The organism is Pareuzebyella sediminis, from assembly GCF_008367235.1.
GTDB classification, from domain to species: domain Bacteria; phylum Bacteroidota; class Bacteroidia; order Flavobacteriales; family Flavobacteriaceae; genus Pareuzebyella; species Pareuzebyella sediminis.
This window is the reverse complement of sequence record NZ_VTZS01000003.1, coordinates 230,686-288,356: the sequence shown is the minus strand read 5'-3', so window position 1 is coordinate 288,356 and position 57,671 is coordinate 230,686. Positions and strand designations below refer to the sequence as shown.

At 41.5% G+C, this 57,671-nt stretch carries 52 protein-coding genes (2 of these 52 only partly in view); 29 read left to right on the top strand and 23 right to left on the bottom strand.

Annotated features, from left to right (window positions below; translation table 11 throughout):
* From F2B13_RS11910 to F2B13_RS20460, 3 genes are all read left to right on the top strand, one after another.
* Positions 1–1,125, top strand: partial view of an ATP-binding protein gene (locus F2B13_RS11910; protein ID WP_149304301.1) — the 3' portion only. The gene continues 12 nt to the left of window position 1, outside the view; 1,125 of the gene's 1,137 nt are visible here — the last part of the coding sequence; its start codon lies off the left edge, out of view; its stop codon occupies positions 1,123–1,125.
* Between the two features lie 227 nt (positions 1,126–1,352).
* The gene (locus F2B13_RS11905; RefSeq protein WP_198439684.1) at positions 1,353–1,754 is read left to right on the top strand and encodes a response regulator; all 402 of its coding nucleotides are present in this window, start codon (positions 1,353–1,355) and stop codon (positions 1,752–1,754) included.
* A 70-nt stretch (positions 1,755–1,824) separates the two neighbouring features.
* On the top strand, positions 1,825–1,962 hold the full coding sequence (locus F2B13_RS20460) for a hypothetical protein (RefSeq protein ID WP_198439683.1): 138 nt from the start codon (positions 1,825–1,827) through the stop codon (positions 1,960–1,962).
* On the opposite strand, the gene F2B13_RS11900 is transcribed toward F2B13_RS20460, so the two are convergent.
* The 3 genes from F2B13_RS11900 to F2B13_RS11890 all read right to left on the bottom strand — a co-directional run bounded on the left by F2B13_RS11900 (position 1,963) and on the right by F2B13_RS11890 (position 6,401).
* On the bottom strand, positions 1,963–3,417 hold the full coding sequence (locus F2B13_RS11900) for a BLUF domain-containing protein (RefSeq protein ID WP_149273325.1): 1,455 nt from the start codon (positions 3,415–3,417) through the stop codon (positions 1,963–1,965). It lies immediately after the preceding gene.
* 111 nt (positions 3,418–3,528) lie between these two features.
* Positions 3,529–5,457: an amylosucrase gene (locus F2B13_RS11895; RefSeq protein ID WP_149273323.1), complete on the bottom strand. Its 1,929-nt coding sequence runs from the start codon at positions 5,455–5,457 to the stop codon at positions 3,529–3,531.
* Positions 5,454–6,401: a carbohydrate kinase family protein gene (locus F2B13_RS11890; RefSeq protein ID WP_317132009.1), complete on the bottom strand. Its 948-nt coding sequence runs from the start codon at positions 6,399–6,401 to the stop codon at positions 5,454–5,456. Before F2B13_RS11890 ends, F2B13_RS11895 begins: the two co-directional genes overlap by 4 nt.
* Positions 6,402–6,577: 176 nt before the next feature.
* Between F2B13_RS11890 and F2B13_RS11885 the strand changes: the two genes are divergently transcribed.
* The 4 genes from F2B13_RS11885 to F2B13_RS11870 all read left to right on the top strand — a co-directional run bounded on the left by F2B13_RS11885 (position 6,578) and on the right by F2B13_RS11870 (position 10,718).
* Positions 6,578–7,714 carry an SPFH domain-containing protein gene (locus F2B13_RS11885; protein ID WP_149273319.1) on the top strand — a complete coding sequence of 379 codons (1,137 nt, stop codon included), beginning with the start codon at positions 6,578–6,580 and terminating at the stop codon, positions 7,712–7,714.
* A gap of 128 nt (positions 7,715–7,842) precedes the next feature.
* Entirely contained in the window at positions 7,843–8,925 is a 1,083-nt protein-coding gene (locus F2B13_RS11880) for a DNA helicase PriA (protein WP_149273317.1), read from the top strand.
* The gene (locus F2B13_RS11875) at positions 8,922–9,656 is read left to right on the top strand and encodes a metallophosphoesterase family protein (RefSeq protein ID WP_149273315.1); all 735 of its coding nucleotides are present in this window, start codon (positions 8,922–8,924) and stop codon (positions 9,654–9,656) included. Before F2B13_RS11880 ends, F2B13_RS11875 begins: the two co-directional genes overlap by 4 nt.
* Before the next feature lie 63 nt (positions 9,657–9,719).
* Positions 9,720–10,718 carry an acyl-ACP desaturase gene (locus F2B13_RS11870; protein ID WP_149273313.1) on the top strand — a complete coding sequence of 333 codons (999 nt, stop codon included), beginning with the start codon at positions 9,720–9,722 and terminating at the stop codon, positions 10,716–10,718.
* Between the two features lie 71 nt (positions 10,719–10,789).
* Here F2B13_RS11870 and F2B13_RS11865 read toward each other — a convergent pair whose 3' ends face one another.
* Positions 10,790–11,341 (bottom strand): DNA polymerase Y subunit UmuC family protein, encoded by a 552-nt coding sequence (locus F2B13_RS11865; protein ID WP_149273311.1) that lies wholly within the window; start codon positions 11,339–11,341, stop codon positions 10,790–10,792.
* Between the two features lie 963 nt (positions 11,342–12,304).
* On the opposite strand from F2B13_RS11865, the gene F2B13_RS20455 reads away from it, so the two are divergent.
* Complete coding sequence (locus F2B13_RS20455; protein WP_198439682.1) at positions 12,305–12,451, top strand: hypothetical protein; 147 nt, start codon at positions 12,305–12,307, stop codon at positions 12,449–12,451.
* A gap of 199 nt (positions 12,452–12,650) precedes the next feature.
* On the opposite strand, the gene amaB is transcribed toward F2B13_RS20455, so the two are convergent.
* From amaB to F2B13_RS11830, 7 genes are all read right to left on the bottom strand, one after another.
* Positions 12,651–14,204: an L-piperidine-6-carboxylate dehydrogenase gene (gene amaB / locus F2B13_RS11860; protein ID WP_149273308.1), complete on the bottom strand. Its 1,554-nt coding sequence runs from the start codon at positions 14,202–14,204 to the stop codon at positions 12,651–12,653.
* Positions 14,205–14,371: 167 nt separating this feature from the next.
* Positions 14,372–14,740 carry a DUF1304 domain-containing protein gene (locus tag F2B13_RS11855; RefSeq protein ID WP_149273306.1) on the bottom strand — a complete coding sequence of 123 codons (369 nt, stop codon included), beginning with the start codon at positions 14,738–14,740 and terminating at the stop codon, positions 14,372–14,374.
* Between the two features lie 20 nt (positions 14,741–14,760).
* On the bottom strand, positions 14,761–16,398 hold the full coding sequence (locus F2B13_RS11850; RefSeq protein ID WP_149304300.1) for a CHASE domain-containing protein: 1,638 nt from the start codon (positions 16,396–16,398) through the stop codon (positions 14,761–14,763).
* 90 nt (positions 16,399–16,488) lie between these two features.
* Positions 16,489–17,028, bottom strand: a complete 540-nt coding sequence (locus F2B13_RS11845; protein ID WP_149273302.1) for a 3-hydroxyanthranilate 3,4-dioxygenase — start codon at positions 17,026–17,028, stop codon at positions 16,489–16,491.
* A 146-nt stretch (positions 17,029–17,174) separates the two neighbouring features.
* Positions 17,175–17,651, bottom strand: a complete 477-nt coding sequence (locus tag F2B13_RS11840; protein ID WP_149273300.1) for a CAP domain-containing protein — start codon at positions 17,649–17,651, stop codon at positions 17,175–17,177.
* A 624-nt stretch (positions 17,652–18,275) separates the two neighbouring features.
* Positions 18,276–18,707 (bottom strand): hypothetical protein, encoded by a 432-nt coding sequence (locus F2B13_RS11835; RefSeq protein WP_232622875.1) that lies wholly within the window; start codon positions 18,705–18,707, stop codon positions 18,276–18,278.
* A 156-nt stretch (positions 18,708–18,863) separates the two neighbouring features.
* Positions 18,864–19,283 (bottom strand): (4Fe-4S)-binding protein, encoded by a 420-nt coding sequence (locus F2B13_RS11830; protein WP_149304299.1) that lies wholly within the window; start codon positions 19,281–19,283, stop codon positions 18,864–18,866.
* 206 nt (positions 19,284–19,489) lie between these two features.
* Here F2B13_RS11830 and F2B13_RS11825 point away from each other — a divergent pair, with 206 nt between their 5' ends.
* Positions 19,490–20,455, top strand: coding sequence for an ornithine cyclodeaminase family protein (locus F2B13_RS11825; protein WP_149304298.1), 966 nt, complete (start codon positions 19,490–19,492; stop codon positions 20,453–20,455).
* Complete coding sequence (locus F2B13_RS11820; RefSeq protein ID WP_232625226.1) at positions 20,388–21,503, top strand: proline racemase family protein; 1,116 nt, start codon at positions 20,388–20,390, stop codon at positions 21,501–21,503. The genes F2B13_RS11825 and F2B13_RS11820 overlap by 68 nt, the downstream gene beginning before the upstream one ends.
* A gap of 10 nt (positions 21,504–21,513) precedes the next feature.
* Here F2B13_RS11820 and F2B13_RS11815 read toward each other — a convergent pair whose 3' ends face one another.
* Positions 21,514–22,038, bottom strand: coding sequence for a CvpA family protein (locus tag F2B13_RS11815; RefSeq protein WP_149304296.1), 525 nt, complete (start codon positions 22,036–22,038; stop codon positions 21,514–21,516).
* 132 nt (positions 22,039–22,170) lie between these two features.
* Between F2B13_RS11815 and F2B13_RS11810 the strand changes: the two genes are divergently transcribed.
* The 4 genes from F2B13_RS11810 (at position 22,171) to F2B13_RS11795 (ending at position 26,546) form a co-directional block, all read left to right on the top strand.
* Entirely contained in the window at positions 22,171–22,527 is a 357-nt protein-coding gene (locus tag F2B13_RS11810; protein WP_149304295.1) for a hypothetical protein, read from the top strand.
* A gap of 57 nt (positions 22,528–22,584) precedes the next feature.
* The gene (locus F2B13_RS11805) at positions 22,585–22,902 is read left to right on the top strand and encodes an antibiotic biosynthesis monooxygenase family protein (protein ID WP_149304294.1); all 318 of its coding nucleotides are present in this window, start codon (positions 22,585–22,587) and stop codon (positions 22,900–22,902) included.
* Between the two features lie 481 nt (positions 22,903–23,383).
* Positions 23,384–24,865 carry a glycerol kinase GlpK gene (gene glpK / locus F2B13_RS11800; protein WP_149273284.1) on the top strand — a complete coding sequence of 494 codons (1,482 nt, stop codon included), beginning with the start codon at positions 23,384–23,386 and terminating at the stop codon, positions 24,863–24,865.
* Positions 24,866–24,878: 13 nt separating this feature from the next.
* Positions 24,879–26,546 (top strand): glycerol-3-phosphate dehydrogenase/oxidase, encoded by a 1,668-nt coding sequence (locus tag F2B13_RS11795; protein WP_149304293.1) that lies wholly within the window; start codon positions 24,879–24,881, stop codon positions 26,544–26,546.
* Between the two features lie 2 nt (positions 26,547–26,548).
* Here the strand turns inward: F2B13_RS11795 and F2B13_RS11790 are convergent, their stop codons facing one another.
* Together F2B13_RS11790 and F2B13_RS11785 are read right to left on the bottom strand one after the other, a co-directional pair.
* A complete protein-coding gene (locus tag F2B13_RS11790; protein WP_149304292.1) occupies positions 26,549–27,544 on the bottom strand; it encodes an NAD(P)H-dependent glycerol-3-phosphate dehydrogenase in 996 nt (331 codons plus the stop codon).
* Between the two features lie 371 nt (positions 27,545–27,915).
* Complete coding sequence (locus tag F2B13_RS11785) at positions 27,916–28,437, bottom strand: DUF421 domain-containing protein (RefSeq protein ID WP_149304291.1); 522 nt, start codon at positions 28,435–28,437, stop codon at positions 27,916–27,918.
* A gap of 432 nt (positions 28,438–28,869) precedes the next feature.
* On the opposite strand from F2B13_RS11785, the gene F2B13_RS11780 reads away from it, so the two are divergent.
* On the top strand, positions 28,870–30,453 hold the full coding sequence (locus tag F2B13_RS11780; RefSeq protein ID WP_149304290.1) for a SulP family inorganic anion transporter: 1,584 nt from the start codon (positions 28,870–28,872) through the stop codon (positions 30,451–30,453).
* Positions 30,454–30,477: 24 nt separating this feature from the next.
* On the opposite strand, the gene F2B13_RS11775 is transcribed toward F2B13_RS11780, so the two are convergent.
* A complete protein-coding gene (locus tag F2B13_RS11775; RefSeq protein WP_149304289.1) occupies positions 30,478–31,251 on the bottom strand; it encodes a cupin domain-containing protein in 774 nt (257 codons plus the stop codon).
* Between the two features lie 227 nt (positions 31,252–31,478).
* On the opposite strand from F2B13_RS11775, the gene F2B13_RS11770 reads away from it, so the two are divergent.
* A complete protein-coding gene (locus F2B13_RS11770) occupies positions 31,479–35,390 on the top strand; it encodes a PVC-type heme-binding CxxCH protein (RefSeq protein ID WP_198440115.1) in 3,912 nt (1,303 codons plus the stop codon).
* Here the strand turns inward: F2B13_RS11770 and F2B13_RS20450 are convergent, their stop codons facing one another.
* The 4 genes from F2B13_RS20450 to F2B13_RS11755 all read right to left on the bottom strand — a co-directional run bounded on the left by F2B13_RS20450 (position 35,391) and on the right by F2B13_RS11755 (position 38,750).
* Entirely contained in the window at positions 35,391–35,555 is a 165-nt protein-coding gene (locus F2B13_RS20450; RefSeq protein ID WP_198440114.1) for a hypothetical protein, read from the bottom strand.
* A gap of 225 nt (positions 35,556–35,780) precedes the next feature.
* Positions 35,781–36,266 (bottom strand): c-type cytochrome, encoded by a 486-nt coding sequence (locus tag F2B13_RS11765; protein WP_149273270.1) that lies wholly within the window; start codon positions 36,264–36,266, stop codon positions 35,781–35,783.
* An 85-nt stretch (positions 36,267–36,351) separates the two neighbouring features.
* Positions 36,352–37,314 (bottom strand): YheT family hydrolase, encoded by a 963-nt coding sequence (locus tag F2B13_RS11760; protein ID WP_149304288.1) that lies wholly within the window; start codon positions 37,312–37,314, stop codon positions 36,352–36,354.
* 461 nt (positions 37,315–37,775) lie between these two features.
* On the bottom strand, positions 37,776–38,750 hold the full coding sequence (locus tag F2B13_RS11755; protein ID WP_149304287.1) for an NAD(P)H-dependent flavin oxidoreductase: 975 nt from the start codon (positions 38,748–38,750) through the stop codon (positions 37,776–37,778).
* Positions 38,751–39,039: 289 nt separating this feature from the next.
* Between F2B13_RS11755 and F2B13_RS11750 the strand changes: the two genes are divergently transcribed.
* The 5 genes from F2B13_RS11750 to F2B13_RS11730 all read left to right on the top strand — a co-directional run bounded on the left by F2B13_RS11750 (position 39,040) and on the right by F2B13_RS11730 (position 44,380).
* A complete protein-coding gene (locus F2B13_RS11750; protein WP_149304286.1) occupies positions 39,040–40,128 on the top strand; it encodes a Gfo/Idh/MocA family protein in 1,089 nt (362 codons plus the stop codon).
* A gap of 162 nt (positions 40,129–40,290) precedes the next feature.
* Positions 40,291–40,770 carry an acyl-CoA thioesterase gene (locus F2B13_RS11745; protein ID WP_149304285.1) on the top strand — a complete coding sequence of 160 codons (480 nt, stop codon included), beginning with the start codon at positions 40,291–40,293 and terminating at the stop codon, positions 40,768–40,770.
* A 225-nt stretch (positions 40,771–40,995) separates the two neighbouring features.
* Positions 40,996–42,261: an APC family permease gene (locus F2B13_RS11740; protein ID WP_149304284.1), complete on the top strand. Its 1,266-nt coding sequence runs from the start codon at positions 40,996–40,998 to the stop codon at positions 42,259–42,261.
* Positions 42,258–43,004, top strand: a complete 747-nt coding sequence (locus F2B13_RS11735) for a DUF4397 domain-containing protein (protein WP_149304283.1) — start codon at positions 42,258–42,260, stop codon at positions 43,002–43,004. The genes F2B13_RS11740 and F2B13_RS11735 overlap by 4 nt, the downstream gene beginning before the upstream one ends.
* 164 nt (positions 43,005–43,168) lie before the next feature.
* Entirely contained in the window at positions 43,169–44,380 is a 1,212-nt protein-coding gene (locus F2B13_RS11730) for a DUF763 domain-containing protein (protein ID WP_232625225.1), read from the top strand.
* An 18-nt stretch (positions 44,381–44,398) separates the two neighbouring features.
* On the opposite strand, the gene F2B13_RS11725 is transcribed toward F2B13_RS11730, so the two are convergent.
* Together F2B13_RS11725 and F2B13_RS11720 are read right to left on the bottom strand one after the other, a co-directional pair.
* Positions 44,399–45,310, bottom strand: coding sequence for a DMT family transporter (locus F2B13_RS11725; protein WP_149273246.1), 912 nt, complete (start codon positions 45,308–45,310; stop codon positions 44,399–44,401).
* Positions 45,307–45,660: an arsenate reductase family protein gene (locus F2B13_RS11720; RefSeq protein WP_149273244.1), complete on the bottom strand. Its 354-nt coding sequence runs from the start codon at positions 45,658–45,660 to the stop codon at positions 45,307–45,309. Before F2B13_RS11720 ends, F2B13_RS11725 begins: the two co-directional genes overlap by 4 nt.
* 83 nt (positions 45,661–45,743) lie before the next feature.
* Here F2B13_RS11720 and F2B13_RS11715 point away from each other — a divergent pair, with 83 nt between their 5' ends.
* Positions 45,744–46,205: a DinB family protein gene (locus F2B13_RS11715; protein WP_149273242.1), complete on the top strand. Its 462-nt coding sequence runs from the start codon at positions 45,744–45,746 to the stop codon at positions 46,203–46,205.
* Between the two features lies 1 nt (position 46,206).
* Here F2B13_RS11715 and F2B13_RS11710 read toward each other — a convergent pair whose 3' ends face one another.
* A complete protein-coding gene (locus F2B13_RS11710; RefSeq protein ID WP_149304282.1) occupies positions 46,207–46,950 on the bottom strand; it encodes a DUF3298 and DUF4163 domain-containing protein in 744 nt (247 codons plus the stop codon).
* A gap of 81 nt (positions 46,951–47,031) precedes the next feature.
* On the opposite strand from F2B13_RS11710, the gene F2B13_RS11705 reads away from it, so the two are divergent.
* The 4 genes from F2B13_RS11705 (at position 47,032) to F2B13_RS11690 (ending at position 52,933) form a co-directional block, all read left to right on the top strand.
* Positions 47,032–48,186, top strand: coding sequence for a cystathionine gamma-synthase (locus F2B13_RS11705; protein WP_149304281.1), 1,155 nt, complete (start codon positions 47,032–47,034; stop codon positions 48,184–48,186).
* Between the two features lie 102 nt (positions 48,187–48,288).
* The gene (gene gdhA / locus F2B13_RS11700) at positions 48,289–49,632 is read left to right on the top strand and encodes an NADP-specific glutamate dehydrogenase (RefSeq protein WP_149273235.1); all 1,344 of its coding nucleotides are present in this window, start codon (positions 48,289–48,291) and stop codon (positions 49,630–49,632) included.
* Between the two features lie 168 nt (positions 49,633–49,800).
* The gene (gene recO / locus F2B13_RS11695) at positions 49,801–50,520 is read left to right on the top strand and encodes a DNA repair protein RecO (protein ID WP_149273233.1); all 720 of its coding nucleotides are present in this window, start codon (positions 49,801–49,803) and stop codon (positions 50,518–50,520) included.
* 1 nt (position 50,521) lies between these two features.
* Positions 50,522–52,933: a TonB-dependent receptor plug domain-containing protein gene (locus F2B13_RS11690; RefSeq protein WP_149304280.1), complete on the top strand. Its 2,412-nt coding sequence runs from the start codon at positions 50,522–50,524 to the stop codon at positions 52,931–52,933.
* 360 nt (positions 52,934–53,293) lie between these two features.
* Here F2B13_RS11690 and F2B13_RS11685 read toward each other — a convergent pair whose 3' ends face one another.
* A complete protein-coding gene (locus tag F2B13_RS11685) occupies positions 53,294–53,578 on the bottom strand; it encodes a hypothetical protein (RefSeq protein WP_149273229.1) in 285 nt (94 codons plus the stop codon).
* A gap of 165 nt (positions 53,579–53,743) precedes the next feature.
* Between F2B13_RS11685 and ileS the strand changes: the two genes are divergently transcribed.
* The 3 genes from ileS to F2B13_RS11670 form a co-directional block, all read left to right on the top strand.
* A complete protein-coding gene (ileS, locus tag F2B13_RS11680; protein ID WP_149304279.1) occupies positions 53,744–57,145 on the top strand; it encodes an isoleucine--tRNA ligase in 3,402 nt (1,133 codons plus the stop codon).
* A gap of 1 nt (position 57,146) precedes the next feature.
* The gene (locus F2B13_RS11675) at positions 57,147–57,530 is read left to right on the top strand and encodes a TraR/DksA family transcriptional regulator (RefSeq protein WP_149273225.1); all 384 of its coding nucleotides are present in this window, start codon (positions 57,147–57,149) and stop codon (positions 57,528–57,530) included.
* A 65-nt stretch (positions 57,531–57,595) separates the two neighbouring features.
* Positions 57,596–57,671, top strand: the beginning of a protein-coding gene (locus F2B13_RS11670) for a hypothetical protein (protein ID WP_149304278.1). The gene runs 551 nt beyond the window's last position; only the first 76 of its 627 coding nucleotides appear in the window; it begins with the start codon at positions 57,596–57,598; the stop codon falls past the right edge of the window.

The window sequence follows — 57,671 nt, the reverse complement described above, 5'->3', positions numbered from 1 at the left end:
CGTCTTCTCGTAAAAAATTTGCTTGCGCATAATGACGAGAACAGCTTTTATGATAAAAAGCGTTTTGTAGCCATTGGACAAAAGGAGGGGAAGGCCAAATTTTTAAAGCATGTTTGTGCACTTGCCAACAGCAACCCTAAGAACAATTCTTTTATTGTTATCGGGGTCGAAGATGAAGATAGTAAAATTGTTGGAGTAGATTTTTTTGATGACAGCAAAATCCAGAACCTGGTGAATGCCTACCTTGAGAACCCACCTCTGATTTCCTATGAGAACATTCCCTTTCCGGATTTACCCGAAGGTAAAGTAGTGGGTCTGGTGACAATCAGGTCTAACGGTAAGATTTGCTCCTTACGTAAAAATATTTGGAAATATTATGGAGGAATGGTCTTTTTTCGTGAGGGGAGCATCAGCATGCCAAAAGCTTTTGATATTGAGCTCAGGGATATCAATTCAGAAATAGTGGCTACCATTGAACAGCATGCACGCAACAATATCGAATTGACGCTAGATGGGGTCATTGATTTTATTAACCACAGACATAAAGACCTCGAAAGCGATTATAAGGTCTTTAAAGAGCAATTCGTGGTCTGTTGGGCAGGGATTAAAAAAAAGGTAAGGGGTGAGACCTATTTTTCCCGGGTTGATATCGAATTGATCAATGAGCAGGTGAAACTTTTTTATTCGGCCTTAGATGAAGTGACCATTACGTTTGATGAGCATTCTTTCACTACTATCGAGTACGTACAACTTGGCCTAAAGACAAAACAGACCTACTATCCCTTGGAAAAAGTGGTGATTACTTTCAAGAATAATGGCACGTATAGCTTACAGAGCGACCTTCTTTTCAAACCCCCGCAGCACGATAAAAAAACGTTGTACCATATTTTTAATGCGAATGGTGCTCTATTACGAAAGTTAGAGAAGAATATGAATTTGAGCCCATCTGAGAAAAAGGATTTAAAGTTCTTGCCCGATACCTATTTGATTGCTTATCTAAACGGGTTTGAAGAGGCGAAAGATCAAATGGAGACCGCGAGGCCGTTGTTGAAAAAATACGATGTTGCCATTTATGGATCTTTAAAGGAAGCTTTGCGTATCATGAGGAAAGTCCAATACAACTAAGATATGGCTTTCAAAGCAGCGAGCTTTGATACTTTTAGTTCTATTAGCACCACATAAAATGGTCTTTTTCCCAAAATCGTCATTATTTTCATCAAATTTGGCCATCTGATCTCAAATTCACTAGATTTTATTTAGAATCTATTATTTGGCCAATCATCTTCATACTACTTTTATATAATGAAAAATACAGTGTTTCCACGCGAATTGCTGGTTAAAAGTGAATGGTTATGGTAATATCGAAAAACCCATTGATTTACGTCGATGATGACGAAGATGATAGAATGCTTTTTCAGGATGCCATGACGGACCTCTTTCCTGATTTGGAGCTAAGGTTGTTCACAAATGGAGTAAATCTTATAGACACGTTGCGCGAAGATATTACATCCTTGCCCAAATTGATTTTTCTCGATTTGAACATGCCAGAAAAGAGTGGTTTTGAATGTATCGTCGAAATAAGGAGGAACGAGGCATTGAAAAAAATTCCGGTTATCGTCTATTCCACGTCTTCAAGTGCCGGGGATAAAGAAAATAGTATTCGTCTGGGAGCCAATTCCTATCTGACCAAATCGAATTGTTATAAGACGATGAGAGACCAACTGATGAATACTATTATGCCATATCTTGATTAAGGTCACATCGTTTACCATCGATTGTCTTCCTTTAAGAAAATTAATAATGCTAAAAAAGCTAATCCACAGAGTGAAAACCAAGACCCTCTACCGAAAAAATGTAACCGAGCTAAAATGGTTACTTATTGTAAGTGCTTTTTTCTTTCTAGTTTCACTTTTGGCCATGGGTATTATCATCACAAAATATGCATCGGCCAACCTTCTTTAGTTAGGCAGAAATCATTTTTTTGCTTCTTATCTGGTTTCTAACTTGTTGCCAAAACATACTTCTAGAAGCATTGGATGTAGCTTTCGAAGAAAGCATGGTTTTAATATCCATTCCGACCTTGCGATTAGACATAATATTTTCAGAAACCCGGTCGGATACCAATATAAGACCCCAATCGTCAAAAATTTTATCGTTGCGGGCCCCCTTCCATAAGAGTTCTATTTCATAATGACGAGGGTCGGCCTTAATTTTCTCAAAAAGCATGAGCACTCTTTGCTTAGGTCCTTCAAGTAATTGAAAAAATTCGTCCTTATAATGGATAAGGCACCCGGTCACTCCTATGTCCCGATTATTTTTGTCGGAAGTCTCCACGAGATTTTTCACTTCACCCTCGCCAATATAAAAAGAGGCTTTAGAGCGGTAGCTAAGCTCAAAGGACTGATCAGCACTTAGGAAGGAATCCCTGTAATCTCTGGGAAGCATACCGTACTTTTCCTTAAAAATTTTCGAAAAATAACTTTGACTCTGAATGCCGATTTCATGAACAACTTCGGAAATATTGAGTTCTGTAGTCTGTATGAGCTCCCGGGCCTTTTCCAGTTTGAGATTCTTTACGAAATGGGCGACGCTTACCCCAAATAGAAAACGGAAACCTTCTTGTAACTTTTTAGCCGAAAGCCCGGTCTCTTTTACTATACTCTCAATGGTATGGGCCTGACTTAAATTTCTGCTGATTTCGTCGCAGACCACCACTACTCGCTCCAGTTGTTCTTTGCTCAAGTTGGTGAACTTATCTTTACCACTCATGTATTTGTCCCGGTCATCAAGCTGAGCCGCCAAAGTGTTCAAAGCCGAGGCCTCCGTAAGAAGTTTACCGATAACGTCGGTTCGCTTATTCTCGATGAGAACTCGGGCATATTTTTCGGTTTCCGCACTGATTCCTCCAAAATAACGATAGGGCATATCATTGCCTATCTTGGCAAAGATGTCGTTCAAAATATTGGAAAGATTACTTCGCTTTATCAGTTCTTGCTCTGCTATCTTTTCTTTTTTGACGATGATTACGCTTAGTTTTAGCTCTATGTTATTCGGTAAAATGGCAACATTAGGATTGTCTTCGGTAGCGCAGAGAATGACATTCTGCCCCCTTCTGATGCGTTCTGCCTCTAGGTCTTTTTTGAATTTATGAAAGTAATGGCCTTGAATGCAGAACAGAAGATAGAGCGGATTGTTGACCATACCGTCCAGCTCTATTTTCAATTCATTCTTGAGATGTATATTGTACGTACGTACCGATAGGCCCGGTAAAAGGTCATAGGTGTAGATAAATCCTTTGCCGTTGGCATTGTCCAACTCCATTCGGGCAGCTCCCAAACCCTCGTAAAAATCACCGCCGAGATAAACCGACATCGCCCTCAACTGTTCTATGGGGCCTTTTTCCTCTAACTTTAACATACCACTTAAATTCGACACAAAATAATGACAAATTCGAAATATTATCTAACAAATTTGAAACATTTGTTGACTTAAAAGACTGCCTTATAGACATGTCTTTTTATCTAGTATTCAGTTCGCAATATGTTTCAGCCATAATATTTCATAAGGCATAAGAGGTACCGTATGGCCCGTAATATTAAGGGTTTTCCCTGAAATCAAATCTTCAATCCCTTCAGGTAAACCGTAAGATCCCAAGGTGTCTAAATTTATAATTTGTGCATTATGGTCGAAATTACAAACCACCAAAATGCCTTGACTGTTGGGATAGTTCCTTTCATATATAAAGACATGGGGGTTCGGATTATCGTATAAAATTACGTTGTTGTGGTCCGCAAAGGCTCGATGCTCTTTTCTGATACGAATCAGGTGTTGCAGCGAAAAGAAAATTTTTGATTGGTAATTGTTTTTGACCTCAAGGGTTGTAATGGCCTTCCAATCATGAAAGGGGCGGTTGACCCACCGGCTATCACCTTTCTTGTTCTCATCGTTGAGGTACGAATAGTCGTTCAACATACCGATTTCATCCCCTGCATAAATCAAAGGAATTCCAGTATATGACATGGTTATACCATGTAGCATGATCACTTTGTCTATTGCTTCTTCAATTGCCTGTTCATCATTTTTTTCAAGAGCATCTTCCAATCCGAGAAGTGACGCTGAGCTCCCTGTAATTCTGCCGTCACCCGTTTTAGGGTTATACATGAATATCTGACCTTTTGAAGGCGACCACTCAATATTCTGACAGTAATAGTCTAGCAAAAATTTGCGATGTTGTTTGGCATCCCAACCGATCTCGTCGATATAATGGTCTTCGAATCCGAGGCCGATATCGTCATGGCATCGAATGTAATTAATCCAAGTGGATTCATTGGGCTTTTTAGGAAGGCTTCGTAAATTCTTATACAGCAAAATGGTCTTTTTTGTGGCAATGGCATCCCATAACAGAGCCATCAGGGTGGCATTATAGGCTATTTCGCACTCGTTGCCCGACATTTTTCCATTTCCGAAATACCTTATGATATCTTTTGGCGCAACAATGGCCTCTGCCAATAGCACAACACCTGGGGCTACTACCTGCAAACACAATTTAAATAGAGAAATCAGCATGTGTACCTCAGGTAAATTTTGTGATTGGGTGCCTATTTTTTTCCACATAAAAGCCAAGGCATCCAAGCGAACGACATCTACTCCATTGTTCACTAATTTCACCAAATTACTGAGCATTTCTATGAAAACCTGCGGGTTTGAATAGTTCAAGTCCCATTGATATTCATTAAAAACAGTCATAACCCACCTCTTCATTTTATGGTTAAAGGTGAAATTTCCGGGAGAGGTAACTGGAAATATTTCCGGAAGATGTTTTTCAAAGGCGTCAGGTACGCTGCGATCGGGATAAGTATAATAATAGTTTTGATATTTCAAATTTCCGGCCATAGCCTTTTTTGCCCATGAAAATTCATTTGAGGTATGATTGGCCACAAAATCAAGCATAAGATACATACCTTTACTTCTCATTTCATCGGTAAGCATAAGAAGGTCTTCTTTAGAACCGAACCTCTGATCCACTTCATGATAACTATTCACAGCGTACCCCCCATCATTTTCACCTTTTGGTCTTGGGGTTATTGGCATCAAGTGTAAAAAATTGACTCCTAATTTTTGAAAATAATCGAGACGCTGCCTAAGCCCCTCCAAATTGTCGCTAAAGTGGTCTACATACAACTGCATGCCCACTAATCCTTCAGACTGGTACCAATTTTCATCCGTTATACGTTCGATGTCTTGCTGTTGTAATTCTGAAGGCCTCTCCTTATACAATGAAGGAAGTTTTGAAATCAACGTATCAAAAAAAATTGAATATTTTTCCTCTGGATAAAGTGAAAAAAAAAGGTCTTTGATAAGCGTAAGGTTTGTAGAAAGCCTCAATTCAAAAAGCTTTTTAGAACTTGCATTTTGATATTTGGAAGCAATATATTTATGAAGCGAGGCTTGGTTCATTCGAAATCACTAAGTTGTTCCCAGGTAGGCAGCGAAGGAATTGCCCCAAAGTTGGTAGTTGTTATCGCACCGGCTCGATTTGCTTTTGCTACCATTTCGGTTAGCAGTGTAGTATTCTTTAAGATTTGATGCGGGTCGTTCAACGTAGAAATCTGAAAAAGCAAACAACCTATAAAGGCATCCCCGGCCCCCGTAGTATCTACCGGACTTACCCTCACGCTTGGAACAGTCGTTTTTGTAGTCGGGGTACTGATAAAGGTTCCTTGGCTACCCAAGGTTACGGTAACTATGGGCGAACCTATTTCATGAAGGACTTCGCAGGCTTTCTCTAAGTCTGTTTCTCCTGAAAGAAGTTGGGCCTCGTCTAGACTGAACTTACAAAAGTGCGATTTTTCAATAAATGTTCGACATTTTTTTATAAAGACTTCTTCCTCATCTTTCCAGAGATCACCTCTGAAATTCGGGTCGAAACTAATAAATGCATTTTGTGTCAGGGCATCAAAAAAGTATCTGGAGTAGGCATTCTCAAGGTCTCCGCCAAGCAATGCCGTTGCCGCCCCTAGGTGTACAATATTTCCTTTAAAACCCTTTTTTATGGAGGAATCGTATTTTAATTTTTTATCGGCGCCCCGGCTAAAAACAAAGTCACGCTCCCCATCTTCGGCCAAAGAAACAAAGGCCAAGGTCGTAAAAGTCTTTGAGCGCTGCGCCAAGGAAATATCAACGTTATTGGTTTCGAGTACTTTTAATAAAAAAGAGCCAAAAGGATCTTTCCCTACGGAGCCAATAAACCTACTGATTCCTCCAAGCTTTGCAATAGCACAGGCTACATTGGCAGGGGCACCCCCTGGTTTTTTGGTAAATTGATTGGCTTTAGAAAGGTCGCTACCCTGCTTTTCAGCTACAAAATCAATCAGCAACTCGCCAATGCAATACACGGTCATTTTCATTTTTCTGCCCTTAGTTTGTCTAATGTAATGACAAAAAGACCCATATTCCAAGAAATTGGTAAAGTTTATAAACTTGTTTCAATGCACTTTACAGAGAAAGCGGTAAAGGTCGACTTTGTGCATGTTTTAGAAATCCTTACCTTATTAAAAAATTTAAAACAGTTCTTAAAATGGACATATTCAATGAAATAAAAAAGAAGCTGAGCCACGAATTTATCGATATTATCGAGTGGTTAGACGCCACTGACGACACCATAGTGCATCGCTTTGAAAGGTATCAGAATGAGATTAAGAATAATGCTAAATTGATTGTCCGGGAGGGGCAGACCGCCGTTTTTGTAAATGAAGGTAAATTGGCAGACGTATTTTCACCGGGTACTTACACGTTGAACACCCAGAATCTGCCTATACTCACTACGCTTAAGGGTTGGAAATATGGTTTCGATAGTCCTTTTAAAGCTGAGGTATATTTTGTAAACACCCGCCTATTTACAGACGAGAAATGGGGTACCAAGAACCCATTTATGTTAAGTGATGAACGCTTTGGTTTGGTAGAAATAAGAGCTTTTGGCACCTATAGTTTTCGAATTAACGACCCAGGTAAATTTGTAGTTGATGTAGTAGGTACCGATGGTAATTTCACGAATTATGAGGTCAATGAACATCTAAAAAGCCTTATAGTTACCCGGTTTACCGACACGGTGGGAGAAGCCAATTTGCCAATTGAACTCTATGCTGCTAATACCAGTGAGCTGTCAGAAACCTGTCAAGAGGTAATGCAGCCCGAATTCGGTCGGGTAGGAATTGAATTGGAGAAATTCTACATTGAGAATGTATCGATGCCCGAAGAGCTTAAAAAGGAGATTTTCGAATACAGCCGTTTGGATAAACTGGATATGGCAAAACTATCACAATTTAAGACCGCAAAGGCAATAGAGGCTGCAGCAAAGAACGAAGGTGGTACGGCCGGAGCAGGCATGGGCATGGGCATGGGCTTCGTATTGGCGCAACAGATGGGAAATATGATGAATACCCAGCAATCGCCACAAGTATTTGGAGGTCAATCGCAGACTCTAGGTGCCCCCCCACCGATACCTGCCGCAATACAGTATTATTATGCCGTATCAGGAGAGCAGAATGGTCCTGTATCTTTCGATCGGTTGAAAGAACTTTATGCCAGCCGCACTATTAATAGGGACTCTCTGATTTGGAAACAGGGTATGCAGAACTGGGCGCCTCTAAAGAGTATCGATGAGTTGAAATCTTTTTTAGGAGGAAATACACCGCCTCCATTGCCTGCCGAATAGGGTCAAGATTGATAAATGATCATTATCTTAGAATTATAGTAGCTACTCAAATCGGGCTACGGCTATTTTATCTTAGTAAAATCCATCAGCCATCTTTAACAACTAAACGGTAAGAGGTATCGTAAAGAATGAGTGAAATTCTAAAATCGGAGCATAAGAAGACCTGCGCGAATTGTGGAGCGGAAATGAAGTTCAAAGCGGGTTCAAATCAGCTGAAATGTGAATACTGCGGTTATGAAGAATTCATAGAAGAGGCCAAAAAAAGCTTTGAAGAGCTTGAATTGGAACACTATCTGAAAGTTGTAGGCGAGAATGCCTATACCGAAACCATAGAATTGTTGCATTGTAAGAACTGTGGAGCCAATCAACACGTTGAAGAAAACTACAAGTCTTTAGATTGTGTTTACTGTGGAGAACCCCTCATTGTTGAGGATATTGAAAGGAAAGGTTGGTTGCTGCCCGGTGCACTTATTCCTTTTCAGGTAGATGCAAATAGAGCCCGTGGTATTTTTAAGAAATGGGTCAATGGTATCTGGTTTGCCCCCAACAGGTTAAGGCGTGCGGCACTTGATCCTGAAGGTCTTCACGGACTTTACATTCCGTATTGGACCTTCGATGCCAATTTAGAAGCGAGGTATAGTGGTCAACGTGGAGACTATTATTATGAAACCCATCGTATACGCACCAAAAATGGAGTGCAAAACCGAAGAGTACGTAAGACACGATGGTCTCCGGCCTCCGGATCAGTTGATGGGTTCGTCGATGATATTCTGATCAATGCCTCCCAGAAAAAGAGAGGTGAAATTCCCGCTAAAATAGCTTTTTGGAATGTTAAAGAATTAGTTCCTTTCAATTCAAAGTACTTGTCGGGCTTTGTAACCGAAAAATATACCGTTTCGCTCAAAGAGGGTCATCATGCGGCCTTTCAAAAAGCCAAAAGCATTGCTGATAGTTGGATTCGAAGAGATATCGGTGGCGATATACAGCGTATACACCAAGCTGACATATCGCTTACGGATGAAACTTTCAAGCATATTTTGCTACCTATTTACCTCAGTTCGTATAGGTTCAATGGTAAAGAGTACCGATTCTATATCAATGGGCAGACAGGGCTTTTAAGTGGGAGCAGACCCTACTCATTCTGGAAAATCTTTTTTTTGGCCTTATTTATTCTTCTTATTATTATGGCAATTGCGATTTTTGCAAAATGAATTTTAAAAGAATATTGGTCATAGGTGACATTCATTCAGGGTTGAAAGCCTTAGAACAGGTATTGGAACGAGCCAAGGTCGGGCACGAAGACCTCCTAATATTTTTGGGTGATTACGTTGATGGATGGAGCCAAGCCGTTGAAACCGTTGATTTTTTAATACAACTGAAAACCACCCACAACTGTATTTTTATTAGAGGTAACCATGACGAGCTTTGTCTTTCTTGGCTTCGTGATGCGAAAGACAACCCGTTGTGGTTACAGCACGGTGGTGGAGCCACCTTGTCTTCCTATGCTGGCGCGACGGAGACTACAAAAACAAAACATATCGCCTTTTATCAAGGACTACAAAACTATTACCTAGATGAGAATAACCGCTTATTCTTACATGCTGGCTTTACCAATTTGAAAGGTGTTGACTATGAATATTTTGATCAGACCTTTTACTGGGACCGTACGTTATGGGAACTGGCCAAATCACTGGATCCTACCCTGAAAAGAGCAGATGCTAGATATCCAAAGCGATTGACCCATTACAAGGAGATATTTATTGGCCATACACCAATTTCAAAAACCGGGGTCGTAAAACCTCAAAATGCAGCGAATGTTTGGAATATCGATACCGGAGCCGCATTTAGGGGAAAACTTTCAATGGTCGATGTCGATACAAAGTACGTGTGGCAGAGTGACCCCGTGGAGTCCCTATACCCAAATGAGACAGGAAGAAACTGAAAATAGCTCCTAAATTTGTTCAATTTCAGTATTTTATTAACGAACTTTGTAAAAAACATTTTTATGCCCGAAAAGAATATACGTTTAGAAGTGATGCAGGCTATTGAGCCTCAGGTCGAAGGGTTCATGGATTCTTTTCTGATACCGATTGAAGAGATTTGGCAGCCCAGCGATTTCTTGCCTGATTCTGAAAACGAAGGCTTTTTAGAGGCCGTTAGTGAACTTCGGGGGGACTCCAAGGAATTAGGATACGATTTTTGGGTAACAATGGTTGCCGATACGATTACCGAAGAGGCGTTGCCTACCTACGAGTCTTGGTTGATGGATGTTGAGGGGATTGATCAACATGGGCCCCATAAAACCAATGGTTGGTCAAAATGGGTCAGAGCTTGGACCGCTGAAGAAAACAGGCATGGCGACGTACTTAATAAATATCTGTATCTATCGGGAAGGGTCAATATGCGCGAGGTGGAAATAACGACCCAGCATTTAATTAGCGATGGTTTTGATATAGGAACTGATCGTGACCCCTATAAAAACTTTGTATATACCTCTTTCCAAGAACTTGCTACAAATATTTCCCATAAACGCGTAGGGCAAATGGCCCGGAAAAAGGGGAACGCCCTATTAGGTAAAATGTGTACCATTATCGCTGGGGATGAAATGCGGCACCACTTGGCCTATAGGGAATTTGTAAAGACCATATTTGGGGAGGACCCATCAGGCATGATGTTGGCTTTTGCAGATATGATGAAGAAGAAAATAGTCATGCCTGCTCATTTTTTAAGGGAATCAGGAGGTACCATTGGTACAGCTTTTGAAAATTTTTCGAATTGTGCGCAAAGGTTGGGAGTGTATACTGCTCAAGATTATGTGGAAATACTCAAAAAATTGAATACATATTGGGAATTGGAAAAAGTTAGAAGCCTTTCTGATGAAGCGGAAAAAGCACGCGATTATTTGATCAAGCTACCCGCAAGATTAGAACGAATTTCAGAGCGCATGAAGTTTCCAGAGGATCAGTACCGTTTTAAATGGGTGGAGGCCAATGGCATGATTTGACCCTAAAAGCGGCGGCACTGGAAAATAGGTAAATCTACTTTATATGCATTTCAATGGAGGTTCACAAAGTTCTATAGCTTTCCATGATTGTGTTCTTCCTGCCACCTGAAAAGTTCGGCCCACTTACCTTCATAGCACATTTTCGCTTGCATTGGCCAAGAAGACGGATCATGCACTTTAAATCGGTCACCGCCTTTATTTAAAATTGCTTGACAACCGGCCACAGGCATTTCCGATAAATCTTTCCATGTTTTGATACCATCATTCTTGAACATGGCTTCGATTTTAGGTCCGATACCTTCCACAATTTTCAGGTCATTCTCTAAAATGGTCTTACCAAAAACTGCTTTTGCTGCCCCGGCATCAAATGGGATGAGGGTATTTAACTGTCCCTTATCTAACGACGAGGCTATATCGCTTGACGACGGTACCGTGAGCTTTTTATTGCAGGCATCGAGATCAGCTTCCAGCTTGGCATTTTTAGCTCTCATCAACTTGACTTCGGCCGAATAATCTAATACTTTATTTTCTCCTTTACCTAAAAGATAACCGAGTATTGCTGCAATGACACCTACGATTAGAGGAATCAACCAGCACCAAATATTGATATTTTCTGGATTCATATTTTAGTTTTTAAAATGAATGTTCAATTGAATGTAATAGCCTATCTGTTGTTTCAAAAGCGACTCTTTTTAGTTTCATTCGAAGCTATAGGATTTTTTCGGTCTTTAGGTGTTCTTGATCGGATACATTAAGAGTGAAATCTTCGTTGACCTAGTACCGAAAACCACCATCAATTAAAGTGAGTGGATATGGGGTAGGTTGAGGGGTGGCGTAGGCTACCGACTTTTTTTCGATTTTTTCTTTCAAGATTATCTGATTGCAATAACTACAACGGGTAACGTAAAAATATATCCCTATCAGGATGGTTAGGATAATCCCTAGCAGGTAGGTTATCTTTCTTGCCATTATTAATGTATTTGGGGTTTACGTCACAATGTATAAAAAAAAGGAAAATAAAACTGAAAAATAGCCCATAAACTCTAAAAATCAATGAGATAAGTAAATTGAAACAAAGGGAAAAGATATTACATACAGGAATTCAGTTCGTTTATATAAAAAGCTTTGTCAACAGAGAAAAACTTTTTGAAATTCGCAATGTACCTCTATTTGGTATCCTTAATAATGCTCTCTTGGGCAAGACACTTCAAGGGTATTGGTTTTTGTCCGGTTTTAAGGCCTACTTTTTGCTTTTACTTAATACCCGCTGACCGTTTGAGCCAGTTTCTAATGAAGGAGCTAAACGGTCAGTGGGTTTTCTTCTTGAGGGTACCTTAGAATGGTGTCTTCAGGCTAACTTTGGCGTCGATTAGGGATTTAAGTAAAAAATAGTCATTCCTCTCGAATAGAAGCCTGACAATCAAAGCTCTTTCGAGCCAGTTAATTTCTGTCAAAAAAAAATGACATTTACCGATTATACAGAAAATCGTCAAAGATATAAACTCTGAGGGTACAAGCATACATAACTACTTTTTAATGATTGGTAGTACATATATCTTTAGGTTGGATTAAAATAGATAACGATAATGAAAGGCAAGGCAATACCATTGTTCACAATTTTCACTATGGTCGTAACCGTAGGATTACAGGCTTTGCTTCGTGGTAGTTGGAAGGTGCGTCAGACAGAACCTGTCAGAAGTGATATAGGAAGAAAGAATAGAGACTGGTTTTGACACCTGTCCATCGGTTCTGATTTGAAATAATAGTTTGAGTTAGTTAGTTTAGTGTTTAAGAACCCGTAATATTCCATAACTTTTCTTTTTGGGGGAACAGGAAAGTCTGGATGGCGGGTTCTTAATCTTTTTATACAGAGGTGGCAAACGTGAAAAGATTGTCACCTTTTTAATACTTTTATATGTCGTAGTTAGAATTTCATAAATTGAATTTAATGCCCTGAGCCAAAGGGAGTTCTGTGCTATAGTTGATCGTATTCGTTTGCCTGCGCATGTAAAACTTCCAAGCATCGGAACCGCTTTCACGACCGCCCCCGGTTTCTTTTTCTCCACCAAAAGCGCCTCCTATTTCAGCTCCTGAAGTTCCGATATTGACATTGGCAATACCACAGTCGCTCCCTTCTGCCGAGAGAAAGAGTTCAGCTTCCCTTAGATTGTTGGTCATAATAGCTGAAGATAGCCCTTGAACGACACCGTTTTGAATTTGAATAGCATTTTCAACATCTCCCTGATATTTTAAAAGGTAAAGTACGGGCGCAAACGTTTCATGCTGAACAATTTCGAAATCAGGTTTGGCTTCTGCAATGGCAGGTTTTACATAACATCCACTTTCATACCCATTTCCACGGAGAACACCCCCTTCTACGATAAGTTTACCCCCTTCCTCGACGACTTTTTTCAAAGCCTGCTGATAATCGGTCACCGCTTTTTGGTCGATTAGGGGCCCTACATGATTCTTCTCGTTTAACGGATTACCGATTTGCAATTGTTTGTACGCTTTTACAAGGGCATCTTTGACCTTTTCGTAAATAGAGTCATGAACGATCAGTCTTCTTGTGGATGTACAGCGTTGGCCAGCCGTACCGACCGCCCCGAAAACGGCACCTATGACCGTCATCTTAATATCGGCATCAGGGGTTACGATTATGGCATTATTACCGCCAAGTTCCAATAAAGACTTTCCTAAGCGAGCCGCTACTGCCTGTGCCACAATTTTCCCCATACCTATTGATCCTGTAGCAGAGACCAAGGGCACCCTTTTGTCGTGTGTCAGCATTTCACCGACTTTATAATCGCCATTGATGAGACATGAAATGCCTTCCGGTAAGTCATTTGCCTTTAAAACGGTAGCTGCGATATGCTGACATGCAATACCACAAAGCGGTGTTTTCTCAGAAGGTTTCCAAACACAGACATCTCCGCATACCCAAGCTATTGCCGTGTTCCAAGCCCAGACGGCCACGGGAAAATTAAACGCCGAAATAATACCTACGATTCCCAAGGGGTGATATTGTTCGTACATTCGATGGCCTGGCCGTTCGGAGTGCATGGTCAAACCATGTAACTGTCTTGACAAACCTACTGCAAAATCACAAATATCGATCATCTCTTGCACTTCACCCAAACCTTCTTGATAGCTTTTACCCATCTCATAAGAGACCAGTTTACCTAAAGGCTCTTTCATTTCGCGAAGCTTTTCCCCAAATTGGCGCACAACTTCCCCGCGTTGGGGAGCTGGTAGTTTTCTCCATATTTTGAAAGCCTCGGAAGCTGTTTTTATAACGTTTTCATACTCATTTTGAGTAGTGGTCTTTACAGTGGCAATAGTAGCGCCATCTACCGGAGAGATAGAGCTTATGTTCTCTCCTGAGCCAAAAGAATTCGAACCCGTCCAAGTTCCATGGTTGACTGGGGTAATGCCTAAGATCTTTAACGCATTCTCTATGTCGAATCGAACCGCTATCTCTGTCATAATTTTAACTTTTATTGAGCAATTTGTTGATTTTACAAAACTACGAATATTAATAACTTCAAAAACTTAGATCTATTTGGAGAAATGTAGGGTGAATTTAGATTCTACCTAACTTTGGAGTGTCTTGGAGCGACAGATTTATAATTGTAATAAGTCAAGACTCTATTTCAAAGAATACTTTCTGTAAGTAATATTATCATTATGGCCAGCAAAGCAGGTAAGGCCTGAATAAAAAATATTTTCTTATCAGCGGTTAAGGCACCATAGATACCAGCGATGGAAACGCAAGCTAGAAAGAATAAAGCAACATTCATTTTCCAAATTACATCTTCAATAAAAAGCGACCATATAAGTCCGGCAGCCAAAAAGCCGTTATATAGTCCTTGATTGGCTGCCAAAGGTTTGGTAGGCTCGAATAGTTCAGAGGGGAAATTTTTAAAAATCTTTCTTCCCTTGGTGGTCCATGCAAACATTTCGAACCACATGAAATAAAGATGAAGAATTGCAATTAAAGCGGTAATGATGGCCAGAAACATAAGTAAAATTAGTAATAAATTTAAGATGCATCGTATAAATTGGGTTCACTGGTCATCCTATTTTCAAAAGTAAGACTGAATTGGGTGCCGTAGTCATTTGATTCATAGGTAAGGTCGGCTGCGATTTGACGACAAAGGGCCCTTATTATCTCAAAACCGATTCCTTCGGCTTTTTTGATATCAAAATTGGCAGGGAGTCCTTGGCCATTGTCACGTATAGTTAACAAAACCTGAGTTTCATGCAATCTGGTCACATCAATGAGTAGTTCATTGTATTTCAGGGTGTCAGGGTACGCATGCTTCACGGCATTAGTTACCAATTCAGAGATAATCAATGCCAGTGGTACTGCCCTGTCTAAGTCTACCGATATTTCAGGACAATCGATTTTATAGCTGAAAGACGAAGAGATTTTTTTCTGGTACTCCATCAGGTCGACCAGGTAGTCTCTCAAGTTTACGGCTTTCGAATCCTTGTCCTGATATATCTTTTGGTGAGTAAGGGCAATGGCAGAGATTCTTGCCTGACTGTCCGACAAAGCTGTAATGGCTTCTTTACTTGTCAGTTTTCGCTTTTGCATATTCATCAAACTTGAAGTTATCTGAAGATTATTTTTGACCCTGTGGTGTATTTCACGCAACAGATTTTCCTTCATCAAGTTAGATTCTTCCAATTCTGCAGTTCGCAATAGAACCCTAGCCTCGAGCCTTTCATTGTAGACATCTCTTTTTCGTACTAAATAGGTAAGTAGAAGGGTTGTGGTAAGGCCAAAAATCAGAACCGCATAGGACTCAAAGGCATTGGGGAAAGAAAAATAATTAGGCTTTGGGACGTAATGAATTTCCCAATTTCTATTTGCTGCTTTTATTTGATGTCGTATTAAATTATTTTGAAGGTCTTTCGAGATGGAAGCTTCATCTATGGTAGAGAAAAGTAATTGATTATTGGCCGAAATGTCATGTACACAAATATCCAGAACCAGAAGCTCAGAAGCCAGCGTACTACCAATAAAATCATCCATCCTGTAAACGCCGGTCACCAATCCTTTAACTTCATTGGAGGTAGTGTCTATTACCGCTTTAAGCGACAAAATTCCTGGCACCCCGTTATCTTGTAAGACCAGTCTAATGGGCCCGGTTAGCGACATTTTATTAGTTCGGATAGTTGTTTCTATTGCTGATCTCCTAATCGTATCGGAATAGAGGTCAAAACCGACTGCCTCATTCAATGGTCCCAAGGGATTTATTAGTTTGATAGGAAAATGTACATCTTTGGGTTCTGTGCTGATTAGCGAATTCGACGAATCTATTGTCTTTATCGCGGAAAATAGTTGGGCGTCTTTTTCTTTGTTTCGAATACGGGGGCTCCATGTGATGGCACGAATACCTTTCAATTGTTTTAGGAAAGGGTCGGTAAAACGTTCGAATGCTTTTTGGGAGACTTGCGAATTATTTTCGAAGAAAAAACCCATCGATTCGACGACCAAGCTTATTTTATTCAATTCATCGGTAAGCTTGAGATCAGATTTAGTGATGGCATTTTCAACAACAGCCCGATTTCTTTGAGAATACCTGTTGTTAATGGAGAAAAAAACAAAAAATGAAATGGAGCATCCTATTAGGAGAATTGCTATGTACTTAAAATATTGGAACCTCGTCATAGGGTAGCATAAGGGAACTATGGAATGATTTGTAGGTTGTTATCAGTTCAGGTCAAAGAAAATGATTTTTTGCTATAATCGGAAGCGCGTCTAATCTTCAGCTACAAATCTTTGATCAACGGGCATGACCGTTGCACAATTATCGCAGGTGCGCAGTTCTTCAGAGCTGTAAAAATGCTTGAAATGACCTAAAAAGTCCTTCTCAATATCGTTCAACGTGAAATAAACCTCATATAATTTATGATTACAGTTGTCGCAAAACCATAAAAGTCCATCGTCTACCTCCATATCGGCTCTCTTTCGTTCAATGACAAGCCCAATACTTCCTTCATGTCGCACCGGTGAATGCGGTATTTTCGCGGGATGGAGGTACATATCTCCAGGTCCTAGTTGAAAGGTTTTTTTTCTGCCCTCATCCTGAATGTGAACTTCGATGTTACCCTCTAACTGATAGAAAAGTTCTTCCGTTTCGTTGTAATGATAGTCTTTTCTTGCGTTTGGGCCGGCAACGACCATCACAATGTAGTCGTCAGCATCTTTATAAAGATTTTTATTGCCAACAGGAGGTTTCAGGGTGCTTCGATTTTCTTCTATCCATTGGCTTAGATTAAAGGGGGGGATAACTGACATGGTCTTTAGTGATTTTGCGCCGATCGCCGGTTCTGCTCCATTTACGCAACAAAAGACTACGATACGACTCGTTCACTCCAAATTTATGAAAAGATACGCATATCAGGGTTCAATATAACATTAAGTATGTGGTATTATGGCAAAGGCTACCGAAAAAAGATCTGAGTAAAATACAAGGTACCGTTGCTATCTTTCTTTACGCTAACTGCAGTGTGGGTAAATTCGCCTTCCATAGTTTTCTTGTGGCTTGAACTGTCAAGCCAGCCAGCAAAAGCCTGAGAAGCGGTATTATAATCTTTTGCTACGTTTTCAGCTACGAGCTCAGCATCAACTTGTGAGGATATCTTCGAAGCTCTTGTATCGAAATTATCGTGATTTATGCTTCCTATGGAAATCATGTAATCGGTATGGCTGTTGGCATAGTCGTAGGCAACCGTGCTGAAGCTTAAGGAATTGAAGCCCATGGTAGTACGGTACTCATTAACAATATTCAAAAGTTCTTGCTCTACTTCTTTTGCGTTCTCCGCTTCGCTTATATTTGAAGGTCCAACAGGCTCCTTACTGCAAGAGGCCAAAGTACATACAAATAAAACGAGCGCCACATAATGCGTTCTCATTTTCATATACTGTTCTATTTGTAAGTAGGTATGTTCTTGAAGGTAAGCGCCAAAGGATGGGGAGTTTGTGTTCTAAATTACCAATTGGTGCTTAACGATAGGTCTAATATCTGAAAATATTCTTTTTCGACATTCATATAATTGTTCTTTTCGATGAAATACGTTTTTTTTAAGGCTATATAATATGTATGTCCGGTTTTGACATGTAGAAAGGCTTTAGAAGATGATTCCGAACCTATATCTTACCTCTTCATTTTGTAAACCTAATCGGTTTTACTCAAAATGTTTTGAATTACGGTTCATGAAAGAGATGCCCATTCTACTATTAGGGGTAGTGCCTCTCAAAAGGCAAAGGAGGTGTTTTATAGTCAGAGTAAGAGAAAGCTATACAGAGAAGCTATTTTCCAATTTCGTTTAAATGGATCGACCGTTTGGCCTTAAACAAATAGCGAGTATCTTAAAGCATCAAACTATACAAAACTCTCAGGTGCTTTTGAATGCTTCCCTTCTTGTATTATACGATTTTCTTGGTATTCCATTGAAGAACTATACAGCAACGACTTTAGGACCAGTATATAGTAAAGATGTATTAGGGCGGCTACATGGTCTAGGCAATATAAGATGATATCATTAAGAAGCTCTTGTTCGATTATGGGTAATGCTTTTTGCCCATTCAATAGCGTTATTTAGTGATCGAAACCTTTTGAAAAGGGTATTTAAAAACAGTTTTTCAAGAAGTGCATTAAGGTAGCTGGGATGGGAATAAGTAACAATAGCGTATCCTTTTAGTTTATAGCTGTGTTTAAAGAAATGTACCCAATCGGCGGGTTTTACCGAGTAGGGGTTTATTCTATTAGTAATTAAAACGATATTATCACCATTGGTGTCGTAAAGATCCGTCAAGTCTTTCGTGACAATTTTTCCATGTTGCTCCCAAGTAAAGACTACATCTTCATTAATCTCTGCAACCACAAAGCCATCAAAGAGATAATAATTTCCGAATGAATAGGTAATCTCGTGAATTGCTTCACCGTAGAAAGAAGTGTCTTTTAATCTTTGCACACCAACCAGCATTATTCATAATCTGCATAGCAATATAACTTAAATAGGGCTGTTGTGCTAATTTATGCAAGAATAAGGCAACCAAAAAGGAAGTTACGTTTGTTTTTGAAGAAAAAAATTCAAATAATACTACTCAAATACAATGCGGCTATAAGGTCAATCCTTAAATCCAATTTTGGCATGGCTGCCATCACAGTAAGGTTTATTGTTCGAACCGCCACATCTACATAATGCGCTGACCTTATTTTTTTTATCAATCGTCCCGTCAACTTTTTTTATCTCCAGATTTCCTGTAATAAGTAGTGGCCCATTTTCGGTTATTGAAATTTTCGTTACCCCGCCGGTAGTACTATGTTCGGAAGTAGTTTTATCTTTGAGGGAAAGCGCTCTTGAAGGGCAGTTGGCCACTTGAGCTTTAAGGGCTTCCGTAGAGGCATTTTCAATTTTGACCCAAGGTCTTTCTTTCGGATTATATACCTCCGGGAGTAACCGGACACATATACCGGAATGGATGCATTTTTCTGGTTTCCAAAGAATGGTTATTTCCTCGTTAGAATACTCTTTTACTTTTTTCATTGGCTTCTCTAAAGCTTGATGTACCGTTCATTTAGGCGAATGGTTCATTTAAATTTATGTAATTCGAATTTCTTTTGATTCTTTCTCATGCTTTTATTCGATAGATGTTGGGCCGCTCAACTCTTTTTGTGAATATTGATGATATTCTAATTGCTTCAAATGGTTCTATCCATTGTGCCTCCATAATATTTCATACTTTTAAAACCATGACAGGTGCACCTTTTATTACAGATAGCTTTGTAGAAGACCATACCCAGTTCAAACAGTTGGTAATGGCGCTAAAAGAAGGCTTTGCCGCCCAAGAAATCTTGGTGCCGTCGCGGCACCATCACGATTTTCCGAATCCAAAAACCGGCATAGATTCTACGCTGCTATTAATGCCGGCATGGAATCCGGGGAAAGAAGCTGGAGTTAAAATAGCTACTGTAAGCCCTGAAAATGGGCGTTTCAATTTGCCTTCAATTCAGGCTATGTATATTTTTCTGAATGCGGAAAACGGAACGGTCAAGGCTATTTTTAGTGCCAAAAGCCTTACCGCAAAGCGCACAGCGGCAGCATCAGCTTTGGCCTCTAACTATTTATCCAACGAAAATTCCACTTCTATGCTGATGATCGGAACAGGGGCCCTTGCTAAGAATTTAATATTGGCCCATTGCAGTGTGCGGCCGATCAAGGAAGTATTTGTTTGGGGGAGAAATATAAAAAAAGCTCAAATGGTATGTGATGCTTTAAAGGACGAACCCTTTAAATGTAAGATCGTAAAAACCATAACGGAAAAGGTTAGAGAGGTAGATATAATTTCCTGTGCAACGCTTTCGAGAGTCCCGTTGGTACTGGGGAAATACGTGAGAAAAGGGCAACATATTGATTTGGTAGGGGCTTACAAAAAAGATATGCGCGAGGCAGATGACGATACGGTTCAAAAAGCTTCAGTATTTGTCGATACTCTTGATGGAATGAATGAAAGTGGAGATATTGCAGTTCCATTGAAAACAGGTACTTTGAAAAAATCTGATATCAAGGCTGACTTATTTTCGCTTTGTTCAAATAAAAGTAAGGGTAGAATCGACAAGGATGAAATTACCCTTTTCAAATCCGTGGGGCATGCTCTTGAAGATTTGGTCGCGGCATCGTACTATTATCATAGATTCAGTAATGGGGAAAACATTTGACAACATACAAAAGAAGAAAGATTTTCACCCACCAAAAAACGGATGGTTAGTAAAGACTATTGATATGCATACGGGAGGTGAGCCTTTGCGGGTCATCGTTGACGGTTTTCCCGAATTGATAGGGAGTTCCGTCCTGGAGCGTCGTCGTTATTGTAAAGAAAACTATGACCATTTGAGAAAGGCCTTGTTGTTTGAGCCGCGTGGCCATGCCGATATGTATGGGTGTCTTTTGGTGCCTCCCAACGATGAGGAAGGTGACTTTGGAATTCTTTTTCTGCACAATGAAGGGTATAGTACTATGTGCGGCCATGCAATTATTGCCATTGCTACATTGGCTATTGAAATGGAATGGACTCCGGTTGAGGAAGGCGAGAACGTTTTAAAAATAGACGCTCCGTGCGGTAGAATTATATCGTATACCGAAGTTAGGGAGGGTAAGGTAGTTGGAGTAAGATTTCATTGCGTACCTAGTTTTGTAGTGGGGCTTGATAGAAAAGTTACGGTCGATGCTTTTGGGGAGGTCACTTATGACCTAGCGTACGGCGGGGCATTTTATGCCTATGTAGACATGAATAAGAACAGATTCGATTTTACTTTATCGCCTAAGTATTATCGTGCGCTGATCGACACTGGTATGGCAATAAAAAAGGCGGTGATTGAACAAGACAAGGGAATCTTTCATCCTTTTGAAGATGATTTGGGTTTTCTTTATGGCACTATTTTTATATCCAAATCCGACCGACCGGAAGTCGACAGTAAGAATGTCTGTGTTTTCGCCGAAGGGGAAGTAGATCGTAGCCCAACAGGATCAGGAGTTTCAGGTAGAATGGCAATCCATAGGGTCCGCAATGAAATCGATTATTGCAAGAGCATGGTTATTGAGAGCATTACAGGATCGCTGTTCAAGGGTTCAATCGTAAATGAGAAAAATTATGGCCCTTTCAAGGCGGTTATTCCCGAAGTGGAGGGCAAAGCATATATCACAGGAATGCACACGTTTTATATGGACCCCGATGATCCCATTAAAACTGGTTTCATACTGCGTTGAACAAACAATTTTAAATAATAATTTCAGGATTGTTATTTGGGCGTACCTCTTCCGTCGTTCTCAAAACCCTATTGAAAACGAATGCACCGATTTCCTTTAACGGGCGATAAAGAACCGATTGGTTCATCGTTTCATTTTCAACTACATCGGCCGATTCGTTGACCCGTTCAAAGAATATCAACAATGCCCCTAGAATGATGGCCACCTTGAGGGCTCCAAAAATAGCCCCGGCAATTTTATTCAAAAGGCCGAGCATAGCCAAATTGGCAATTTTGGTAAGCAACCGAGCCGCAATATGAACAATAAAAACAATGGCTAAAAAAGTGATTACAAAGGCCGCAATATTGACATAGCGTTCCTCCCATTCCATGTGCTGTGACAGATAATCTCCTGCGTAGTATGAAAAGTGAATTGCACCATAAATACCCGCAATAATTGCGATAATAGAGGCAATTTCAACCAGTAATCCATTTTTAAAGCCTTTAACCACGCCCCAAAGAAGCATTAATCCTAGAATAATATCAAGAAATGACATATAGAATACTTTACGTAAATATAGGACTTTGATTTGTACCTTTGACAGGTGTTGGGCGTTGCAATTTTGGAATTTGAGTCAACGGCTTTTTGAAAATGACGATCGGCACCAATACCTAAAAAAGGTTTATAAATGTCAAGGGACGAGCACTTAAAAAAACGATGGGAAATACTGGTAAATAAACTGTCAGAACAGTTTTCAGATGGCGACCCCTTAGAGTTGGACGGCATCATTTACTTAGTGGGCATCCAAGAATTAGGGCAGTATCACAGAAGATATAAGAAAGACGACAAGCTAGACCTCATGCATATTGCCATATGCCGATTGCTAGAGCCGTATGGCTATTACGAATTTGAATTTTTTGATGAAGAAGGATGGCCTCACTATACTACCAAAGAGGTGTTACCTGCATTGAAACCGGGTGAGCAATCTATCTTAATGAAGGAGGCCATAGTCGACTACTTTATGGAAAAGGAATATATTGATTGAGGGCTTTAAGGGGTTTGTGGGATAGAAAAGGTAGTTTCGCCAAACTATGAAATACAAATGATAAAACCGTATTACGCTGTTATCTTTACCTCGATCCGTACCAATGATGAAAATGGATACAATGAAATGGCCGTAAATATGGAAAAATTAGCTGCAGAACAGCCTGGTTTCTTGGGAGTCGAAAGTGCCAGGAACGAGATTGGTATTACGGTTAGCTATTGGGAAAGTAAGGAAGCCATTGCAAATTGGAAAGCACACATCGACCATCTTTTTGCCCAGCAGAAGGGAATGAAGGATTGGTATACTTGGTATAAAGTGCGTATTTGTCTGGTGGAAAGGGAATACGATTTTGAGAAATCCCCTGAAAAAAAGTAATCGAAAGTTTTCTATTTATCTTGTACCGATATCGGTCTTTTATTGAAAGATTGATAGTTCTTGAGAGCTTTTTGAGAAAGTATCCTTGGGGTTGATATAAAAGGGTTAGATTCTATGCAAAGCACCCCTATGTACTGGTAGTCATGGCCTTTTACCTTGTAAAGTATTACGTGTTGTTTGCTCCAAGTTTTTAAGGCCATAGGAACGATTGTTTATTTACTCAAATGCCCTAGGCCAATTTAAAATCAAGGTGATTGCCCTATCCTGAAGTGAAGTTTTCATTATGATTAGAATTGCGTAGGCTTCCTCCTTTGAAATGGACCGTTTAAATTCTATATTTAGCAATGGGTCTAAAATTAATCCTTATTAATAAGTAAGGATTGCGCTAGGGGTTACATAAACAATGCTCTATCTGAGAATTATTGTTCAAGGCCTTCCTGATTTTGACCGATGAATCTAACGTTTCTTAAAAAGCAAAGTAATGCAGTATATTATCTCTTTAGATCAAGGCACTACCAGTTCGCGCGCTCTTTTGGTTGACGAAAAAGGCAAAATAAAGGGCATGGTACAAAAAGAATTCAAACAGATTTTTCCAAAACCTGGTTGGGTCGAGCACGATCCGATGGAAATTTTAGAGTCACAGTTGGGTGTGCTGGATGAATTGATTAAAAAGCAAAAAATCAATGCTTCTGATATCAAGGCCATTGGGATTACCAATCAAAGGGAAACGGCATTGGTCTGGGACAAGACTACTGGAAAGCCCGTATATAACGCTATTGTTTGGCAAGATAAACGAACGGCCGATATTTGCGAACACCTAAAAAAAAGCGGTCTTACCGAGCATGTGCGCCAGACTACAGGTCTTGTAATCGATTCCTATTTCTCGGGAACCAAGGTGAAATGGATTCTCGATAATGTAAAAGGTGCTAGGGCAAAAGCCGAAAATGGCGATTTGTTGATGGGAACTATAGATAGCTGGTTGGTGTGGAACATGACCCAAAAGAAGCACCACGTCACCGACTATACCAATGCTTCCCGTACAATGGTCTATGATATTGTCAATTTGAAGTGGGATGATAAAATGTTGAAAGCTCTTGAAATTCCAAAACTGATGTTGCCCGAGGTAAAGCCTTCGGCCTACCATTTTGGAGATTATACTATCGATGGGGTCGACATCCCAATTGCCGGGATTGCGGGAGACCAACAGGCAGCACTGTTCGGACAAGCTTGTTTCAAGAAAGGAACGGCCAAGAATACCTACGGCACGGGATGTTTTATGTTAATGAATACGGGGGAAGAGCCACAGTTTTCAAAAAACGGACTGTTAACTACCATTGCCTATGGTCTTGACGGGAAGGTGAACTATGCCCTTGAGGGAAGTATTTTTATTGCCGGAGCGGCCATTCAATGGTTACGTGATGGGTTGGAATTGATCAAAGAAGCCAAGGAAACTGAGAGCTTGGCAGATTCAATTGAAGGAGAGAACTCCGTGTATGTCGTTCCCGCGTTTGCCGGTTTAGGAGCCCCCTATTGGGATATGTATGCCCGAGGAGCTATCTTCGGCCTTACTCGAGATACGGGAAAAGCACATCTCGCAAAAGCCACCCTCGAATCGTTGGCATACCAGACCAAAGATATTCTCAAGGCGATGGAAGACGATTCGGGCATACAATTGAAAAACCTAAGGGTCGATGGCGGGGCCTGTGCCAATAACCACTTGATGCAGTTTCAGGCCGACATACTCGACTCGGAAGTGCACCGCCCCGAGGTAATCGAATCAACAGCCATGGGAGCGGCCTTTCTAGCGGGTATTCAAATAGGCCTTTGGAAGCAAGACGATGTGGATCAGAACAGACCAATGAATCGAATTTTCAAACCGGCCTTTGATCGGGTAAAGCGAAAACGATTGTACAAAAAATGGCAAAAGGCGGTAGAACGAACCAAGGGTTGGGAAGAAAATTAAAAGAAAAAAATAAGTGGAAAATATAAGATTTTCAAATTTAGAGCGAACAAAGATTATAGAGAATCTCGCCAAGGGCACATTTGACCTTGTTGTTATCGGTGGGGGAATTACCGGGGGAGGAATAGCCCTTGATGCCGCTTCTCGAGGATTAAAAGTGGCCTTGGTCGAAAAAGGTGATTTTGCCTCCGGCACCAGCAGTAAATCTACCAAACTTATTCATGGGGGGCTTCGGTATCTAAAACAATTTGATTTTTGGTTGGTCAAGGAGGTCGGTTCCGAAAGGGCAATCGTTCATAAATTAGCCCCACACCTTGTACTCCCTGAAAAAATGCTATTGCCGCTAATAGAAAACGGTTCGTACGGCAAATGGTTGACCTCTATCGGCTTGAAGGTTTACGATATTCTCGCCCAGGTCACAGGGGATGATAAACGTAAAATGCTCGAAAAAAAGGAGGCTAAGAAGTTAGAGCCCCTCCTGCCCAAGAAGATTCTTAAAGGTGCGGGCTATTATGCAGAATACAGAACGGATGACGCCCGCCTGACGTTGGAAAATATCAAGACGAGTCTTTCTTTCGGTGCGACCGCATTAAACTATGCCCGAGTAGAAGATTTTCTATATACCGAAGAAAAAGTTTGTGGCGTAAAGGTTAAAGATGTGCTAACGGGCCGAGCGTTTGATATAACATCTAAATACGTTATAAGTGCGGCCGGCCCGTGGGTCGATGATCTGCGAAATGTCAACAACTCCAAGAAAGGCAAGCAACTACACCTGACAAAAGGGGTTCACCTCGTTTTTCCTCATGCAAAACTTCCAGTGAAACATTCGGTGTATTTTGATATACCTGATGGCCGTATGATGTTCGCTATTCCGAGAGGAAAAATTACCTATGTAGGCACTACCGACACCAATTTTAACAAAGATAAAGACAATGTACGCGTTGACCTGGCCGATGCGATTTATCTATTGTCTGCCGTAAATAATATGTTTCCTAAAATAAATCTCGAAATGGAAGATATCATTTCTTCCTGGGCGGGCCTGAGGCCATTGATTCATGAAGAGGGAAAATCGGCTTCGGAACTCTCGCGAAAGGATGAAATCTTTACGTCTGATACTGGCCTGATCAGTATTGCCGGCGGTAAGTTGACAGGGTATCGAAAAATGGCCGAACGCGTGGTCAACCGTATCGCCGAGAAAATGGAAGATGATTATGGTACTGAGCTTAAGGAATGCTACACGGATAAAATTCCTTTGTGTGGAAACGTAGATTTTAAAAAGTTCAAGAACGTCCAAAAGTATATTTCCGAAGTCTATGAACGAATCAAAGGAGAAGGTTTTGAAGAATATGACGCCTGGTCTTTGGTGACTACATATGGTAAACAGACCGAGACAATTTTAGATATATACGATACATTAAACAAAGAAGATATCTATATACGAATGGTCAAGGCGGAACTACAATTCGGAATCGATTACGAGATGGTACAGACTCCAATGGATTTCTTTATTCGAAGAACGGGAAGGCTCTACTTTGATATCGATAGCGTTCGAAATTTAATGGATCCTGTTTTAGACGAGTTCAAAAGACGTTTTAAACTCGATGACCAGCAGGTTCTGGAATGGAAAGAAACCTTAAATCACGAACTCAACGAGCATTCCAATTTTTCTATGGACCGGGTATAGGCTTAGTTCAATTTATCGGTCAACTTGGCAAATACCTTTTTTGGATTTTTACCCTCATATAGAACCTCATAGACAGCGTTAATTATAGGAGTTCTGACCTTTTTTTCGAACTTCGATTTGATATCGTAGGCACTTTTGGTGGCATAGTAGCCCTCGGCGACCATGCTCATTTCCATCTGCGCACTTTTAACGGTGTAGCCTTTGCCAATCATGTTGCCAAACATCCGGTTTCGGCTGAAAGTAGAATAGCCCGTAACTAAAAGATCGCCCAAATAGGCCGAATCATTGATATTACGGTCTATTTTATGAATGCGCTTGGTAAAGCGCTTCATCTCTCGAATGGCATTGCTCATCAAAACGCTTTGAAAATTGTCGCCGTAACCTAGGCCATGGGCAATACCTGCGGCAATTGCATAGATATTTTTAAGCATGGCGGCATATTCCGTACCGATGATGTCTTTGGTTACTTTCGTTTTGATATAGCTGCTTTCGAGATTTTTGGCCATATACTTGGCTTTTTCGGTATCGGCACAGGCAATGGTCAAATAGGATAGACGTTCGAGGGCTACTTCTTCAGCATGACAGGGCCCCGTGATTACCCCGATATTTTTGAAGGGAATCTTGTATTTTTCATGAAAGTGCTCGCCAACAATCAATCCGGTTTCAGGTACAATCCCCTTAATTGCCGAGAAAACGATTTTTTCCTCTAATGGTACCGTCAATTTCTCCAATTCGCTGCCCAAAAAGGCAGAGGGAATGGCAAATATTAATATATCGGCTCCGGATACTGCTTCGTTAATATCATCAGTCAGTGCGAGTTGCTTGGTGTCAAAGGTTACCGATGTCAGGTAATTCGGATTGTGTTTCTTAATATTAATAAAGCCAACGGCATCAGTATTTCGCATATACCATCCTACTTGATCTTGATTGACACAGAGCATCTTTACAATGGCGGTAGCCCAACTTCCTCCTCCAAAAACTGCGAATTTTTTAGTCATCTTTTCCCTGTTTTCATGTTCTCCCCTTAACAGCAAGAGCGCACGTCGTTTGATAGAAAATATACAATCGATTTGTAAAATTAATCAATTAAATAGCCATATTCTGATGGTTTGGTGTACGTTATAGATGTATGGCTCGATGTATGACAGTGATGACGTCAAAATACCATAAACTTTAACATTAGCTACCGTTGGTCGAGCAATTATATCCTAGTACAGGTCGTTATTATTAGGAGTTCTAACGAACAATAGAACCGAGGTAGATAAGAATCGGACCCGATTTGTTTCGGAGAACGTCAGAGATAAATTTTTGGTTGGTTATTTAGTTAGGAATCGCCCTGAGCAATACTGTTCGGGGCGGTTTTTTTTATTTAGAGCTTTACATCTTCCAGTATTTTTAGATCGATCTCGATGATATCCGAGGTATGAAGCACGGAAATATCCCCGGTAGTTTCGAAAATGACCGCTTTTACCTGAGAAAATTGTAAAACATTGGCCTCCCTTAACTTAGCCATTAGGTCGGCATGGCTAACCAAGGCCTTTTCTAAGTTTTTCTCATATATTTTTCCATCTTTCATTAACAATATTGGAGTATTGGTCAACAACTTTTCTGCAGAGGAAGAACTAGAAAGCACCTTTGAAAAGAGAACTTGAAGTGCCGCCAAGAGGGCCAAGGAAACAAATGCAGGCATTAGATTGGATATGGGTTTATTCACGGCGTCTGCCAAGATGGATCCCATCGCTATAGTGACTGCAAAGTCGAAGCTTGTCATTTTGGCAAATGTTCTCTTGCCGGCGAATCGGGTAACCAGCATAATGTAAAAGTAAATACAAACGGCCGCTAACACCATTTGAAGTACCGTAGATAAATCTAAAAGTGAGAAAATCTCCATAGTCTACTTTGTTTGGGAAAAGGTTAACGTTATTTCCCGTGTGCCTTAAAAAGGTATCCTACAATTTAAACGATATTAACCATAGAGGGTTGCTGTGACGGTTTCTTTAATAACGCAATACAAGTTTTATGGTAATCCGACATTGTGGATCCGACATGGGTATACCTCTCGCGTAAGTCCTAGGATTGGGAACCAGCTAAATAAGAAACTGCCACCTTAGGGAGCCGGGAGAAAAGCTTTTTGAGATCAAAAGTGGGTGAGGCCCTAAGTCTGGTCGTATCAAGCGAATATCTTGTTTAATTCTTGACGATGGTTTAGACTATATACTGGCGCACGATAGAGTATATTTCTCCGAAACCGGGTGATTTCGGTCACTTCTTTAGGCTTAAAGTCTAATTTGCCCTATTTTTGCGCGCTTAAAATCTTAATGCTGTGAAGAAATACCTGAATTTGTTTGATTTTAGGCAGAAAGTCGACTACAAGACCGAAATCCTTTCCGGGTTGACCGTAGCCCTGGCGTTAGTGCCAGAAGCCATTGCTTTCGCCCTCATTCCAGGCTTTTCACCTTTAACCGGCTTGTATGCGGCCTTTGTACTGTGTTTGATAACTTCTATTTTAGGAGGTCGACCTGGTATGATTTCAGGGGCAACAGGAGCTGTAGCGGTCATTTTTGTGGGATTAATTCTTGAATTAAAACGGAATTTTCCGGGGATAGAACCAGAGACGATCTTGCATTACGTTTTTGCTACGGTCATTATTGCGGGCACCTTGCAGATTTTGGCCGGGGTACTGCGTTTAGGTAAATTTATAAGGTTAGTACCCCATCCGGTGATGTTCGGTTTCGTGAATGGTTTGGCCATTATAATTTTCATGGCACAGTTTCCAAATTTTTACCAAAAAGGTACGGATCAGTTATTGACAGGGATGCCTATGTTAGTCATGATAGGGCTTACACTTTTGACCATGTTCATTATTTGGGGTTTTCCAAAATTGACCAAAGCTGTTCCTTCTTCATTATTGGCCATCATCGTGGTTTCTGGGATAGTAATTGGTTTTGGCATTGATACACTTACCGTTGCCGATACCATAAGGGAAGGCGAAAGTATCAGCGGTGGGTTTCCGCCACTCTCTATTCCTGACATACCATTTACGCTTGAAACGATTAAAATAATCTTTCCTTACGCAGCGATTGTGGCAGGAGTAGGATTGATCGAAAGTCTTTTGACCTTGAACATTATCGATGAAATTACAGAAACCCGAGGTAGTGGAAATAAAGAATGCGTAGCTCAGGGTACGGCGAATATCTTTTCCGGTTTTCTGTCGGGTATGGGAGGCTGTGCAATGATTGGTCAAAGCTTAATAAATACTTCTTCAGGGGCACGGGCAAGACTCTCTGGAATTACTGCTGCGGTGATGCTTTTGGTCTTCATAATGTTTGGTTCGAGTCTCATAGAACGGTTACCAATGGCTGCCTTGGTCGGCCTAATGTTTATGGTGGCCATAGGAACTTTTGAATGGGCCAGTTTCAAGACCTTTGGCAAAATGCCAAAATCAGATGTGGTTGTCATGGTTTTGGTCACTTTAATTACTGCGGTAACACATAATTTGGCCGTGGCCGTCTTGCTGGGTGTAATTATCTCCGCGCTAGCCTATTCCTGGGAGAATGCGAAACGTATTCGGGCGCGTAAGCGTATTGATGAGAATGGAGTGAAGCATTATGAGATTTACGGTCCACTCTTCTTTGGGTCAACTACCCTCTTTGGTGAGAAATTCGACGTACAGAATGATCCCAATGAGGTCATCATCGATTTTAAGGAAAGCCGTGTGGCCGACATGTCAGGTATTGAAGCCTTGAACAAAATAACGGAACGTTATAATAAAGCCGGCAAGAAAGTACATTTAAGGCATTTGAGTAAAGACTGCGTCCGTCTGCTGAAAAACGCCGAAGATATTATCGATGTCAACGTCTTGGAAGATCCTACCTATAAAGTGATGGTTGATAAGCCTACTTTATAGTGCGATACCAATTTACAAATCGTGCTAATGCCAGCGGATGGCATAGTAGCGGCAAGGTTGATCACCTATATTCGAGATACCATGAAAGTCGTTCGACCTGATGAAATAAACATCGCCCGTTTCGCCCGTATAGTTTTTATTGTTTATGGTCATTTGGGTCTGACCTTCCACTACGATTATTAGTTCGGAATCTAAGTGTGAATGGGGCTCATGGCTTGGTCCTTTTCCATTCAATTGCGTGGCATGCATTTCGAATTTTTTACACATGGCTGAGGGCCTTTCAAAATATGGGGTGCTACTTCCTTTCTTGGTTTCTTTCGATTTTAAAGACGAGGATTCCAGAAACAATTGATGACCTGCTTTTTTACTTCTCTCCATGTCCATAGGCTCATTCGCGGTAAACATGATAACGTAATAGGTCAGTTCGCCATCACCGACATTTTCCATAGATTGCTCCGTAAGCGGGGGAATCAATACTACACTACCGGCACTTAGTATTTTACTTTCTCCGTCAATCGTCATTTTCATTTGCCCCTCTTTCACGACAATCAGCTCTTCAATGTTCTTCTGGGTATGCGGAGCTGCAGGCTTAGCCCCTTTTGCCTGAGTGGTCGCATGGATTTCAAAAAAGCTAAAATGTGGCGAATAGCCCTCTAGAATTTTACGACTTATGCGTTCGGGACTTTCCTTTTTAGGCAGTTCGTTCCACTTGTAAACTCCAGTTTCCACTTCCTTTAATTGGGACGTTCCAATAGTGCAGATCAGTATCGATGGCCAAAGCATTGATTGAAATTTCATATATGCGTTCTCGTTTGAAGAAAAAACTTGAATTCTATTAAGATAAAACAATTATGACGGTTATAGGTGACAATTTATAAAATTACGGTGATTCCGCAGTATTTCTTTACATAATGGCCTAAAGCAAAGTTTTAAAGGGTCGCCCCTACACATTTTCAGTATCGTTCGGCCGAGCAATAAATTGTATATTTAAATCTTAGATTTTCAATTTCCAAAAATCTCTTTATATGAGAACTCAACGCAGCGTTGGCTATATCCTCATTTTGGGTCTCTTCATGCTGGTCTCGGCATGTGTCACAAGAAACGAAGAAAAGCAAAGGTCCACTGTTACAAAGCAACTTGAGATAGAGCTGGATCCGAGTGGGAACTCATTATCCGTTGTTCGTAAAGGGGGAGAGGAGCCACTTGTGGTTCAGAATGCCAGACCCGATTTTCGTCCGTTCTTACATCCGATAGCATCCCCTGATGGAAATGGGGTACTTACAGAATATAGCCCTGGTCATCACAAGCACCAAACGGGACTTTATTGGGGCTTTACACGCGTGAACGGCGAAGAGGTGCCCGCAGATACAGTTCAAAAGTACTTTTACAAAAAAGATAAACTTCCCCAAATACAAGAAAAAATAGGGCGTGACTTTTTTCATCATCCAGAGGGCGACTATTGGAAAAGAATTTCCATGGATATTTTGGTGGCTGAAGGAACTGAGGTTTCATGGCAAACGGTTTACGATATGCTTGATGGCTCGGGAGAACCTATATTGAGGGAAACCCAAATCTGGACAATGCAGGTATCGGAAGATAAATTTTTCTTAGATCTGGAATGGCAAGGAAAAGCGTTGACTGATATTACTGTGGGGGAATTTGACTATGGCGGACTCTTTCTTCGAATGCCTTGGAAAGAAGGGATCAATGCCGAGGTTGTTAACGCCGCTCGTCAGAAAAATAAGAAAGCCGAAGGGCAACGTGCCATGTGGGTAGATGTGGGTATGCAACTCGAAAACGACACAGCGATGTCGCACATTACTATTTTTGACCACCCTGAAAATGGTGGTTTTCCACAGCCTTGGCGGGTAGATGATCAATTTGGTATTGGACCTGTACGCGCCGGTATGGGAGATTGGCATATTGCTGAAGGAGAAACGGAGATTATACGTCATCGAATTGTGGCTTATAATGGCGTGTTGAACGATTTGACCGTTACAGAGCTTTGGAACGATTATATTGATAACAATTCATTATATACCACTGCATCTTTGTGGGATATTGCCCAAGAGGAGGGCAGAAATGCCAAATTTCTGACTCCTAATGAAGCAGTTGCCGAAATGACAATGTTAGAAGGTTTTGAGGCAAATGCATGGGCAGGTGAACCTATGATTACCCAGCCTATTGCATTTTGTTGGGACGATCAAGGTCGGCTGTGGGTAGCTGAAAACCGAGATTATGAGTCTCGGGGAGACGGTTTTTCGAATTCCGGCGATAGCCGAATTATAATTCTAGAGGATACTGATCGTGATGGTATCGCTGATAGTCGCAAGGTGTTTTTGGAAGGTATTCCTTTTCCGTCCGCTATAGCCGTCGGTTTCGACGGACTATTTTTAGGGGCTCCGCCAAACTTACTCTTCGTACCCGATAAAGATGGTGATGATAAGGCTGATGAAGATGACATTGAAGTACTCCTTACCGGCTGGGGTATTCGCGATCGACATGAAACCATCAATAGTTTTCACTGGGGTCCAGACGGATGGTTGTACGGATTGGAAGGTTTCGCTACCCCATCAAAAATCAGAAAACCAAAAGGAGAAGGTAAAATTTATAGGCATAAGGATGCTTTTCCCGAGGATCTTTTGGAAGCTGATGGTGTACCTATAAACGGCGGGGTATGGCGCTACCATCCCACCAAAAAGAGATTTGAAGTGGTGGCCCATGGATTCAGCAACCCTTGGGGTATCGACTATGACCGAAAAGGGCAGCTGTTCATTAGTGCCTGCGTGATTCCACACTTGTTTCATGTAGTTCCTGGGGGTATTTACCACCGTCAGGGCGGCCAACATTTTAACCCTTATGTATACAGTGATATTCAGACCATTGTCGATCATAGACACCGTTCGGCACACGGTGGCGCCCGTATCTATCAGTCGGATGCTTTTCCAGAGGAGCATCAAAACCGTTTGTTTATGGCAAATATTCACGAACATGCAGTGCTGTCCGATATTTTAGAAAAAAGGGGCTCCGGCTTTATCGCCCATCATGGGGATGATTTTCTTCAGGCCAATAATGCCCAATGGATCGGTTTTAGTATGGAAATTGGACCCTCTGGAGACCTTTATGTCTTAGATTGGCACGATGCCGATATCTGTGGGAAGGAAGTATTGAACAAAGAGACCGGAAGAATATTTCGTATTTCACCTAAGAAATCCTCTGCTGGAGAGTGGGATGGGCGTTACGATGACCTAAAGAGCATGTCAGATATACAATTGGTCGACCTACAAACAAGTGAAAGTGATTGGCATGCGCGAAGGGCAAGGGTCATTTTGCAGTATCGTGCAACCAGTCGTACCATTTCTGACCAGGCCCTCGACAATCTGAAAGAACTGTTTTTTGAAGGGCAAGATCCTGATTACCGGTTGCGCGCGATGTGGGCCTTGTACATAACCAATAACCTGACTTCGGGCGACCTTTTAAAAGCATTGGAAGATGCTGATGAATATGTGCGGGCATGGGCCATTCAAATGGCTTGTGAGGATAGTGACGCCCCGAAACCTTTTCTTGACAAAATGGAAGCCATAGCTGCAAGTGACCCATCAGCTACGGTTCGCCTTTATTTAGCGGCAGCCCTGCAACGGATAGATGAAAATACAAGGTGGCGAATTGCGGAAAATTTGGTATCAAGACCGATCGATAGCGACGATCATAATATTCCCAAAATGATATGGTTCGGAATGGAAGGATCTGTTGCTAAGAACTTCGATAAAGCGATTGCCTTTGCGGCTTCTTCTAAATTGCCCATGCTTGCTGAATTTACAGCAAGACGTTTGGTCGATGCAGATGCCCTCGAGGTCTTGGTAGGGGCTTTGAGTAATCGCCCCCTCAGGGCAAAAGCTATGCTAAAGGGAATGATATCGGGCCTTGAAGGCCGTTCCGATATCGTAGCCCCTGAAAATTGGAAGACGGTATACACCAATCTGAAATCGAATGCGGAGTTAGCCCCTCTTGCGGTTGAGGTAGCGCAGCTCTTCGGAGACACAGAAGCTACGCGGCAGTTTTTGGAGGTTTTAAGGAATAAAGAGGAGTCTGTGAATAACAGGGTCAATGCCTTGACAGCTCTGACTTCGAAGAAAAGGGAGGAGTTGATCGCTTTGTTGCCGGATTTGATAGAGGACTCAGACCTCCGGCTAGGAGCCATTCGAGCCATGGCTTCTTTTGACAGGGAAGCTTTAGGAACCCTGCTTATCAATAAATTTGAAAACTTCTCTCCCGATGAAAGAGGGGAGGCGTTACAAACCTTGTCTAGCCGTGGCACCTATGGCAGATTGCTCACTGAGGCTATCAAAAATGGAAAAATACGGAAAAAGGATGTGCCAGCTTATGTGGCCCGTCAATTGCGCCGCGTAGTGGGTAATGGATTTGTCGAAGTATGGGGGCCTATCGATCAACTTTCGGCCGATAAACAATTGGACTATAAAAAATACCGGCTATTGCTTGGCGAACAGGCGCTTGCAAATGCGGACCTTAAAAATGGGAAACAAATGTTCGAACGCACCTGCAGTGCTTGTCATATGATTTACGGGGAGGGTGGAAAAATCGGTCCGGATATCACGGGGTCTAACCGCACGAATATTGAATATTTACTTAATAATTTAATAGAACCGAGCAGTGAAATACAGGATGATTATCGAATGGTGGTCATAACAAGCCGGGATGGACGCACATTTAGCGGGAACGTAATAGCCGAAAATGATAGGCAGGTTACGCTTCGGGTCATCGGGCAAGATGAATTGGTACTCAATAAATCTGACATACAGTCACGGGAGACCGCATCCTCCTCGATGATGCCTGAAGGGCTTTTAGAGACCCTTTCCGATAAGGAAGTCATCGATCTTATAGCATTTTTGAAAACTACGGAAGCTATTAATTTATAGCTAGTCTTCTTCTAGGCGGGATGAGTAGAATTGGCGCTTCGTTTTAGGCCCGCTATATCCTCCGGCCCATCCCAACCAGTAATTTTTGAATATAAGTTTTGTGGCTTTTTGTAATTTTTGCTCTATTGTTTTCTCTTCTGTGAGAAGTAAAATATCATTTTTCATTACGGTCGATGTTAGCATGTTCTTTTTAATAAAGACGACAACTTTCCGGATAAAAGCATAAAATTTTGTTAAAAACCGGCAGTTTCTTTATGTGAAAAATAGTATATATGATGCTTTAAGCTAACTAAAAATGGATGTCAAATAAGGAGAACAGGTAAACACGGGAAATAAAAAAACCTATCAATAACTGATAGGTTTTGAATTTTTAGAAAAATGTTATTGGGCTTAAAGTGTTCTCAAATATTCTGCCACCTGTCGTGTTTCTTCTTCAGAAAGATTTTGGTTCAACATAATGGCGTTGTTGTATTCTTTCAACAAAGCCTGTGCAGTAGGGTCTTCCTTAAGCATTTTATCGGGGCCTATAATCATATTCATCACCCATGCCGGACTCCTGCGCTCATAGACGCCTTTAAGGGCCGGACCTATCAATCTTTGATCGGCCATGTGGCAGGCGGTACAAATAGATTTGAATGTTCCTTCTCCCGCAGCGGCCATTTCAGCATCGATTTCGGCAGGGAACGTAACATCTTTGAACGGGCCAACACCTTGATTATCCATATCCACTGGAACACCTTCTGATTTGGCCTCTACGGCCTTTTCTTCCGTTTTGGTGCGGTTCATTTCAAAACCTTCTTTTTTTTCTTCTTTTTTTTCCTCGCCACAACCGATAATTAATCCGCCTAAAGCGAAAGCAATGAGTAGTTTTTTCATGTGATAATTTGTTTATGTGTGGGGCCAGTTGACGGCTTACCCTTGCGTATAATGTTTCTGGCACTAAGATAAGGATTAGGGAAATCTAAACCATGTCTTGTACAAATTTTATTGTTCTTTTTTCTGAGTAGAATTGATTGTAAACGTCGTAGAAGCCTACATGTCCGCCAAAAGAAGGAACTTCCAAATGAATATTTGCATTTTGTCGGGCTTCGTGGTAAGGGTAACATGCAGGCCCCAGAAAAGAATCGTTCGACGCATTAATGATGAGCGTCGGTATTTGGATGTTGGGCAAGAACTGTTTGCAACTACACTTCTCATAATAGTCAAGTGCATTTTTGAAGCCGTGGGCTTTACTGGTATAGATATCATCGAAATCCTTCAGGTTTTTAATTCTTTTGATATCCTTCATTGAAATTTTGTCAGGAAAGAGCGGTAGTTTTTTATAAAGTTTAGCCACTAGATGATGCTTAAAACGCCGAGCATACAAATAATTTTTTGGTTTGAGCAACATGCAAAGTGAGCTATATAGGTTGCAAGGAACCGAAATGCCAACGACACATTTTACTTCAGTTGGAACGGAACGACGCTCACCTACATATTTAAGAGCCATATTTCCGCCAAGACTAAATCCATTGATGTAGATTTCCGTATATTTCTTAGTGCTGACAAGATGTTGAACTACGGCATCCAGGTCTTCGGTGGCACCTGAATGGTACGAGCGAAATAGGCGGTTGGTCTGCTCGCTACACCCGCGAAAGTTTACGGCGCACGCATCTGCACCATAGGTGTTAAAGGCTTTGGCACTTCCGGTAATATATGGTCGTTGGGCATTTCCTTCCAGACCATGTAGTAGAATGGCAACCTTTTTAGAGTGATTTTTAGCAAAACTCCAATCGAGGTCCATAAAATCACCATCGGCGAGTTCAAGGCGTTCGCGATGTTGTACCAATCCAGTAACCTTTCTGAAGAGTCCGGAATAGATGGTTGAAAAATGACCGTATTTAAATATAAATGGAGGGCGATAATCCGAAGAAATCAAGGGCATCAGTACAAAATATTATATATAGTCGAGTCAGGTTTCAGCAGATCGGTCTCGTCGAGCATATCAATTTTTTTTTCGATCATTCGGTCCTTACTCGATGTATCGAACTGACACACAATCTGCTAAAATACTTAAAACTTTCTTATATAGAGGGAAGCCAGAATTAGGGTCAAAAACTTCATGGTAAATTTTAAAATGGCTTTGCAGATAAAGAAATGGGAACATCAAGAGGCGATTGCTGAAGTGAAAAAATCGAAATCTTACGAATGTAAAGCAGGAACAAGGATGTGCAGTTCTTGTCTTCAAGGACAGTAAGCTAGGTACATCAGTTTTTAGGCGGGTTGAGGAAACATCAATATGTTAAAGTTTGAAAGCCTTTTTCGTACCCCTTCTTTGGCAAAGTATTTCAGAACAGGCATCAGAGGAAAATAGCATGAACCTGCCACAGGTAGTACAATGTCGGATTATTTCGGATATATATCCAATACCTTGGTCTGTTCTTCGACCGCTTTTTTAAACTCAGATTTCAGGGTATCGACCAATTTGGCTACCGGCAACGTATCTTCAATTACCGCCGAACCTTGACCCGCGGACCAAATTGTCTTCCAGGCCTTGGCTTCGGTATCTAGTTCTTTCCCAAAATCGATTTTAGTATCTTTCTTTAAGTCTTCTTCGGTGAGGCCCGCCGCTTTGAGACTGGCCCCTAAAAAATTAGCGTGGACTCCGGAAACGGCTGCGGTGTAGACGATATCGCTCGCCCCGGCATCGATAATCATGTTACGGTATTCGGGTGTTGCCTTGCTCTCTTCCGTATTGATGAATCGAGTACCCATGTAGGCCAGATCGGCGCCCATCTGTAAGGCAGAGGCTATATCACGGCCCGTACTGATACATCCTGAGAGGATTATAGTTCTATGGAAGAACTTTTTGATTTCGGCTACCAATGACATAGGGTTTATGGTGCCCGCATGCCCACCTGCACCGGCGGCCACAAGAATAAGACCGTCGACCCCGGCTTCTTGTGCTTTTTCGGCATGTCTTTTCTTGATAATATCATGAAAGACAAGCCCCCCATAGCTATGAATCGCATCGACGACTCGAGATACCGCGCCCAAAGAAGTAATAACGATAGGCACTTTATGCTTTACACATAATTTGATGTCGGCCTCCAATCTTGGGTTCGTGGGGTGTACTATAAGATTGACTCCAAAGGGCGCTGGTTTTTTACCTGTGTCCTCCTCGAACTTTTTGAGGGCCGATTTGATTTCGAGAAGCCATTCCTCAAAACCTTCACTGGTACGTTGGTTAAGTGCCGGAAAGGTACCTACAATGCCGTTCTTACAACATTCAATGACCAATTTGGGTCCAGAAATCAAAAACATGGGTGCGGCAATTACGGGAAGGGCAAGTTCTTTAACAAAGGAGGGTTTCGATGACATTTTTTCGAGTCTTTGGAATGTGTTACAAATATAGGATGTAAAAATTTAGGGAAGGCCGAAGAAAAATACAATCATTATTGGATACCTCTTTTTTGAAAGCCTGTTGGCTCGATTACGCCAGGTTATCGATTTATAAGCGCAAATAGAATCCAAAGGTTGTTTTGGGAAGTTGAACAAACTCGTGTCAGTGTCCTAACAAACTGATAAAGTGGGGCCCGTCACCAAAAAGTTGGTTATCTTGTGATTAGCTCCAAAAAACACGTTTCATCAATCAAAAAAAAGCAGCCTCATGCAAAAAAGACGAACGTTTATTAAGAAATCGGGACTAGCACTGGGTGGGCTGAGCGTTCTGCCACACCTTGCCTTCAAAAGCAATTTTCAAAAGCAAAAATTAGGCGTTTGCCTCGTCGGCCTAGGAAATTATAGTGAAAATTTATTGGCGCCCGCACTTCAATTGACCGAACACTGCGAACTTCGGGGCATTGTAACTGGAAGCCCTGAAAAAATTCCGATGTGGCAAAGAAAGCACGGCATTTCTGATGGTAATGTTTACAACTATGATAATATGGAAGGGATAGCCAACAATGCCGATATCGATGTGATCTACATCGTTCTTCCCACAGGCCTGCATTCCGAATATGCCATTAAAGCAGCAGACACCGGCAAACATGTCTGGTGCGAGAAGCCCATGGCCAAAACGGCCGAAGAATGCCAGGCAATTATCAATGCGTGTACTAAAAACAGGGTTAAGCTGGCGATAGGGTATCGCATGCAACATGAGCCAAACACCCGCAAAATAATTGAGTGGTCAAAGACAAAACCGTTCGGTGCTATTGAAAAAGTAAGGGCAGACGTAGGTTGGAACATTTCGAATCCTCCAAAAACTTGGCGCATGGATGCCGAATTGGGTGGGGGGCTTATCTATGACGTAGGCGTATATTGTATCAATGCGCTTCGTTATACTACGGGTATGGAACCGCTTACGGTAACTGCCCATCACGAGAATACAAGACCCGAAGTCTACAAAGAAGTAGAGGAGACTACTCTTTTTAATCTCGATTTCCCGAATGGAATACGTACTTCGGGGAAAACTACGGCGGCGGAAAATATTAATATGTTGCGCACAGAATGCCAAAATGGGTGGTACGAACTTTCCCCTTTTCAGGCGTATCGCGGTGTTAAGGGGAAAGCAAGTGACGGAACATTTTTGAACACTTATATCGAAAACCAGCAGGCACGCCAGATGGACGACGATGCCCTGGCGATAATGGAAAACCGGCCTTTGATGGTATCCGGTGTGGAAGGAATGAAGGATATCGTAATCGTTGAAGCGATAAATGAATCTGCACGAAAGGGGGAAACAATAAAGATAGCTTAGTCTTCCTTAGTGATAACTTCCTTTCAGGGGCTAACTATGCGCCTGTCGGTTCAGCGTTTGAAACCTGATCTTCCCCAAGTGGAGTATCATTGGATTTTTTCTTTCATCACAATCGTATTATAAATCAATTATCTATAGTTTTGCCGAAGCAAACACATCTTTATGTACTTGAAAGAATTTGAAATTCGTTGGAGCGACATCGATGCGAATCGGCATTTGGCCAATTCGGCCTACCTTAATTTTATGAGTCATACCCGCATGTCTTTTTTGATGGAATTGGGTTTGGATCAGGCATCATTGGCTAAGGAGCAGATTGGCCCTGTCGTTTTTTACGAGCATCTTTATTATTTCAAGGAGGTCTTTCCGGGTAAACCCATTAAAGTTTCTATGGAAATTACGGGAATGAGCGAAGACGGTAAGTTTTTCGAATTTCAGCACAATTTCTATACCCACAAAGGGGAGAACGTCGCCCACTGCGAGATGATGGGGGCTTGGATGGACTTAAAGACCAGAAAGCTCACCGCACTGACCAATGATTTTCTTTTTACCTTCAGTGGTGCCGAGAAGGCCAAGGTTTTTCGAGTACTTACCAAAGAAGACACCCGAAAGTTCTCAAAAGACCCTAAAGATTTGGAGGTATAAATTCGGTATGTATTCAAATTTTGGTATAAAGATGCGATTTTGAGTATTTTTGATTAGCGCCTACTTCAAAAAGAGTATTGATCCCCACACAGATGAAAATTACAGAGGACTATGAAATTTTCATATACAAACGTTGGGAAAAAATCCGCAGGGGCCAAAACATTATCGGTTTACGTATGGATCAATTTCCTGTCAGAAATTAATTTACACGAAATCGATTAAACAATGCCCTCAAACAATAATAAACTTAATCCTGTATCGGTCTGGGCCTTAGCGGCGGGCGGTATGGTCGGTGGAGGAATTTATACCGTTTTGGGAGTCGTTGTGGCGGTATCTGCCCAATGGACCTGGCTCGCATTTTTATGTACGGGAGTTATTGCTATTTGTTCTGCCTATAGTTATGTTTTCCTGTCGAATAAATTTAAGGAGGGCGGCGGTGCATTTGCCTTTTTGGAAGAGGTAAACGATAACAGAATTGCCGGTAGCCTGAGCTGGTTGTTGATTATTGGATATGTACTTACCATCTCGGTATACGCCTACGCTTTTGGCCATTATGTGGCTTTCTCCTTTCATGGTCATGGACTGTCTATTCGACTATTGGCAGCTGGTATAACAATCTGTTTGATTCTGCTCAATCTTGCAGGTGTAGGTAAGATGACAAAGGTAGAAATTGCCATAGTTTCAGTAAACTTATTGGTTTTGTTGGTTCTTGCCATCTATGGAGTTTCAAAGTGGCAGCCATCCCAATTGGTCGCCGGAATAGAGCCACGACCTCTCTGGTCCGGTCTTATAGGGGGAGCTGCTATTTTTATGGCCTACGAAGGGTTTCAACTATTGAGCTATGAGTACGACCGTATCAAGAACCCAAAAAAAACTTTTATGCCCGTTTTGTTAAGTGCTGTAGCGTTTGTCGTGCTGCTATATATCTTGGTGGCTATCGGGGCCACAATGCTTGGCGGGGCGGCCACGCTCATAAGTTTTAAACAGATTGCCCTTTCCATAGTGGCAGAGAAAACCATGGGCCATACGGGGGTGATACTTATGACAGTGGCCGCTGGATTTGCCACGGCGGCCGCTATAAATTCCACGTTGTTCTCTACGGCAAACTTGGCCAAGAATATTGCGGATAAAAATGAGCTGCCCCAATGGTTTAAGCATACTAATGGAAACGACATCCCCGATAGATCAATCATAATGTTGGGGGGTGTGGCAGGTTTGTTGGCTATTACCGGTTCTCTCTCATCATTGGTAGAGGCCGCCAGCTTAATCTTTCTTTGCACATTTGGCGTCGTGAATTGGCTTGCATATAAAGAAAATGCCAAATTTAAATGGGTCCCTCTATTGGGAATGGTGATAGGCGGAACTACAGGGGTGGCACTTATTTTCCGACTAGCCGTTTCAAAACCAATAGCCTTAGGGGTGCTGCTTATTTTAGTACTACTTATCATTTTAGGCAGACCTTTTCTTATCGCCCAAAAACAATCCAAATGAAAAGACTACTTTACTGTATACTATTTTTTTTGCTTTTAAGCTGTGCAAACAAACAAGAACCGCAGAAGGCTTTGTTCAGAATAGGACAGTTTTTAACCACTACGAGCGATGTTGAGATTATCATCTACAGGAATACTTCAGAGGTGTTTTCGACTGTCGTCGATTATGGCAAAATAACGAAATATTCATCTTTGGACCCTACGAGGTATTTGATTAAAGTGAAAAATGGCGATGAACTTGTACTCGAGAAAGAAATTGGTATTGGGGAGGGTGGAAAATATACTTTAAGCTTGGTGGGTAGCCCTGTTAATGGGCAGAGCGTGAACTTACAAACCGTTATGGATAAGCTGCAACATATAGTTGAAGGTGCTGAGGGAACTACGGAAAACGGCTATTTACCCCAACTTTTGGTTTTGAACGATTTCTTTTCAGTAGAAAAGGGAAAAGCTAAACTCCGGTTTATCAATTTGTGCCCAGGAAGTGCTCCTTTTCGAGCTATAGCATCAGGCCGTTCTGAAGACAAAGAATTCGCATCTTTGAAATATGCCAAGATTTCCGAAACCGCTACGGTCGGTGAAGGAAAAACAGGGGTCACCTTATTCTATGATGCCGGTCCTCTTCCTTTGGAAAAAGATACTATAGATTTAGAGAAGGAGACAATGGTCACCTATTTTATTGCACCGTCCAGTCCTAACTCTGCAGATCGTTTTAGCTTAATTTTTTCTTCTGATAAAATGAAATGATTTTTAGTACACCTTGCCAGAGGAGATAATAGGGCCTATGGTCAAAAAAACACCATTAGTTTCCGCACCATAAACAGAAAGTCAGCGATGACGACTACTTAACTAAGTCCTCCAGACCATTTATTGTAAAAATTCCATATATTTGGAATAATTCCAAATATATAATGATGAAACGCTCGGGCACGGCAGATTTATTGCTACACGGAGGAGCAGTTCCGTCTTGGCTTTTTAACCGGATGAAGCGTCTCGCCTTGCCCATTGTCGAGGCTATTATAGAACATCGAGGCAAAGATGATTTTCTAAGCCGCATGTCCGATCCATTTTGGTTTCAAAGCTTCGGTTCGGTAATCGGTATGGATTGGAATTCATCGGGTATAACAACGACCGTAATGAACGTTTTGAAGCAATCGATCAATCCGGTTTCAAGACAATTAGGGATTTATATTTGTGGAGGAAAAGGCAAGAAATCGCTACGGACTCCCGATGAGCTTTTGGAGGTAGGCAATAGAACCGGACTCGATGGCCATCACCTCTCCCGATGCAGCAGGCTTAGTGCTAAGGTTGATAACACCGCGCTGCAAGATGGGTTCAATCTTTATATTCATTGCTTTATAGTCAGCGATACGGGCGAATGGTCGGTCGTTCAACAAGGTATGCACCATTCTAATGGGATGGCCCGTAGATACCACTGGCATTCCCAGAATATAAAGTCTTTCGTCGAAGAGCCTCATACCGCCGTTTGTGGTAAAAATCAGGGATCTATTTTGAACTTGGTACATAAAAAAGCCTCGCCGACAAAAAGAGGTATCTTGAAGGTTGTCCAAGAACATCCGGATAAAATCTTGAAGGAAATGCCCCGTCTTTTGGTGCCGGTCTATCATCATATCAAACCGAAGGATGTCGATATGAAACGCTTGGGAAGCATTCTTTGGCTGGCCCAGGAAAACGAAACGCAAAAATTCGAAGATTTACTCTTGTTGAAAGGCCTAGGTCCACGAACATTGCAATCATTGACGTTGGTCAGTGAAATTATACATGGTACGCCTTCCCGGTTTAAAGATCCCGCAAGGTTCGCTTTTGCCCATGGGGGAAAAGATGCTACCCCATTTCCTATTCCGATTAAAGTCTATGAAGAAACTATAGGAACCCTAAAAAGTGCTGTAGAACAGGCAAAAATAGGTCGTGGAGACAGGCTTAAGGCCGTTAAAAAATTAACCGACCTAGCCCAACAGGCCGAGAAGGGGTTCGTTCCCAATACTAATTTTGAAGCACTGGTCAAAAAGGAAAATCGAGATTCCCACATTTATGGTGGCCGAAGTATTTACGGGTTTGCGAAGCCCCAAAATAACGTGCAACTAAGCCTATTCGAGAGCTGATTTTCTTCTGAACATCAATTAATCGGTGGCACGGCTTCTTTTCGGAAAGGGGGCCTTTTTACTGGCCAAATAAACGCCTAACAAAACTAACGAGGCCGCTAAAATCTTTACCGTGGTAAGGGTATCCTGGTCCGTAGCAATTGCGTAAACGATTCCAATTAAGGGCTGAACGTACACGAAGGCGCTTAAGGTAGAGGCCTTGAGTTGTGTTAGTGCAAAAATGTTAAAGAGGTAAGTACAAAAGGTAGTGCCTACGACCACAAAAAGAATTTTCCAAATCGCAGAAAAGGGAAGGCTACCCCATGCTATTTCTGTAAGTTCGGTATATCCGAAGGGAAGGCAAAGGAGGATGCCAAGGGTAAACAGCCATTTCATAAAGGTAAACGGGTGGTATTTGGAAATCAAAATTTTAGCCACAATCAGATAGGAACCATAAAAAAAGGCGTTCAATAATATCAAAAAGTTACCAAAAGGAATGTTCGGGGCATCTTGTCGTATTTCAGCCCCGAAAAGAATCAGCCCCAGTGCACCTAAAAAACCGATACCGATACCCAGCACTTTCTTGGGCTTAATTTTTTCTTTTATAAAAATGGCGGATAGCACGACCACAAAAATGGGGGTAAGTGTTATAAGTACCGCGCTGTTAATGGGTGTAGAGAGAGCAAGCCCTTTGAAGTAGACCAACATATTGATGCCCATGCCCAAAATGGCACAGGCTAACATACGCGGATAATCTTTACGGTCTATTTTTTCTTTGGGGCCAAAAATAGAAATGCTCCAGAATAAGATGGCTGCCCCAATAACCCTTAACATAATAAAACCATAAGGCTGAACATAATCGGGCATCACTCCTTTGGCTATGGTGTGGTTAAGCCCATATATTGCTGTGGCACCCAAGGCGGCCAGTATGGCAAGGGCTCGCCTAGTCACGAATGGAGGGCAGCTTTGGCGGCATTAACCACTTTCTTGCTATTCCCGATAAAGATGTCGTTATCGGTCAAAATTACGGGGCGCTTCAAAAAGGTATAATGCGCCAAAAGAAGGTTTTTAAATTCCGCCTCGGAAAGCTCTTTTTCATGAAGGCCCTTCTGTCGGTATAAACGGGCGCGTTTACTAAAAAGTGCCTCGTAACTGCCGGACAACTTTTTCATTTCCTCCAACTGTTTCGCTGTAAGAGGTTCCGTTTTAATCTCCTGTAGCTCGATCCCTTCCAGAGGGCTTAGTTCTTTAAGGATTCTTCGACAGGTATCACAGGTGCCTAAGTGATATATTTTTTTCATGGATCGGGTAGATTTAATGGTTGCAAAGAAACCCATTTCAATCCAATTGTGCTACTTTTGACGTCCACTTAAAACTATTTATTTTGAAGAATATATTCGAAATCACCCTGCAAAATAGAAAACGGCTCTACGAGATAGTAGATACGATGCCAAAAGCTCAACTCCTTCATATACCCAATGGATATCGAAACAATATCTGGTGGAATATTGCCCATGTCGTAGTGACCCAGCAGTTGTTACTTTATAAGTTGAGCGGATTGCAAATGCGCGTCCCCGAGACTTTCATTGAAAAATTTAAAAAGGGAACAGTGCCGGATGGTTCAGCGACCGATGAAGAAATCAAGGAAATTGCCGCATTTTTGGTCTCCACGGCAGAATGGGCCGAAGAAGACTTTAAAAATGGACTTTTTAAAGACTATAATGAATACACGACCAGTGCTAAGATTACTTTGCAAAACGTAGAGGACGCCATAGCCTTTAACATGTATCACGAGGGGCTACATATGGGAACAATAATAGCGTTGCAAAAGGCGATAAAGAGTTAGGTCAAGACTTGACTTTAGATATCAGATAAGGTTTTACCTCTTCAAATTTTAAGGTCAATGTAATAGGTCCGTCTGCATAAGACGCTACTTCGTACGGGTTGTAAAGTAGCGTAACGCCATCCTCGGTAAAGCCTATATTTTCTGGAAGATAGAACGAATCTCTTTCGAACATAAGCCCCGTGCTGTTAATGGGTTTTCCTATAGGAATCTGCTCTTGGGTACGAAATTTTAGTTCGGCGAATTTCTGAAAATCTTCACGGTTCTTAAACAGTTGCCAGTTTTCGAGCTCCTTGGCCTTACGTTTATCGAAATTAAGGTAATGCTTTGAACTGTAGCCATGGGCACCACCGGTATAAAGGTAGGAATCGATTTCTATGGTCAATAGTAATGGATCTTCATAGGTCACAATACCTTTGATCCTGGCCTCCCACCCCATGGTTTCGTCGGGGTATAGTTTCTTCAATGCCCAATACCCATTACTGAACGATTGTACAGCCTCTTTAATGGAGATGGCCTCCATTTCGTCGTCGAAATTTAAAATCTCAATAATTTCCTCGGTCAATATAGTGTTAATGCTTTCTGCGGTTTTGGAATTCTCCATGGCTTTTGGAATTTGAATTTCAACCATAGGACATTCCGAGCAGCGGGTCTCGTCAAGAGTCAAGGTCTCGAAGGTTAGGTCGGTTTCCTCTTGACAACTGGTCAACAATAAGAAAAAAGCAATGAAAGAAATCTGAATTCTCATAATAGGGTTGGGGTTGCGAACGATCAAACGTATTGTATGCTCGTAAAGATAACGATACCTTTGTAAGGTTAATTATATGAAATGGCTGAAAAAAAGTTAAAATTCAATACAAAAGCGATTCATGGTGGGCAGACACCCGATAAGGCGTACGGGGCGGTAATGCCACCGATCTACCAGACATCGACCTATGCCCAAACGACACCGGGAGGGCACCAAGGTTACGAATATTCACGAAGTGGTAATCCGACAAGGGCTGCACTCGAACGCGCTGTCGCCAGTATCGAAAATGGAAGTTTTGGTCTTGCTTTTGCCAGTGGATTGGCGGCTATAGATGCCGTTGTCAAGTTACTGCAGCCTGGTGATGAGGTCATTTCGACTAATGACTTATACGGAGGAAGTTACCGTCTCTTCAAGAAGGTCTTTGAGAATTATGGGATTAAATTCCATTTTATAGATATGCAAGATTGCGAAACCATTGGAGGCTACGTTAATGAAAATACCAAACTCATTTGGGTCGAGACCCCGACGAATCCTATGATGAATATTATCGACATTAAGGGGGTCTCTAAAATCGCTAGGGAACACAAGTTGTTATTGGCCGTAGATAATACGTTTGCAACCCCTTTTCTTCAAACTCCTTTAGACCTTGGTGCGGATATAGTCATGCATTCCGCTACGAAATATCTGGGTGGACATAGTGACGTAGTGTTAGGGGTTTTGGTAGTAAATGACAAGCGACTGGCAGATCGGCTTTATTTTATTCAAAATGCGAGCGGTGCCATTTGTGGCCCCATGGATAGTTTTTTGGTGCTACGTGGAATAAAAACACTCCACGTACGTATGCAGAGGCATTGTGAGAACGGAAAAGCCATCGCGCGTTTTTTGGAAGATCACGATAAAATTGAAAAGGTGTATTGGCCAGGTTTGGAAAGCCATCCGAACCATCATGTAGCCAAAACTCAAATGAACGATTTTGGAGGCATGATTTCATTCGTAATTGAAGGTAATCGCTATGAAGATGCCGTTCGAATTGTAGAAAGACTTAAAATTTTCACCTTGGCCGAATCTTTAGGTGGGGTCGAAAGTTTGGCAGGACATCCGGCGAGTATGACCCATGCCAGTATTCCAAAAGCCGAAAGGGAAAAAAGTGGGATAGTAGATGCCTTAATAAGATTGAGTGTGGGAATAGAGGACGTGAATGATCTCATAGAAGATTTGCGACAGGCAATAGCATGAACGGGGTATTGATTTTTTAAAAAAAGCACATGAAAACTATATAATTAGAATATTTTTGCCCTTATATTATGAATTCACTAAAAAGATATTCCTAAAAAAAATATGAAAACAAAAATCAAAGCCTTTATGGATGAGGTAAAGGCCCGAAACGGCCACGAACCTGAATTCATTCAAGCCGTACAGGAAGTTGCGGAGACGGTTATACCATACATTGCACAGCATGAGATTTACAACGGCAAGAACATTCTCTTGCGCATGGTGGAGCCTGAACGACTTATTTCTTTTCGGGTCGCATGGGTCGATGATGAAGGGGAAATTCATGTGAACCGTGGTTACCGAATTCAAATGAATTCGGCGATAGGCCCTTACAAGGGCGGGTTGCGTTTTCATCCCTCCGTAAATGCCAGCATCCTTAAATTTTTGGCCTTCGAGCAGGTTTTCAAAAATAGCTTGACAACCCTTCCTATGGGAGGAGGTAAGGGAGGTTCCGATTTCGACCCAAAGGGAAAATCAGACGACGAGGTCATGCGTTTTTGCCATGCTTTTATGACGGAGCTTTGCCGACATATTGGGCCGAACACCGATGTGCCCGCGGGTGATATTGGTGTAGGGGCTCGTGAGATTGGTTTTCTGTTTGGCATGTATAAAAAAATCAGAAACGAATTTACCGGAGTCCTCACGGGTAAAGGTCTTTCTTGGGGAGGGTCTAAGATTCGTCCAGAAGCCACGGGTTATGGTACCGTTTATTTTGCGCAGAGTATGTTGAAAACAAGAAATGAAAGTTTCGAGGGAAAAAGAGTAGTGATTTCGGGCTCTGGAAATGTAGCCCAATATGCTGCCGAAAAGGTACTTCAGTTGGGAGGAAAGATAGTGACATTATCAGATTCCGGAGGCTATATTTATGACGAAGAGGGTATTGATAGTGAAAAGCTTGCCTTTGTAATGGATTTAAAGAATAACAAGAGGGGTAGAATTTCTGACTACAAAACGCAATATCCCAATGCCGAATACCATAAAGGGGAAACCCCTTGGAAGATAGAATGCGAGATTGCCCTGCCCTGTGCTACGCAGAATGAATTAGACAAGGAGGATGCCAAAGTGCTGTTGGCCAATGGATGTATTTGTGTGGCCGAAGGGGCAAATATGCCCTGCACTGCCGCTGCGGTTCACGCCTTTCATGATGCCAAGATCTTGTTCGCCCCTGGTAAGGCTTCCAATGCGGGAGGTGTGGCTACCTCAGGTCTTGAAATGTCACAAAACTCATTGCGCATCAGTTGGACGCGGGAGGAAGTTGACGAAAGGCTGAAGGACATTATGGAAGACATACATGATTCATGTATTGAATATGGCAAAGAAGAAGATGGCTTCTGCAATTACGTTAAAGGGGCCAATATTGCCGGTTTTGTAAAAGTGGCGGACGCCATGCTGGCCCAAGGCGTAATTTAGACGTTCATGATATCCTTTGCAACAGGCTGTTTCGCAAAAGGGTAGGTTAGATATATTGTGGGGCCATTCTTGAGATGGCCCCACGATTTTTTGATTATGGAGGTTTCTATTGCTATTCTACCTGCTTTGGTCCAAATCTCTATCTTTACGGCAAACCGCTACTAAGGGATGCAAGTAACCACAAAGGCCATAGTTTTTTCTTCGTTAAAGTACGGCGATACGAGCTTGATCGTAAAGGCATTTACGGTATCCGACGGAGTAAAGTCATATCTTTTAAAGGGTGTTTTAAAGGCCAAAAGGAGTAAGTTGAAACCGGCTTATTTCCAACCCCTTACGCAGCTTGAGATGGTTGCCTACCATAAAAACAAGGGTGCTTTAGAACATATTCGGGAAGCAAAAATCGTATTCCCGTACCAAACCATGCATACGGATATGGCCAAAAATGCAATGACCTTATTCTTGGCCGAGATGTTGACGAACAGCATTCACGAAGAAGAACAGAACGAAAATCTATTCGACTTCTTGGAAGCCTCGTTGCAATGGCTTGACACCCATAATGAAATTGCAAATTTTCATATTTATTTTTTACTACGCCTTACCCAATACTTGGGCTTTTACCCCGACACCTCTCAATCACAAAGGACATATTTTGATTTGATGGAAGGGCAGTTCGTTCATGGCCCAAGTCTAAACCCCATGCTTACTGGAGATAACCTTAGTTATTTCAAAACCTTTTTGGGCATAAATTTTGATGATATTCATACTGTCAAAATGAACAAAATCAATCGACAAGAACTTTTACGAAAACTTGTCCTGTATTTTGAATTGCATTTGCAGGGATTTCGGAAGCCAAGATCCCTTGCGGTTTTAAACCAAGTTTTCAGTTAATATGCAGCGAATAGTTGTCTTTTTCGCCTTATTAGTATGCCTTTCGCTTTCCGCTCAGGAAATCATCATTCTAGATGTAGAAACCAAAGAACCTATATCAAATGTGGCGGTTTATAATGTGGATAAGTCCAAAACCGTAATTTCCGATTTTGACGGTAGGTGCAATCTTTCGATTTTTTCGCGTAACGACCGTATTACCTTTAAGCATTTAGGGTATCAGATTAGAAAAAGTACCCCTGCCCAGATTATGCGACGTGGTGGGCATCTATATATGGCGCTCAGTGCAGAACAACTTGAAGAAGTAGTAATGTCGGTTTCAAAATGGGAACAACAGAAAAAAGATGTTCCTCAGAAAATTGCAATGATTAGCGCAAGACAAATAGCGTTTACCAACCCTCGGACTTCTGCAGATTTATTGGAAAGTTCAGGTAAAGTCTTTGTGCAAAAAAGTCAATTGGGGGGTGGTAGCCCAATGATAAGGGGCTTTGCTACAAATAGGTTGTTGCTGTCGGTAGATGGTGTGCGAATGAATAATGCTATTTTTAGAGGAGGTAATCTTCAAAACGTAATTTCTATTGACCCGTATACTATAAAGAACACCGAAATAATTTTTGGTCCAGGGTCGGTTATATATGGGAGTGATGCGATTGGGGGTGTCATGAACTTTTATACAAAAAAAGCGGCATTTTCAAATTCCGATAGCCTCTCTGTTTCCGGGGAAACCAGTTATCGATTTTCCTCTGCAAATATGGAGAATACGGTACACTTTGATTTGAATTTGGGTCTTAATAAATGGGCCTTTTTAACAAGCGTTTCCTATAACGATTTCGGAGATCTCATTATGGGAAAATATGGTTCCGATTCTTATTTACGCAATACGTATGTCGTGCGGGAGAATGGTCAGGATATATTGGTACCCAATGAACAACCGAGGAAGCAGAAACCAACAGGTTATGATCAGATCAATTTGATGCAAAAAATTTCTTTTCGGCCCAATAATACGGTCAAATATGATTTAGGGATGCACTATTCGGAAACTTCGGATTATTCGCGCTATGATCGGCTGATTCGGCCCAATAAGGAGGGAACAGGCCTACGTTCCGCGGAGTGGTACTATGGTCCCCAGAAGTGGTTTATGGGCAACCTTCAATTTAATAAGCGGGGCAAGGGTATCTTTTACGATGGCCTTAAGATAACTACGGCCTTCCAGCATTTCGAGGAAAGTAGAAACGACAGGGTTTTTAATGAACCCGATCGATTTAAAACCGAGGAGAAAGTAAATGCCCTTTCCTTGAATATAGATTTTGAAAATAAAAAAATAGGAAATCTTAGGTTATATTATGGAGGTGAATATGTGTGGAACAATATAAGCTCGAAAGGTAGCAGAAGAAATGTGGAGACAAATATGATAAGTACTTATGCTTCCCGCTATCCCGATGGTTCGACTTGGCAAACTTTGGCGGGGTATATCAGCGGGGAGTATCAGGCCAAACCTAGTTTTACCATTCTCTCAGGGTTGCGATACAGCCATGTTTGGATTGATGCTGTGTTCGACCATTCGTTCTATGACTTTCCTTTTAGCAATGCCGATTTGAACAATGGTGCTCTGACAGGAAGTCTTGGTTTTAGCTGGTTTCCAAAGCCCCATTTACAGGTAACATTGAATGGTTCAACGGGCTTTCGCGCACCGAATATTGATGATGTGGGGAAAGTTTTTGATTCGGAGCCTGGTTCGGTAGTAGTGCCCAATCCCGATCTAGAACCGGAATATGCCTATAATATAGAACTAAGTCTTCAAAAGAATTTCAGTGATAGAATCGTACTGAAGGGGGCTACTTTCTATACCTATCTAGTAGATGCCCTCGTACGTCGAAGCTTTTTGTTCAATGGAGCGTCCCAAATCGATTACCAAGGCCAATTAAGTGATGTACAGGCGATTCAGAACGCGGCGAAAGCATATGTATACGGATTTGAGTTCGGCCTTGAAGCTTTCTTGACTGACAACCTTTCGATTATATCCAACCTAACGTTGACCGAAGGCATAGAAGAGGAAGAAGATGGTTCAGATTCTCCAGGAAGGCATGTGGCTCCTACCTTCGGCGACTTTCATGTGATATGGAAGACGCAGTGGCTTAAGACCGACTTGTATTTGAACTATAACGGAAAAATACCCTATGCCGATTTGGCCGCTTCCGAACGAAGCAAAGCATATATCTACGTCCTTGATTCTAATGGAAGACCCTTTTCACCATCTTGGCACACGCTTAATTTTCGTTCGCAATATTCGATTTCAAATATGTTAAAAGCATCACTGAGCGTAGAAAATATCACGAATCGAAGATACCGGGGATACTCTTCTGGGATTGTGGACCCAGGAACCAATTTGATTCTTGGGCTAGGTTATCGCTTTTAAGTGGTTTGACCGGGTCAAGACTTATAAAAAAACCCTCTTCAACAGAGGGTTATTTTTCAAAGTAGGTTAGGTGAATTGGGGACCTTTTTGTTTTAACTAGCTTTTCGTAGGTTAAGTGCTGATTTGGGATTTCATAACTTGTTTCGGTTAAGTTAAGGGCGATTTGGGGTCAACACTATGACTTAAACACAGGGTAAAACTACGCTGATATTTTGAAGTGGTTAAATTAATGTTGTGAACCGATGGCAAAATGTTGTGAAAAATATGACAGGCTCATTTTCTCCGATAAACGACCATCTGACCAAACAAAAAAAGCCCCTGGCATCATTTGTCAGGGGCTCTATACCAAGAATTCAAATCTTAATTATCGTCATCGACCGCCTTTTCGATTTTATCGGCGGTCTTGTCAGCGGCATCCTTTACCTTATCGGCTGCATCTTCAGCCCCTTTTTTTAGGTCTTCCCCCACTTTTTTTGCTCCTTCTCTAATGTTTTCCCCTGCCTCTTCTAAATCTTCCCCCACATCATCCATGGCATCCTCCACATCGTTCATAGTCTCTTTACTTTGGTTTTCGGCATCCCTACAAGATACAATTGACGCACTTACGGCTAGTGCCAAAAGCGAACCAAGAATTAATTTTTTCATGCTTTACGTTTTAGAGTTTGTTTTATTGTTATCGAAAAGATATACGTAATCATTTCGTATTTAGTTGTTCCAACCACTAATCTTATAGATTTCAATGGTGTTAAAACGATTTAATTCAATCAAAATTGATTAATTTTGCAGCCTTTAATACAAGAAATACCTAGCATGAAGTTTGCGGAATACAGTGGAATGGATTTGCCTAAAGTCGCGGAAGAAATTCTTGCCTACTGGAAGGAGAACGGAATTTTTGAGAAAAGCATTTCTACAAGAGAGGGTAAGCCAAGTTATGTATTTTATGAGGGTCCGCCATCTGCAAACGGAATGCCCGGAATACACCATGTAATGGCCCGAACCATAAAGGATATTTTCCCTCGCTATAAAACTATGAAAGGGTTTCAAGTAAAACGCAAGGCGGGCTGGGATACTCACGGATTACCCATAGAGCTAGGCGTCGAAAAAGATTTGGGAATTACGAAAGAAGATATCGGGGTCAAAATATCGGTTGAGGAATATAATGCAGCGTGTAAAAAAGCGGTCATGCGCTATACAGATGTTTGGAACCGTATGACCGAGCAAATTGGTTATTGGGTAGATATGAACGATCCATATATTACCTATAAACCAAAATATATGGAGTCGGTTTGGTGGCTTTTGAAACAGATTTACGATAAAGGCCTTATTTACAAAGGGTATACGATTCAGCCCTATTCTCCAAAGGCCGGTACCGGCTTGAGCTCCCATGAGCTGAACCAACCGGGAACATACCAAGACGTTACAGATACTACAGTGGTCGCCCAATTTAAGGCCTTGGAAGCTACGCTCCCTGATTTTCTAAAGAATGAGGGCGATGTTCATTTATTAGCATGGACAACCACACCGTGGACATTACCGTCGAATACTGCGCTAACGGTAGGGGCCAATATAGATTATGTGCTGGTGGAGACCTACAATCAGTATACGTTTAAACCGATGAACGTCATCTTGGCCAAAAACTTAATTGCAAAGCAGTTCGATAATAAATACGTTGAGGTAGCTAAAAAGCCGGAATTATTGGACTATGCTGCGGGAGACAAGAAAATACCATTTTTTATTGTCAAGGAGTTTAAGGGGGTAGATTTGGTCGGAATCAAGTACGAACAGTTGCTCGACTATGCACTTCCCTACCAGCATCCTGAAAATGCCTTTCGTGTAATATCCGGGGATTTCGTGACCACAGAAGACGGTACCGGAATCGTTCACACCGCGCCCACCTTTGGTGCAGATGATGCCACGGTCGCAAAACAGGCAGACCCTGAGGTGCCTCCTTTGCTGGTTTTGGACGACAATAACAATCCTGTTCCCTTGGTCGACCTTCAAGGAAAATTCAGGCCTGAAATGGGAGAACTTGCCGGCAAATATGTGAAGAACGAATACTACGAATTGGGTCAGATTCCCGAAAGGTCGGTAGATGTTGAAATTGCGATCAAATTAAAGGAAGAGAATAAGGCGTTCAAGGTTGAAAAATATGTACACAGTTACCCGAATTGTTGGCGTACCGATAAGCCGATCTTATACTATCCATTAGACTCTTGGTTTATTAAAATAACCGAGGTAAAGGACAGGATGTTCGAATTGAACCAGACCATTAATTGGAAGCCTAAGTCTACCGGAGATGGCCGCTTTGGGAATTGGTTGGCAAATGCCAATGATTGGAACCTATCGCGTTCACGCTATTGGGGTATTCCATTACCTATTTGGAGAACCGATGATGGCAAGGAAGAAATTATCATAGGTTCTATGGCAGAATTGAAAGCCGAAATGGGTAAGGCTGTTTCAGCAGGCATCATGGAGCAAGATATTTTTGAGGATTTTGTAATAGGAGACCTATCTGAATCGAATTACGATAAAATCGATTTGCACAAGAATATTGTGGATAAGGTTACGCTCGTCTCTCCTTCCGGAAAGCCCATGAAGCGTGAGAACGATCTGATTGACGTATGGTTCGATAGCGGGTCTATGCCTTATGCGCAATGGCATTATCCTTTTGAGAACAAAGAACTTATTGAGAATCGTGAAACTTTTCCGGCGGATTTTATTGCGGAAGGTGTGGATCAGACCAGGGGGTGGTTTTATACGCTGCATGCTATAGCGACCATGGTATTCGATTCCATTGCTTATAAAAATGTAGTCTCTAATGGATTGGTTTTAGATAAAGATGGGAAAAAAATGTCGAAACGGTTGGGTAACGCCATAGACCCTTTTGATACGATGACCGACCATGGAGCCGATGCAACAAGGTGGTACATGATCTCTAACGCTAACCCCTGGGATAATCTGAAGTTCGACATTGAAGGTATTGTAGAGGTGAAACGAAAGTTTTTCGGTACGTTGTACAATACGTATTCTTTTTTGGCGCTGTATGCCAATATCGACGATTTCAAATACGAAGAGGCGGAGATTCCCCTTAACGAACGTCCTGAGATTGACCGATGGATTCTCTCAGAATTGCATTCATTGATCAAAATTGTGGATAAGGCTTACGAAGATTATGAGCCTACTAGGGCGACTCGTGCTATTTCAGATTATGTTCAAGAGAACCTTAGTAATTGGTACGTTAGACTCTGTAGAAGACGTTTTTGGAAAGGAGATTACCAAAAGGATAAGATATCGGCGTACCAGACTTTATATTCATGCTTGGAAACTGTAGCCAAACTATCTGCACCAGTGGCCCCTTTCTTTATGGATAGGCTTTACAAAGATTTGACCGATACTACAAAGAAGGAGTCTTTTGAAAGCGTGCATCTGGCCAACTTTCCGAAGTATGATGCCAATATGGTCGATAAAGAGCTGGAAAGCAAAATGAAAAAAGCACAAATTATTTCTTCACTGGTACTTTCAATTCGTCAGAAAGAGAAAATAAAGGTGCGCCAACCTCTGCAAAAAATAATGATTCCGGTCAAGGACGAGAACCAAAAAATGGAAATAGAGGCAGTAGCCGATTTAATTATGTCGGAAGTAAATGTAAAGGAGATAGATTTGCTACAGGATGCTGCCGATATATTGGTTAAGAAGATTAAACCGAATTTTAAGGTTTTAGGACCAAAATTTGGTAAAGACATGAAAAATATCGCCCAAGCGATAAGTAATCTTGGTCAGGAAGATATCCAAAAAATCGAACAAGAGGGCGAAATATCTCTTGACATTGAAAATAAAATCATTACATTACAGTTACAAGACGTAGAGATATCTTCTCAAGATATTGAGGGATGGCTGGTAGCAAGTGCCGGTTCTTTGACCGTTGCCCTTGATGTCACGATCAATGAAGAGCTTAGAAAGGAAGGTATAGCGCGTGAATTGGTAAACCGCATTCAAAACATCCGAAAAGATTCAGGTTTGGAGGTTACCGACAGAATAGACATTAGAATTTTAAAGGATGGTCTGGTCGAAAGGGCGGTACAAAGTAATCTTGATTATATCAAAACCGAAACTTTAACGGCCGAATTGGCATTTGAAGAAAAAATGGAGAAGGGAACCGAAGTTACCTTTGACGAAGTGAACACAAAATTATTTATTGAAAAACATTACTAGAATGGCAGAAGATTTAAAAGTTAGATATTCGGATAAAGATTTGGCAGAATTCAAAGCATTGATTGAAGAGAAAATTGAAAAGGCTAAAAGTCATCTAGACCTATTGCGCAGCTCTTATATGAATGATGGCAATAACGGTACCGACGACACATCACCTACCTTCAAGGCTTTTGAAGAGGGGTCCGAAACGATGAGTAAAGAGGCCAATACCCAATTGGCGATACGGCAAGAGAAGTTTATTAGAGATTTAAAAAATGCCCTCTTGCGAATAGAGAACAAAACGTATGGTATTTGTCGGGTAACAGGAAAGCTCATAAATAAAGAGCGCTTAAAATTGGTGCCCCATGCCACATTGAGCATAGAGGCCAAGAACATGCAGAAATAATTTTCGTAAGCTGTCACATGGTAAATAGGCCCACATGGTTTTTAGCACCATGTGGGTCGTATTGTATGAATACTAGGCCACTTTTTTTTCTCTTTATTTTTTTTCCGTTCCATCTTTTGGTATCGCAAAAGATAATTGAAA

Bases quoted from the DNA above. Each gene is read 5' to 3' on its own strand.
- F2B13_RS11905 (WP_198439684.1), top strand. From the start codon at position 1,353: ATGGTAATATCGAAAAACCCATTGATTTACGTCGATGATGACGAAGAT.
- F2B13_RS11900 (WP_149273325.1), bottom strand. From the start codon at position 3,417: ATGTTAAAGTTAGAGGAAAAAGGCCCCATAGAACAGTTGAGGGCGATG.
- F2B13_RS11895 (WP_149273323.1), bottom strand. From the start codon at position 5,457: ATGAACCAAGCCTCGCTTCATAAATATATTGCTTCCAAATATCAAAAT.
- F2B13_RS11890 (WP_317132009.1), bottom strand. From the start codon at position 6,401: ATGACCGTGTATTGCATTGGCGAGTTGCTGATTGATTTTGTAGCTGAA.
- F2B13_RS11885 (WP_149273319.1), top strand. From the start codon at position 6,578: ATGGACATATTCAATGAAATAAAAAAGAAGCTGAGCCACGAATTTATC.
- F2B13_RS11880 (WP_149273317.1), top strand. From the start codon at position 7,843: ATGAGTGAAATTCTAAAATCGGAGCATAAGAAGACCTGCGCGAATTGT.
- F2B13_RS11875 (WP_149273315.1), top strand. From the start codon at position 8,922: ATGAATTTTAAAAGAATATTGGTCATAGGTGACATTCATTCAGGGTTG.
- F2B13_RS11870 (WP_149273313.1), top strand. From the start codon at position 9,720: ATGCCCGAAAAGAATATACGTTTAGAAGTGATGCAGGCTATTGAGCCT.
- F2B13_RS11865 (WP_149273311.1), bottom strand. From the start codon at position 11,341: ATGAATCCAGAAAATATCAATATTTGGTGCTGGTTGATTCCTCTAATC.
- F2B13_RS20455 (WP_198439682.1), top strand. From the start codon at position 12,305: ATGAAAGGCAAGGCAATACCATTGTTCACAATTTTCACTATGGTCGTA.
- amaB (WP_149273308.1), bottom strand. From the start codon at position 14,204: ATGACAGAGATAGCGGTTCGATTCGACATAGAGAATGCGTTAAAGATC.
- F2B13_RS11855 (WP_149273306.1), bottom strand. From the start codon at position 14,740: ATGTTTCTGGCCATCATTACCGCTTTAATTGCAATTCTTCATCTTTAT.
- F2B13_RS11850 (WP_149304300.1), bottom strand. From the start codon at position 16,398: ATGACGAGGTTCCAATATTTTAAGTACATAGCAATTCTCCTAATAGGA.
- F2B13_RS11845 (WP_149273302.1), bottom strand. From the start codon at position 17,028: ATGTCAGTTATCCCCCCCTTTAATCTAAGCCAATGGATAGAAGAAAAT.
- F2B13_RS11840 (WP_149273300.1), bottom strand. From the start codon at position 17,651: ATGAAAATGAGAACGCATTATGTGGCGCTCGTTTTATTTGTATGTACT.
- F2B13_RS11830 (WP_149304299.1), bottom strand. From the start codon at position 19,283: ATGAAAAAAGTAAAAGAGTATTCTAACGAGGAAATAACCATTCTTTGG.
- F2B13_RS11825 (WP_149304298.1), top strand. From the start codon at position 19,490: ATGACAGGTGCACCTTTTATTACAGATAGCTTTGTAGAAGACCATACC.
- F2B13_RS11820 (WP_232625226.1), top strand. From the start codon at position 20,388: ATGCTCTTGAAGATTTGGTCGCGGCATCGTACTATTATCATAGATTCA.
- F2B13_RS11815 (WP_149304296.1), bottom strand. From the start codon at position 22,038: ATGTCATTTCTTGATATTATTCTAGGATTAATGCTTCTTTGGGGCGTG.
- F2B13_RS11810 (WP_149304295.1), top strand. From the start codon at position 22,171: ATGTCAAGGGACGAGCACTTAAAAAAACGATGGGAAATACTGGTAAAT.
- F2B13_RS11805 (WP_149304294.1), top strand. From the start codon at position 22,585: ATGATAAAACCGTATTACGCTGTTATCTTTACCTCGATCCGTACCAAT.
- glpK (WP_149273284.1), top strand. From the start codon at position 23,384: ATGCAGTATATTATCTCTTTAGATCAAGGCACTACCAGTTCGCGCGCT.
- F2B13_RS11790 (WP_149304292.1), bottom strand. From the start codon at position 27,544: ATGACTAAAAAATTCGCAGTTTTTGGAGGAGGAAGTTGGGCTACCGCC.
- F2B13_RS11785 (WP_149304291.1), bottom strand. From the start codon at position 28,437: ATGGAGATTTTCTCACTTTTAGATTTATCTACGGTACTTCAAATGGTG.
- F2B13_RS11775 (WP_149304289.1), bottom strand. From the start codon at position 31,251: ATGAAATTTCAATCAATGCTTTGGCCATCGATACTGATCTGCACTATT.
- F2B13_RS11770 (WP_198440115.1), top strand. From the start codon at position 31,479: ATGAGAACTCAACGCAGCGTTGGCTATATCCTCATTTTGGGTCTCTTC.
- F2B13_RS20450 (WP_198440114.1), bottom strand. From the start codon at position 35,555: ATGAAAAATGATATTTTACTTCTCACAGAAGAGAAAACAATAGAGCAA.
- F2B13_RS11765 (WP_149273270.1), bottom strand. From the start codon at position 36,266: ATGAAAAAACTACTCATTGCTTTCGCTTTAGGCGGATTAATTATCGGT.
- F2B13_RS11760 (WP_149304288.1), bottom strand. From the start codon at position 37,314: ATGCCCTTGATTTCTTCGGATTATCGCCCTCCATTTATATTTAAATAC.
- F2B13_RS11755 (WP_149304287.1), bottom strand. From the start codon at position 38,750: ATGTCATCGAAACCCTCCTTTGTTAAAGAACTTGCCCTTCCCGTAATT.
- F2B13_RS11750 (WP_149304286.1), top strand. From the start codon at position 39,040: ATGCAAAAAAGACGAACGTTTATTAAGAAATCGGGACTAGCACTGGGT.
- F2B13_RS11745 (WP_149304285.1), top strand. From the start codon at position 40,291: ATGTACTTGAAAGAATTTGAAATTCGTTGGAGCGACATCGATGCGAAT.
- F2B13_RS11740 (WP_149304284.1), top strand. From the start codon at position 40,996: ATGCCCTCAAACAATAATAAACTTAATCCTGTATCGGTCTGGGCCTTA.
- F2B13_RS11735 (WP_149304283.1), top strand. From the start codon at position 42,258: ATGAAAAGACTACTTTACTGTATACTATTTTTTTTGCTTTTAAGCTGT.
- F2B13_RS11730 (WP_232625225.1), top strand. From the start codon at position 43,169: ATGATGAAACGCTCGGGCACGGCAGATTTATTGCTACACGGAGGAGCA.
- F2B13_RS11720 (WP_149273244.1), bottom strand. From the start codon at position 45,660: ATGAAAAAAATATATCACTTAGGCACCTGTGATACCTGTCGAAGAATC.
- F2B13_RS11710 (WP_149304282.1), bottom strand. From the start codon at position 46,950: ATGAGAATTCAGATTTCTTTCATTGCTTTTTTCTTATTGTTGACCAGT.
- F2B13_RS11705 (WP_149304281.1), top strand. From the start codon at position 47,032: ATGGCTGAAAAAAAGTTAAAATTCAATACAAAAGCGATTCATGGTGGG.
- gdhA (WP_149273235.1), top strand. From the start codon at position 48,289: ATGAAAACAAAAATCAAAGCCTTTATGGATGAGGTAAAGGCCCGAAAC.
- recO (WP_149273233.1), top strand. From the start codon at position 49,801: ATGCAAGTAACCACAAAGGCCATAGTTTTTTCTTCGTTAAAGTACGGC.
- F2B13_RS11690 (WP_149304280.1), top strand. From the start codon at position 50,522: ATGCAGCGAATAGTTGTCTTTTTCGCCTTATTAGTATGCCTTTCGCTT.
- F2B13_RS11685 (WP_149273229.1), bottom strand. From the start codon at position 53,578: ATGAAAAAATTAATTCTTGGTTCGCTTTTGGCACTAGCCGTAAGTGCG.
- ileS (WP_149304279.1), top strand. From the start codon at position 53,744: ATGAAGTTTGCGGAATACAGTGGAATGGATTTGCCTAAAGTCGCGGAA.
- F2B13_RS11675 (WP_149273225.1), top strand. From the start codon at position 57,147: ATGGCAGAAGATTTAAAAGTTAGATATTCGGATAAAGATTTGGCAGAA.